This window comes from Paraburkholderia sp. J12, from assembly GCF_905220215.1.
Taxonomy (GTDB): domain Bacteria; phylum Pseudomonadota; class Gammaproteobacteria; order Burkholderiales; family Burkholderiaceae; genus Paraburkholderia.
Genome location: NZ_CAJMZC010000009.1, coordinates 229,440 through 287,110, shown reverse-complemented (window position 1 = coordinate 287,110; position 57,671 = coordinate 229,440). Strand labels below are relative to the sequence as shown.

The following is a 57,671-nucleotide window of genomic DNA, read 5'->3' as shown; positions in this document are numbered from 1 at the left end:
CGCCATCAGCATGTTGCGTGTCGAGGTCGCCGAGGTGGAGACGTTCACTGCCACGACGTTCGCCGTGGTCGACTGCGGGACGGGGGGCGACGTTGTGCTCGTTGTGCTCGTTGTGCTCGTGGTGCTCGTCGAGCTGGTGCTGCTTGCCGGCGTGCCGGGAGCCGAAGCCGGCGCGGCCGCGGAGGCGGGGCTGCTACTGCTGGCGGCGCTTGCGCTGTTACCGCTACTGCTACCGCCGCCGCCGCAGGCGGCGAGCAGGGCGCAGAGTGCCAATGAGCAAAACAGCGCGCGCGGTGCAAGGCGCAGGCGGCGGCTCATCGCAGGTCCCCTTCGCTCACGCCGGCGGGCAGCGCGGCCGGCAGCCAGGCGCGGCCCACGTAGCTGCGCATCTGACCGGCCGTTTCGACCACCACATCGGGCTGATCCACACGGGCGGCGTGCAGGTCGCCGCGCGCTTCGTCGAGGACGGCCGCTGCGCCGCTGCGCCACGAAGCCGCGTAGCTGCCGAGCAAAGCGTCCAGGTTCGGCATGGTCGGGCCTCGCCACGAGTACGCGAAGATCTGGCCGGTCGCGACGGCGACATATTCGTTGATCGTCGTGCCTCCGGCGTCGACATAACCCACCACGCGTGCCGTGCCGCCCGCCAGGCCCCGCGTGGTCGCAGCCGCGATCGGCGCGGCGGTATCGCCCAGCGCGGCCTCTGCGGGCGCGGCGAGCCAGAGGCTCGCAGCAGCAAGCAGGCTCGCGCAGGCCGCCTCGCGCTTCGCGCGCGGGAATGAACGTGTCGTCATGGGGCACCCCTCTCCGGACTTTTTGGCCTACTGCTTTTTTTGAGATTTGTCGCGAAGTTAGCACCGGCGCGCGCTGCACAAGCAGGATGGGCTCTTTATTCGGCTGGGCGCAAACGTCAGGAGGGCCGAGCGTGTCATCTATCGTCTTGAATAAAAAGCTGAAACGGCAAATTTTCGTGTAAATTTGCGCGTCGTATAAATGTTGACGAACGTTAAGGGGTCGGGTTCGCGGCGGTTTGCCGGGGGCTGAGAGATCCTGTAACGCGATCCCGTCCAGCGGTTTTTGCACAGGGCGCCTCTCGCCCGGTAAAATGGCTGGTTGATCCACGGAAACTGGCCGTGGCGTAGCCGAAGGATTACCCGAACATGACTGCTTTTCACCAACGTCTTGCCATCCGCGCCGCTGCGCTCCTGATGGCGGGCGGGCTGGTCGCCGGCTGCAGCTCGCCGTCGCCGACCAAGATCGATTACCGCAGCGACTCGAAGGCCAAGGAGTCGTCGCTGGCCGTTCCGCCGAACCTGCTCGACGAAACCGCCGACCAGCGCTCGCTGCCGCCGCAGGGCGGCGAGACCTCGCTGTCCTCGCTGCAGCAGGTGCAGGACACCGCGACGCCCAGCGACGAAAACCAGGTGCTGCCGCAGGTGCCGGGCATGCATATCCAGCGTGACGGCACGGAAAGCTGGCTTGTGGTGGACAGCAAGACGCCCGATCAGCTCTGGGCCCAGGTGCGCCGCTTCTGGCAGGAGCAGGGTTTCCTGCTGGTCACGGACCAGCGCGACAAGGGCGTGATGGAAACCGACTGGAACGAAACGCATCCGAAGCTTTCGGACGGCATCATCCGCAATACGCTCTCGTGGGCCACGGGCAATTCGTACGTCACGGCGGAGCGCAACAAGTACCGCACGCGTCTCGAAACCTCGCCGGCCGGCGGCACCTACATCTTCATCAGCCAGAAGGGCCTCTCCGAGCAGCTCACCGGCATCAACAACGACAACAGCCAGTGGGTGCCGAAGCCCAACGATCCTGCGCTGGAAACCGAGTACCTCAAGCGCCTGATGGCGACGCTCGCGCGCGCGCAGCCGGGCGTGCCCGACGTGAAGCTCGCCGACGAGGAAGCCGCGAAGGCTAATGCCAAGGCCACCAATGCGACCGCCACAGGCCCGGATGCGGCCGCGGCGGCCGTGGCGGCGCAAAACGTCGCGGCGGTGGGCCAGCAGTCGGGTTCCGGCAAGCAGGCTCAGGCCGAGACGGGCGGTCAGTACACGTCGTCCGAACTCACGCTCGGCGAGCCGTACGACCTCGCCTGGCAGCGCGTGGGCATGGCGCTCAATCGTGCGAACTTCACGGTGGACGACAGTGACCGCGCCAAGGGCATCTACTACCTGCGCTACGTCGATCCGAAGGACATGACGTCCGACGAGCAGGGCTTCTGGAACCAGGTGTTCCATGGCCGCAAGGAAAAGACCGCGAAGCAGTACAAGCTGAACGTGCGCGCCGTGACCGAGAACCAGACGCGCGTGGCGATCTTGGACGACAACGGCCAGATCGATACCTCGCGTCCGGCTCAGGAGATCATGGGTCTCGTCGTTTCGGAACTGCGTTAAGTCTTCGTAGGCCCGGACGATCTGGGAAACATCGAGCCCGCCTGCGCGTATTGCGCAGGCGGGCTTTTTTATCGTCCGGGCCCGCGGCGGCCGTGCGCGTTCAGTGCGGAATCATCCACGTGAACACGTTCTGCTGCAGCCACACGAGGATGCCCAGCAGCACGGTAAGCAGGATCGAGTGCTTGAACGTGCGGGCGAACACGTGGCCCTCCTTGCCCTTGAGCTCGGTCGTGGCGACGCCCGTGGAGATGTTTTGCGGCGAGATCATCTTGCCCATCACGCCGCCCGACGAATTGGTCGCCGCCATCAGCACGGGGTTCAGATTGAGCTGGCGCGCGGCCACCACCTGCAGATTGCCGAAGAGCGCGTTGCCCGAGGTGTCGCTGCCGGAGAGGAACACCGCCACCCAGCCGAGGAAGGCCGAAACGAGCGGGAAGAACGCGCCGACCGAAGCGACGCCGAGACCGAGCGTATAGGTGAGCCCCGAGTAGTTCATCAGATACGCGAGCCCGACGATCGTGGCGACGGTCAGGATGGCGATGCGCGTCTGCACCCACGTATCGACGATCGCACCGCCGAAGTCGGCGGGCTTCAGGCGCACGACGAACGCCGTCACGATCGCCGCTACGAGAATCGCCGTGCCGGTGGCGAGCGGCTGGAAGTCCCAGATCGCGCCGTAGGGCACCTTGTAGAGCGTGATGTACACGGCCTTGTCGAGACCCGGCCAGGGGATCTTCGTGTCGCCGATCGTGAAGACTTTCGCGATGGTCCAGAGGATCACCACCGCGGCCACGATCAGCCACGGATACCAGCCGGCGGCGCCCGACACCGTGCCGCGCACTTCCTTCGCCCGGTCGATGCGGATTTCGAACTGCGGATCGGGCGCGGGCTTCCAGACGCGCAGGAACGCGATCGTGAGGATCAGCGAGATCAGCGACGAGAGCACGTCGGTGAGGCTGTAGTTGACGAAGTTCGAGGTCACGAACTGCGTGATGGCGAAGCTGCCGCCCGCCACGAGCAGCACCGGCCAGATGCGCAGCATGCCGGTCACGCCCGCGTAGATGGCGATCACATAGAAGGGCAGCAGCAGCGCGAAGAACGGCAACTGGCGGCCGACCATTTGCGCGAGCATATCGGCGGGCAGGTGCGTGACGGCGCCGAGCACCGTGATCGGCACGCCGAGCGCCCCGAAGGCCACGGGCGCCGTGTTGAAGATCAGCGTGAAGGTGAGCGCTTCGAGCGTGGGAAAGCCCAGCATGATGAGCAGCGAACTCGTGATCGCGACGGGCGTGCCGAAGCCGGAGATGCCTTCGAAGAGCGCGCCGAACGAAAAGCCGACTACCACGAGCACGATGCGGCGGTCGTTCGGCAGATTGTCGAGCAGCCACATGCGAAAGGCCGCGAAGCGTCCCGAGCGCAGCGCGATGTTGTAGAGCAGGATGGCCGTGACGACGATCCACATGACCGGCCAGAGCGCGAACACGGCGCCCGCGACGACGGAGTCGATGGCGAGGCCGGCCGGAAACTGCCAGCCGAAGATCGCGACGATCAGCCCGACCACGAGCCCCGCGAGCGAGGCCTGCCACGCAGGGCGTCGTGCCCAGCCCAGCAGGACGAGCACGGTGAGGATGGGAAGTGCCGCAACGATGAAAGAAGGCAGAAGCGAATTGCCGATGGGAGTCAACAGCTGGTGAAACATGATGTCTCCTTTATGCTGTTCTGGAGTCGGCGCAGTCGATGCCGCCCGGTGCGCCGGGGCACGTGCTGGATGGGCGATTATTTAAGGCCGTGCTTCAGTCCCCGACGCCCAATAGCAGCATAGAAAATGCGGCTTGAGCGTCAAGCAGGGTAAGTACGGTCCGGCACCGAATATGGCGAGGAACTGGCGGCCCCGCCTGAATGGGGGCCGCGCGGGGGAAAGCGCATTACGCGCGCAAGGGGGAACCGCAGTCGTCAATGCCAGTGTCCACCGCTCCAGCCGAAGCCGAACGACACGGCGGGCGCGCCCCAGCCCCAAGCGGGGTAATAAGCGGGATAGACCGGCCACGCGGAATAAGCGGGCACGGCAATGGCTACCGGCTGGGTCGAATAGAGCGGTCCCGGATATTGGGCATCGGGCACGGCGTTGGGAGCCGGCGTGTTGCCGGCTGTGGCAACGGCGGTTTCCTGCTGCGTGGCGTAAGCCGGGTAGGTACCGTAGCCATAGCCGTACGGGTAATAGTAGTAGCAGCCCGAAAGCGCAAGGGTGGAGGCAACGGCGCCGGCGACTGTGATGCCGCGAAAGGTGCGCGCGGTGCGATTGGAACGCAGGGAACCTGTGGGGCGCAGGGAACGGGCAGGGGCGAGGAACACAGACGGGCGTGTCATGGCGGACTCCGTGAGCGGACGGCCGGCCGCGCGCCCGATGTGGGGCGCAAACTGGCATCTCCCGAGCTTACGCTGTCGTTCGTGACTTTGTGTTGCGCACCGGTAACCGCGTATTTCGCGCGATTGCAAAGGCAAAACGAACGCGGCGCATCCTGTTACCGGGTATGCGCCGCGCCGCCTCTCTGATAGCTGCGTTTGCCTGTCGTTCTAATGATGGTGTTCGCGCCTTGTGTCTTGCGCTTTGTCCTCAGGTACTGCGGGCCGGTGCAACGTTACTTGCCGACCTGATTGCCGATGATGCCGCCCACCGCCGCGCCGCCCACCGTCGAGAGCGCGCTGCCGCCGAGTGCCGCGCCCGCGACGCCGCCCACCCCTGCGCCGATCGCGGTATCGCGGTCGCGCGTCGACATGTTGTCGCAGGCGGAAAGGCTGGCCGCCGCCGTGACGACGGTAGCGAGTGCGATGAGAATGCGTGCGCGTGCAAGGGTTTTCATGTCCGACTCCAGGGGTAATGACGAGCGGCGTTGCCTGCGCGCGGACGCAAGCCGCCACTCCGATATTCCCATCGTATCGGGCGATCCCGTATCTGGTTGTTCGGCTTTGTCAGCGAGTCGTTGGATTCGTAAAAGAATGTTTCGCACGCAGCACTTTTCGTGCACTGCAAAAACGAAGGGCGCGGCTTGCACCGCGCCCTTCCCAGGCTTCTCACACCGTATGGCTTACTGGCGCTGGTAGATTTCGGCGCCTTGCTTGATGAACTCGACGGCCTTCACTTCCATGCCTTTTTTCAGGGCCTCGTCGTCGCTCATGCCTTGTTTGGCCGCGAAATCGCGCACGTCCTGCGTGATCTTCATCGAGCAGAAGTGCGGGCCGCACATCGAGCAGAAATGCGCAACCTTGGCCGAGTCCTTCGGCAGCGTTTCGTCGTGGAATTCGCGTGCCTTGTCCGGGTCGAGACCGAGGTTGAACTGGTCCTCCCAGCGGAACTCGAAACGCGCCTTCGAGAGTGCGTTGTCGCGCACCTGCGCGCCCGGATGGCCCTTCGCCAGATCGGCTGCGTGGGCCGCGAGCTTGTACGTGATGATGCCTTCCTTCACGTCGTCCTTGTTCGGCAGGCCCAGGTGTTCCTTGGGCGTCACGTAGCACAGCATCGCCGTGCCGAACCAGCCGATCATCGCGGCGCCGATGCCCGAGGTGATGTGGTCGTAGCCCGGTGCGATGTCGGTGGTGAGCGGCCCGAGCGTGTAGAAGGGCGCTTCCTTGCACCAGTCGAGCTGGAGATCCATGTTCTCCTTGATGAGCTGCATCGGCACGTGGCCCGGGCCTTCGATCATCACCTGCACGTCGTGCTTCCACGCGACCTGCGTGAGCTCGCCGAGCGTCTTCAGTTCGCCGAGCTGCGCTTCGTCGTTGGCGTCGTAGATCGAGCCGGGGCGCAGGCCGTCGCCGAGCGAGAAGCTCACGTCGTATTCCTTCATGATTTCGCAGATCTCTTCGAAATGCTCGTAAATGAAGGATTCCTTATGGTGGGCAAGGCACCACTTGGCCATGATCGAACCGCCGCGCGAGACGATGCCGGTCATGCGGTTGGCCGTGAGCGGCACGTATTGCAGGCGCACGCCCGCGTGGATCGTGAAGTAGTCTACGCCTTGCTCGGCCTGCTCGATGAGCGTGTCGCGGAAGATTTCCCACGTGAGGTCTTCCGCCTTGCCGTTGACCTTTTCGAGTGCCTGGTAGATCGGCACCGTGCCGATCGGCACCGGCGAATTGCGGATGATCCACTCGCGCGTTTCGTGGATGTGCTTGCCCGTGGAGAGATCCATGACCGTGTCGCCGCCCCAGCGGATCGCCCACGTCATCTTGTCCACTTCCTCGCCGATCGACGAGGTCACGGCCGAGTTGCCGATGTTCGCGTTGATCTTCACGAGGAAGTTGCGGCCGATGATCATCGGCTCGCTTTCCGGGTGGTTGATGTTGGCGGGAATGATCGCGCGGCCGCGTGCGATTTCCTCGCGCACGAATTCGGGCGTGATTGCCTTGAGCGCGTCGGCGCCGAAGGCCGCGGCACCGAAGGCCTGGCCCGCGTGCTGGCGGCCCATCATCGCGGCGAGTTTGGCGCCGTTCGGGCCGCTTGCCTTGAGGCTTTCCAGATACTCGGCGCGGCGCTGGTTTTCGCGGATCGCGATGTACTCCATCTCGGGCGTGACGATGCCCTGACGCGCGTAGTGCATCTGCGTCACGTTCTTGCCGGTCTTCGCGCGGCGCGGCGTGCGGTGCAGGCCCGGGAAGCGCAGTTCGGCCGTGGCCGGATCGGCGGCGCGCTCGCGGCCGTATTGCGACGAGAGGCCGTCGAGCGACTCGGTGTCGCCGCGCTTTTCGATCCACGTCTGGCGCAGCGCGGGCAGGCCGGCGCGAATGTCGATCTGCGCATCAGGATCGGTGTACGGACCCGACGTGTCGTAGACGTAGATCGGCGGATTCTTTTCGCCGCCGAAGCCCGTGGGCGTGTCCGACTGCGTGATTTCGCGCATCGGCACGCGGATGTCCGGCTGCGAGCCGGTCACGTAGATCTTGCGGGAATTGGGCAGCGGCGCGACCGCGGCTTCGTCGACGTGCGCGTTGGCGGAAACGAACTTCGGGTTCGCGTTCATGTATCTCTCTCCGTGTCGACCCGAGTTGGCGCTTGAGCGTCTGACTCCGGTCCATGCAAAGCAAAGTGGGAACAGCAGCTTCGCAGGAGACGAGACGGAACGTGGACGGACTTCGCTGGATGAGAGGGTGGAGCGATGCTGCGAAGTCCGGACGCTTCCCTGCGCTGGCATTATCCAGATCAGGTTCAAAGGGTATTTCTCACCCGCGCGATACGCCGCCCGACTTTCGTACCTGAGCAGATACGAAACTACGTAACGGCGCATAACGCAGGACCCCCGCGTAAGCAGGCCAAACAATACACCGTGCTGCGACGATCTGGCAAGTGCCCGCGCGTGCAATTCGCGGTATGGCGCCGGGCAAGGGCGCCGACCTGCCGGCACGCTTACAGCCTGAAATCGTCGGACGCTTCGGGCTGGAACAGGATGCGGTCGATCTTCAGCGTCTGCTGGGCGCCGCTCGGCGGCGTGAAGCGCACGGTGTCGCCGCGCTTCAGGCCGAGCAGCGCGAGGCCGGCCGGCGAGAACACATTGAGGCGCCCGGCGGCGAAGTCCGCGCTGCGCGGATAGACGACGGTCCACGTGAAGGTCTCGCCCGTTTCCTCGTTCTTGAGCGTGACCTGCGAGTTCATGGTCACGACGTTCGCGGCGACGTCCTGCGGCGCGACGATCTCGGCGCGCTCGAGCAGTTCGTCGAGCATGGTCTGGCGCGCCGGGGCGGCGCCGGGTTCGGCTGCGCTTTTTTCGAGACGGGCGACGTCGAGTTCGGTGAGGTAGCGGATTTTGCGGGTCACGGCGGTTCTCCTTGCGATCCTGAAATACGGCGATGGGCGGGGCGTGCGGGATCGGCCCGGAGCCCGACCGAACGGCTCCGGATGACGAGGGGAGAGCGGTTCAGGCCGGACGCCGGGCGGCGACGGGCGGGGTCGTGGCGCGACGCGACAAGGTTTCTTGCGCGGCGCATGCGCCCGCCCGGATTCGCATGCGCGCGCGTTCGCGCAGGCCGCGGCAGGCGCGCGGGGGCAGCGAACGGGCAAGATGCGAGAACGGAGTACGCATGGCGACAGGTAAAAACGAAAGCATAAAGAAAGGATTTGCAATGTTAGCACGCGAACCGCACGGGCGATGACGATGCCTTTCCGGGCGATGCGAAACGTTCGGAGCGCCCGAAGCGCTGAATCGTCCCGAGGTTTTGCCTTTTCTCGCACGTCGTAATTGCAGCGCATAAAGCGCTCCCTGAACGACGCACGCGGGCCGGCTTGTTGCATAATTCGGGGCGGCCAGCTTACGTTTATCCGACTGGCCCTGGCGCACCGGCCGTCGCCGCCGCTGTGCCTTACCGCTTTTTCTCCCATTCATCATGCCGTCGAGTTTGATCCGTCCCGCAGCACGCCTGCGGGACCCTGAGGGATGCGCGCCGCTTCGGTTCCCGAGCGCGACGCCATGACCACGCCGCCTCGTTTGTCTTCCCGCGTGCAGGTCGTTGCAGCCGGTGCGCTGCGTGTGCTCAATACCCTTTGGCCGTTGTGCCGCTCGATAAGGTTGCCGCAATCGCGGAGCGGCCGCGTCGCACTCTCGCTCGGCGTCGTCTATTTCGTGTGGGGCTCGACCTACCTCGGCGTACACGTCGCGCTCGGCTCGTTTCCGCCGCTGCTGCTTTCGGGGCTGCGCAACCTGCTGGCGGGCATCGGCCTTTTCGTGTTCGCGATGCGCCGCCGTCCCGTCATGCCGACGCTGCTGGAGGTCCGCAATGCCGGCATCGTCGGGACGACGCTCGTCGGGCTTTCCAGCGGCATGCTCGCTTACGGGATGCGAACCGTGGGCACCGGCACGGCGGCGGTGATGGTTGCCACGGTGCCGCTCTTCGCAACCGTGATTGCCGCTGCCACCGGGCGGCGCATCGCGAAGGCGGAGTGGGTGGCCGTAGCGCTGGGTCTCGCCGGCATCGGGATCCTGAGCCACGGCGGCGGCGCGTCGGGCACGGCGGACGGCTGCCTCGCGATACTCGGCGGTGCGCTTTTCTGGGCGATCGGCGCGCATCTGGCCGGACGGCTCCAGCTCCCGTCCGACCTCTTTCTCGCTACGGCGCTGCAGATCGGGCTCGGGGGTGGGGTGTCCACACTCATCGCCTGGATCACGGGTGAACGCATGATGACACTGCATTTCCTGCCTGCTGTCGCGTTTTTCTATCTGATGCTGGTCGGCACGATGGCCGCCTATGTCGCGTATGGCTATCTGATCCGCCACACCAGCCCGCTCGTGGCGAGCAGCTGCATGTACGTGAATCCCGTGGTGGCCGTCGCGCTGGGTGCGCTGCTGCTGGGCGAGCCAGTGACGGCCAGCACGATCGTCGCGACCGTGCTGATACTCGGCAGCGTGGGCCTCTCGTTTATCTTCGACGACCGCCGCCGCGGGGCCTGACGAGCAGGGGCGGACTCGCCCCTCGCGATCTCCAGGCTCCCGACGGCGGCCGCGCCGGCCGGCGATACCGGCAGGCGTGCCGGCGCCGCGCTACTTCGCCTGTTCGGCGCTGTTGGTGATGGCGTGACCGCCCGCGGACATATCCTGGCCCGCGCCCGCCACGGTATTGCAGGCGGCGAGGGTTCCGGCCGAAGCGGCAATGAGCAACAAGGCAATCAGGCGTTTCATGGGTAACTCCACCGTTTCAGGTAAGGGGTCCCCTCTCCAGCACGCGGCGTGCCCGGGTATTCTTGCCGGATCGGGGATGGGGTACGTCCCCGACCGCGTGGAGCGACGGGCCCGGCGCTTGCGTAGCGCACCCATCGATCGGCGCGGCAGGCATCGCGGGCCATTCCCCTGGCACCTGGCAAGCGACCTGCGCCCGACACCAACGACCTGGGAGGGCTACGCCATGCTTCACTACGCCATCGTGTTTCTCGTGATCGCGCTTATTGCCGCCGTGTTCGGTTTCACCGGCATCGCGGCCGGCGCCGCCGAAATCGCGAAGATCCTTTTCTATCTTTTTCTCGTGGTCTTCGTGGTCACGCTGTTGCTCGGCGTGCTGCGCGGCTAGAGCGCCTCGGGAAACCTCAGGACGCCTGCGCGCCGTGCCCGGCGCGCTCGCGCGTGCTCGCGTGGATCCAGCCGGCCAGCGCCGAAAACGCGAGGCCGGCGATGCACACGCCGACCCAGCCGAACGCGTGCCACGTTGCCGCGCCGATGGCGGAGCCGGCCGCGCCGCCGATGAAGTACGCCACCATGTAGACCGTGTTGACGCGGCTGCGCGCCTCGGGGCGCAGCGCGTAGATGCGCGACTGGTTCGAGATCTGCGCGGCCTGCACGCCGATGTCGAGCACGATCACGCCGATCACGAGCCCGATCAGGCTCTTGCCCGAGAACGCGAAGATCGCGAAGGCGAGCGCGACGAGCCCGATCGACATCGTGATGACGGCGCGCGGGCCGCGCTTGTCGGCGGAGCGTCCGGCCCAGGGCGCGGCCATGGCGCCCGCCGCGCCGACGATGCCGAACAGCCCCGCCACCTGCGGTCCGAGATGGAACGGTTCGCCCGCGAGCAGCAGCGTGAGCACGGGCCAGAAGAGGCTGAACGCGCCGAAGATGCAGGCGCCGGTTGCGGCCGCCTCGCGCAGGCCGCGCAGTTCCAGCGTGAGATGCCACATGGAGGCAAGGAGCCGGCCATAGCCGAGCTTCGAGGTGGGCTGGCTGCGCGGCAGCTTGAGCACGATCACGACGGCGAGACCGAGCAGCGCGACGATCGACGCGCCGAACACCGCGCGCCAGCCGAAGTACTGGCCGATGAAACCTGCGGCCGTGCGCGCGAGCAGGATGCCGATCAGGAGCCCGCTCATGACGGTGCCCACTGCATGGCCGCGCGCTTCGGGTGGCGCGAGTTCGGCGGCGAACGGCACGGCCTGCTGCGCGATGGTGGCGAGCACACCGATGGCGAGGCTCGCGCCGATCAGCACGCCGAGCGTAGGCGCCGTAGCGGCAACGAGGAGCGCGATGCAGACGCCGGCCGTTTGCAGCAGGATCAGGCGCCGGCGGTCGAAGCGGTCGCCGAGCGGTGCGAGCAGCAGCATGCCGGCGGCGTAACCGAGCTGGGTGGCGGCCGGCACCGCGCCGATCCAGGCGGCCCCCGTCGGAAACGACTGGCGGAAGTCGGCGAGGAGCGGCTGGTTGTAGTAGATGTTCGCGACCGCGACGCCCGCGATGGTCGCGAGCAGAAGCAACAGGCCGCGCAGCGACTGGCTTTCGCCGGCGGTTGCGGAATCGGGTGTGGACATGGCTTGGAGCGGGCGGCGCCCGGACAGACGCAAAGGCAGTATTCGAGCGTGCCGATGATACCGGAGCAGGCCCGATCCTGCTGACGCTCGCCCATGCCTTGCCGCGCGCCGCATGCGGCGCGTGGGGTGGCCTGAGCTTGCTCTCAGGCGATCAGGTCGCCCGTGGGTTCGTGAAACGGGTAGGGACCGTCCGAATCATCGACATAGGCGTGATGCGTCACGAGTCCGCTGCGCGGATCGTAGCGGTGCAGCGCGAAGGCGGCCGGCTCGAGCGTGAAGGTCGAGGGCGCGTCGGGCGCGAGATCGAGCGTCACCTGGTGCGCCGGCGCGGGCACGGCCGAGGCGATCGTGCCGCCGAAGCGCGCGAACATGGAGCGGTGCACGTGGCCGCACATCACGCGTTCGACGTTGGGGTGACGCGCGATGAGCGCTTCGAGCGCCTCGGCGGCTTGCGGGTCGAGCCGGATCGCGTCCATGTGGCCGACGCCGCTGTCGAACGGCGGGTGATGGAGCGCGACGATGACGGGCGCGCCGCGCGCGGCGTCGAGCTGCGCTTCGAGCCACGCGAGCCGCGCGGCGCAAAGCGTGCCCGCGCTCTGGCCCGGCTGCATGGAGTCGAGCGCGATCAGACGCAGCGGCCCGATATCGACGGCGTAATGGACGAAGGGGCCGCCCGCGTTCAATTCGGCGCGTTCGGGGAAGACTTCGCGCAGCCCTTCGCGGCCGTCGTGGTTGCCGATCAGGAGCCAGTAGGGAATCTCGAGCGTGGCGAGCAGTGTCTTGAGGTGCCGGTATTCCTCGACCGAGCCGCGGTCCACGAGGTCGCCGGTGACGATCACGGCGTCCGGGCGCGGGTCGAGGGCATTCAGGCGCGCGATGGTGCGCGCGAGCTTCGCGGCCGTATCGACGCGGCGGTAGGCGAGTGCACCGGGTTGCTTGATGTGCAGGTCGCTGATCTGGGCGAGCAGCATGGGTGGCCTCTCAATGTGTCCGTTTATTGTGGGGAAAAATGGCTTACGCCAGCGCGATCAACGCCTCGGGCGCGATCGAGAGCCCGACCGCCGTGCCGCGCGCGAGCTCCACGCGGCCCGCGACATCGACGACCAGCGCATCGGGCGCTGCGCCGCCGATGGTGAGGCGCGTGCGTTCGCCGAGGAACGTTGCCTGCTCGATCACGCCGCGCAGGTGCGAGGCGGCGGGGTCGGTCAGCGCGGCGTCCTCCGGGCGGAAAAACAGTTCGTTCGCGCCGGCTGCGGCCGCCGGGACCGCGCCGCCCGTCGTGCACAGCATGCCGTCACGCCATTGTCCCGCGAGACGGTTCAGCGTGCCCACGAACTGCGCGACCGCGCGGCTCGCCGGCCGGTAGTAGATTTCGCGCGGCGTGCCGATCTGCTCGATGCGGCCCGCGCTCATCACGACGACGCGGTCGCCCAGCTCCATCGCCTCAGCCTGGTCGTGCGTCACATAGACCGTCGTTACGCCGAGCTCGCGCAAGAGCGCGTTCATCTCGCCGCGCAGGGCGTCGCGCAGGCGGGCGTCGAGCGCGGTGAGCGGCTCGTCGAGCAGCAGCACGCGCGGCCGCGGCGCCAGTGCGCGGGCGAGCGCCACGCGCTGGCGCTGGCCGCCCGAAAGCTGGTCGATGGGTTTGTCGGCGTGGGCTTCGAGCCGCATCATCGCGAGCAGCTCGGCGACGCGCTCGCGCGCGGCATCGGCGGGCACCTTCTGGATCTTGAGCCCGTAGCCGATGTTGCCGCGCACCGTGAGGTTCGGAAAGAGCGCGTAGTTCTGGAACACCATGCCTACCTTGCGGCGCTCGATGGGCAGGGCGGTGACGTCGTCGTTGCCGAACAGCACGCGGCCGGAGGCATCGGGCGTTTCGAGCCCGGCGATGAGGCGCAGCGTGGTGGTCTTGCCGCAACCCGAAGGGCCGAGCAGCACGAGCGTTTCGCCTGCGCCAATCGAGAGATCGAGCGGCTCCAGCACGCGCGTGCCGCGAAAGGTCTTCGCGCAGCGCGAGAGCGTGATGGGAGTGGAATCGAGTTTCATCGGGAATCCTTATGACGGCGTGGCTTGTTGCCGGTGCGTCCATTGCGTCCATTGCGGCCGCCGGCCGGATCCACGCCCAGCCACTGCATGGCGATGAGGAGCGGCATCGTCATGACGAAGAACAGGATGGTGTACGCGCTGCCCACTTCGATGCGCATCGAGGCATAGGTGTCGGCGAGGCCGACGGGCAGCGTCTTCGTGTCGGGCGTGTGCAGCATCCAGGTGAGGTTGAACTCGCCGATGGAGAGCGTGAGAACCGCGAGCGCGCCCGCCACGATGCCGGGCCGCGCGTTGGGCAGCACGATGGTGAAAAAGCGCTGCACGAAGCTCGCGCCGAGGCTCGCTGCACCCTCTTCGAGCGTGCGCAGGTCCGCCGACGCGCACACTGCCGCCACGGGCCGCACCATGAACGGCAGCGTGAAGACGACATGGCCGACCACGATGAACCAGGCGCTCATGCGAAAGGCCGTGAAGCCGCCATAGACGACCAGCAACGCAAGCGCCGAAGCGAGCCCGGGCAGCGCGACGGGCATGACGAGCAACTCCTCGATGAGACGCGAAGCGCGCGTGCGGCTGCGCGCGAGCGCGTAGCCGGCCGGTACGCCCGCGAGCAGCGTGATGGCGAGCGTGGCGGCGGCGATTTCGAGCGAGAGGAACACGGAGGCGTGATACTCCGTCCACACCTGGTCGAGCCAGCGCAGCGTGAGGCCGCTCGCGACACCGCGGAAGTAGTTGACGGTCAGCCCGGCGAGGATGGACATCACCACCGGCACGATCAGAAACGTGCAGGTCGCGAGGGTGACGAACCACTGCGCGCAGGCAAGCCAGGTGCGGGTGGACGGCCAGGACAGACGCCGCCGCTGTGCGGCGGGCGGCTCGTCCGGCAGTTCCGGTGCTGCGGGGGTGACGAGGGAGTTCATGCGTGTTGTTGCGTGTTATCGCGTGTTGTCTCGGGCGCCGTATTGCAAGGCTCGCAAGGTTCTCAAAGCGCTCAGGGCTCGACGTTCAGGGGCTCACGCCGTGGCGGCAACCGAGGCGCCGGTCAGGCTGCGCGCGAGCGTGAGTGCGCCCCAGGTCACGAGCCCGAGCACGATCGAAAGACCGGCGGCCGTCACCATGTTCGCATTGAGCGTGAACTCGGTGTAGATGGTCATCGGCAAGACGTCGATGTCGGTCGCGAGCGTGAAGGCCGTGCCGAATGCGCCCATGGCCGTGGCGAAGCACACGGCGCCCGCGGCGATGAGACCCGGTGCGAGGGCGGGCAGGATCACGTCGCAGAAGATGCGCCACGCCGAAGCGCCGAGCGAGCGCGCGGCTTCCTCGAGCGAGGCGTCGAGCTGCGTCGCGCAGGCCATCACGGTGACGATCACGCGCGGAATCGAAAAGTACAGATAGCCCGCGAAGAGCCCGGCCATCGAGTAGGCGAAAACCCAGCGCTCGCCGGTGAAGCGCAGCGCGAGCGCACCGATCAGCCCCTGGCGCCCCGCGAGCATGATCACCATGAAGCCCACCACCACACCGGGAAACGCGAGCGGAAACGTAAGCAGCGCGAGCAGCGCCCGGCGGCCGGGGAACTGGCGCCGCGCGAGCAGGAGGCCGCAGACCGTCGAGATCGCGAGCGTGGCCGCCGTGACCGCCGCCGAAAGCGCGATGGTGGCAGCGAGACTCTTCATGTAGCGGCCATTCGTGAGGAGTGCACGATAAGTCTCGACGAGGTGACCGTCCGCGCTCACCTGCACGAGCGCGACCATCGGCAGCAGCCAGAAGGCGAGGAAGATCGCGAGGGCGGGCGCGACGAGCGCCACGCGCCAGCGCAGGGGAAAGGTGAGATCGTGCATGACGGTCGGCAATTCAGGCGGTTCGGCGGATCCGGGGCGCGGCGTGTCCAGGGCAGGCTTCAGTGCATGATTTGCAGGTAGCGCTCGCCGAACGCCTGCTGCTGAGCGGCCATCTTCGCGAAGTCCACCGGCTTCGCCCGCGCATAGTCGCTGGCAGGCAGGAACTTCGCCGCGGCTTCGGGCGACAGCGCATTCGCGCGCACGGGGCGCAGATAAGCGTTCGCCCACAACTTCTGGCCTTCGTCGGAGAGCACGAAATCCAGCACCTTCTTGCCGTTGTCGGCGTGGGGCGCGTTCTTCACGAGACTCATCACGTACGGCACCGAAATCGTGCCTTCCTTCGGAATCACGAATTCCACGTTGGCGTGGTCCTTGTATTTCGCGCGATAGGCATCGAAGTCGTAATCGAGCAGGATCGGAATTTCACCCGAGAGCACGCGTGCGTAGGCCGTCTGCTTCGGCACGATGGGCTCGTTCGCCTTGAGCTTGCTGAACCACTCGAAGGCTGGCTGGAAATTGTCGAGCGTGCCGCCCAGCGCGAGATTCACCGCCACGGCGCCCGCATAACCGACGAAGGCGCTCGACGGATCGAGATAGCCGATCATGCCTTTGTATTCGGGCTTGAGCAGGTCGGCCCACGAACGCGGCACCGGCTTGCCTTCGAGCGCATCCTTGTTCACGAAGAAGCCGAGCGTGCCCGAGTGGATCGCGAACCAGTAGCCCTGCGGATCCTTGAGGTTCGCGGGAATGTCGTCCCAATGCGCGGGCTTGTACGGCGCGATCACGCCTTTGTCCTTCGCCTGGAAGGCCGAGGAGACCCCCAGATACACCACGTCGGCGACCGGGCTCTTCTGCTCGGCCATCAGCTGTGCGATTGCCTGGCCGGAGTTCTTGTTGTCGAACGGCACGCGGATGCCGGTCTTTTGCTGGATCGCCTGGATCTGGCTCGCCCAGTCGGCCCATTCGGGCGGGCAGTTGTAGCAGATGGCGGTTTCGTCGGCCTGCGCCACGGACGGCGCGGCGAAGCTCGCGACGAGCGCGAAGGACACCGCGGCCACGACCGGGAGCGCGCGCGCGGCGCACTTCACGGGCGCGGCGATGCGTGTGAGCAGCGGGCGCGGGCGAAACAAACGGGGGGATAGCGGACCAGCGAAGGCGAATCGGCGAGTCACGGCAGGTCTCCAGGACGGGTGAAAGGTCGTGATACGTGCCCCTCGCGTCGCGAACGCGCGAGGGGTCGGCGAGAAGTGATTTATGAGCGATCGAATTCGCCGTCTTCGTGCGGCGTCCGCGCGGCCGGGAGCGTATCCGCGAGCGGTGCGCCTGCAATGGCGGAGATCGTGCCGCCCTCGCGCAGCGTGTGCGGCAATGCGAGCCCGAGCGAGGCGCCCGCGTACTCGCCGCCGATGCGCGCCATCAGGCGCTGCCATGCCGAGCGGCCGATCTCGCCATTCGGCGTGCCGATGCTCGCGAGCGGCGGAGCGAGCAGCTCGCCCATGGCGAGGCCGTCGAAACCGAGGATCGACATGTCCTGCGGCACGCGCATGCGTGCGCGGCGCAGGCCGCGCATCACCACCATTGCGAGCAGGTCGTTGCTGCAGAAGAGGGCGGTGGGACGCCGCGAACCGGTGGTGAGATGCGCAAGCACCGAGGGCGCGAGTTCGTCTGCATTGAAATCGATTTCGAGTGCGGGCGCCGGTGTGAGCCCCGCTTGTTGCATGGCGCGCGTATAGCCCGCGTGACGCTGGCGGGCCCGGTCGGACGCCGAGAGCGTGCCGGCCAGCATCAGGATGCGGCGGTGGCCGTGCGCGATCAGCATGCGCACGCCGTCGTACGCGGCCTGGTGGTTATCCACCGAAACCGAGGGGCGGCGCTTCGTATCGTTGTGCATCAGCACGTAGAGCGGGCCGTCGGCGTCGAGCTCGTCGAGCAGCGGATGGGTATCCGCGTCCGCTACCGTGAGGATCAGGCCTTCTACACGTTGTGTCCGCAACGTTTCGATCGCGTGGCGTTCGCGGTCGGCGTCGTACTGCGTGGTCATCAGCATGAGGCGGAAACCGTGTGCCGCGGCCAGGTCGTCGATGCCCTGCAGGCATTCGGCGAAGACGGGGTTGGCGAGCGTCGGCAGCACGACGCCGATCAGGCGCGTGCGCTCGCCGCGCAACTGGCGGCCGAGGGGGCTCGGTCGGAACTTGAGCGCGTCGATGGCCTCCCGCACCTTGGCGAGCGTGACCGGATTGACGGTGTGAGGGGCATTGATCGCCCGCGAAACGGTGGCGATCGAGAAACCGGCGTGTGCGGCGACATCCTTGATGGTTGGTGTCATGCGTGGCGGCCCGGGCGTTGTAAACGTTTTCGATGAGCCGATTATGGAAAGCGCTTGTTACGGTGGGATGACGGAGGGCGCTTGGGGAGGGGGCGTGGCGATGGTAGAATCCGGTCCGCCCTTGCCGGGGTGATGAAATTGGTAAACATAGCGGACTTAAAGAAAGATTGAGTGCCCGGTCGGAAACGGCCGGTGCAGAACCCCTCAAATTCGGTGAAACCCCTGGGCGGCGCGAGCGCCGCGCCGAGGCAATGCCGAGCCAAGCCTGCTGCTGCGCTTCGCGCGGCGGTGCGGAAGGTGTAGAGACTAGACGGGGGGCGCCTGGCGCGGCACGCGGCGTGAAATGCGCGATGCCGCTACGGCGAAGGCATAGTCCAGCGCACGAACGCGCGCGTTGCTTCGAGCGATGCGCGCGGCGTCGAAAGACGTGGTGTGACGAAAATCCGCCGCCTCACGGCTTGCCGGTTCGAGTCCGGTCCCCGGCACCAGATACCCTCCAGCCGATTTCGGCGTTTCATATATAGCCCCGCCAGCTAACGCTGAGCGGGGTTTTGTTCGCTATCGTTTCCAAAGGTTCACCATCGATAGCAACCCCCATCGAGGGGTTGTTTAGGGGGTTCTCACGAATCTAGCGCTCGACGGGAAGTACACAACCCCCACGGTAGCGCAAGACCTGGGGAGCAAACATGGCACTATCCGATGTCACCATCCGGAACGCGAAGCCAAGTAAAAAACAGCAGAAGCTGTATGACGGCGGCGGCCTGTTGCTGCTCGTCACGCCAACGGGCAGCAGGCGATGGATTTTCAAGTACCGTTTCGCCGGAAAGGAAAAGAGCCTTGCGCCTGGCGTCTATCCAGATGTGCCGCTTGCCGATGCCCGCAAGCGGCGCGACGACGCTCGCGAAAAACTGGCGGCAAGCATTGATCCGGGTGAAGCAAAGAAGGCCGACAAGCGCGCCGCCCGTCTCGCCGCCACCAATTCATTCGAAGCCGTTGCGCTCGCATGGATGCAGGAACGCTGCCAGTCCGTCGAAACCGGGCAGTACGAAAAAACGCTGGCGCGCTTCAAAAACGATGCGTTCCCCTGGCTCGGCAAGCGGCCCATTACCGGAATTGACGCGCCCGAGATTCTGGTGGTCCTCAAACGGGTTGACAGCCGGAGGGCGCGCTTTACGGCTCACCGTCTGCGCAGCGAAATCAGCCGCGTATTCCGTTATGGGATCAAGGAAGGCTATTGCAAGGCTGATCCTGCGCGTGATCTCGTCGGCGCAATTCCGCCCGCGCAGACAACGCATTTCGCCTCGATAACGGAGCCCGTCAAGGTCGGCGAGATGTTGCGGGCCTTCGACGCCTTTTCCGGCACGTTCCCGGTCCTGTGTGCATTCAGGCTCGCGCCCATGCTGTTTGTGCACCCCGGCGAGTTGCGACAGGCCGAATGGACGCAGATCGACCTGGACAAGGGGGAATGGCGCTACCGCGTCACGAAAACAGATACGGACCACCTTGTGCCGCTCGCAACACAGGCCGTCGTGATCCTACGCGAACTCAAGGCACTAACGGGTGGCGGCCGCTATGTGTTTCCCGGCGCACGCGATATCAAACGCCCGATGAGCGAAGCGGCGATTAATGCCGCGCTGCGGCGACTTGGCTACGACACGCGCACCGAGATAACCGGCCACGGTTTCCGGGCGATGGCGCGCACGATCCTTCATGAGGAACTGGAACACAAACCGGAGGTGATCGAGCATCAACTCGCGCACGCTGTACCGGATAACCTCGGCGCGGTGTACAACCGGACAAAGTTCATCCGCGAGCGCCGCGAGATGATGCAGGAGTGGGCCGATTACCTTGACCGGATCAAGGCCGGGGCCGATGTCATTCCTATCACGGCGGGACCGTAGGGAATGGGCCGCAGCTAGAACCGCGCCGCCCGATGATGCAAGCGTGGGCGGCCCATGTTTTGCGCAGTTGAGCAACATTATCGAGGACAGGACTCTCTCACGAGAACAATACTCAAAACTTTAGTTAAGGTGAACGGATCGAAGTTTTTTGCGTATGGAGGATGCATCCTTGAATGGATAAGTAATTGATGCCCCATTTTTTTTGACCCCATCAAAACCAGCTGGAAAATATTTCATTAACTCGTTATCCCTGACAAATTTTGGTGATCCAAATTTATTCGAATACGTGTAGGCAAATAATTTATAGTAATCTCCCGAATAGTCAGCTGCCTGGGAATTTACTTCCCACTTAATAAGCACCACAATATCATGTCGCCCCCAATAAAAAACAGTTACTATATCAGGGCTCGAGCCATTTATTCCATATTTATCAATTGGTAAATCCTCGCCATCGCGACATTTCCATGATTCAACAATAGAGAACAGCGGAGTACTCAATGGATCATCTTGAACGGGGTGAAATTCCTTGGAGAAGAATATTGAGCAGCCCGGTCGAATTACATCGGCGGAGAGACTGGCTGGAAATTCATCTGCGGAGTAACACGGGGCCGCTGCACATGCCAAACCCAGCAGTACCATAGAGATTTTAATTACTTTCATCACCATCCGTTCCCCGTCGTAAGAGTCGAATCCCAATCTTGCTTGCAGGGCTGATTACCTTTATTCAATGCAGCGAAAGCTCTTTGAGCAGCAGCTTTCCGTCGAGCAAAGTCCTTTAACGCTGGGTTTATCACGTGCGTCACTCCGTGTACATTGTTGACATCAGCTGGAGTATTAATCGAATGCGAACTCCAGAACCATGCGGATGAGTCACTTGCGACGGCTGGATCATTTTGCACCTTATTTGGGTCGCTAACCACGTCAATGCCACTTGCCCGCTTGTATTTCTTGTATGTTGCGAGCCATGTCATATGTAATAAACCTCGTCCTCGATAATCTCTGCCGGGACATTCGTCATCTCCAAAAAGCACTTCACCAAGTTCACTATCGTTGTAAATCAAGTGAGTTTTTGCATAAGTTTCCATTTGAGCAGAAGTCCACATTGGATGCATTCTGCGCAGTCCATTTGTTAAAGCTGTGCGATAAGTTGACCAAAGATGGTCTCCGTTGGTGTAATTTAAATTCTCGCGAAAAGCTGTAAATCCTGCGCATTCGACTTCACATTGGCCTAAAAAGTGCGCTGCGCGGTTGCACGAATCAATCTTATATTTCCCAAATGCGACGGTGACAGCCTTGGAGAAGTACTCTGCATTCGCATCGCTGATATTTGCAAAAATTTCTTTAAGCAGGCGTGACGTTATTGATAAATCAATACCACAGTGGGTACATTTCAGTGAGCCGCTCGCACTGAAATTCCCCACCAATCCAACCGGGTTGATGTGGTAGACGTCCGGCCCCGGGAAACCCGCCACCCCGGCCTGCACCTCGTCCCACCAGGCGAGCTTCGCGATGCGTTTCTTTTCCTCTTCATGTTCAGGCTTCGGCCCGGTATGTTGCTCGATGGCGCTGACCAGTTCCTGCCACTTCGCCGGGTTGGCCCATTCGCTTTCGTGCTTTGCAATCAGGCGCGACGCCCGGAAGGCGGCCCACGGGAAGCCCGCGCCCGGGGTGTTCTGCCCCAAAGCGCAGAGTTCGTCCGCCGCTTGAGCACCGTCGCCGCCCGGATACAGGACGCGGTAGATGGCGGCCATGAGAGGACTCAGCTTGCCAAGCGAACCCGCGCCTGGCGTATCGCTGCCGAGCGTGTAGTCCACATAGTCGTTCGTGGTCGCGAAAATGGTGTGCGCCGGATCGTGGTCTTCGTCGTGGCACTCGAAATCGATCCAGTCCTGTGAAAACTCGCGGGTCACACGGCCACCCGCAAAGTTCTGCTCACGCACCCAACCCGAGATGGGATTGCGCTGCCTGTCCGCGCTGTCTGCTTTCCACCAGCGACGCTTCGCGCCGTCACTGCCGGGCGCGGTCTCCGTGAACAGGTGCGCCGCGTCCTGCGGCAGGGCGGCGAACGGATAGGCCTGGATGACATCGGTTTGCTTCGCATGGTCACTCTTTTGCGGCGGCGTACTTCCGCTCGGGTCTCTGTCGTATAGCGTGGTCCCACGGTCAATACGGAGAATCGTCGGGTCTGCGGACAGGCCAAGCTGACTCCACTGCTTCACGTTCGCGCAATTGGCGTTGACCCAGTTGCGCCCGGCCTTGATGAACGGCTTGATACTCCCGTCGCAGAACACCTCGATGTGCGCCATGCGCGTTCCAGCCGTGCACCGGTCCAGCGAGTCGTAGCGCCCCGGGTGGCCCATCAGGTCGCCCGCCTTGACGGGAATGCCGCCGCCTGTGCCCTGTAGATCGCCCGGGCTGCACGCCTGGTTCGTGGTGACGACTACCCGGTCGAAGGTCGAATCCGGCATGGTTTCTTTCGCGACCGGCCCGCCGTTCTGCGCGCCCAGGAAAATCCAGCCGGTAATGGCTGCGGCGGGCGCGACGTAGCCGCCCGCGACAGGCGCATACAGCGTGGCTCCGTTCAGGTCCGTCAGTTGCCCCCACGTCGCGCCGTGCACCGTTTCCGTCTTGCCGATGCTGACGCTCGCGCCCTGCGGCAGGATGCCAAGGACAGGGCCGTTGGGCGTCCTGCGCACGTGCAGGCCGACCTGTCCATCGGCAACCTGTCCGGCCACAGGGGTAGGTTTGTCCTGCGCGTAGTTCGTGATCGTCCACTGCCGCGACCAGTACGCCGGTTTCTGCCGCTTCGGGAAGTTGCTGTCGTAGTCGGCGCTGGACATCAGGTGCATGTACAGGCTGTAGAACGTCAGCTTCGTGCCGCGCGGGAACTCCATCTCGTGACGCACCAGCGCAAAGCCCGTACTGTAGGGAGCCTGAAACGGCGCGTTACCGCCGTCCGCTGCCAGTTCACTGACCGGGTAGTCCCGGTTGGCGCGCCAGGCGACGAGCACGCCGTCCGCGATGCAACGCAATCCGGCGTCCAGGTCCAGCGCCTGGCCCGCGCCTGCTTCCGTGATGTGAATGCCGCCGTGCCACATGCCCTTGCGGCTGACGAGGTAAGAGCCGGACGCCTCGCTCGTGGCCAGCAGCCGGTAAATGTCGTGCTCGTCGGTGAACTGCGAAGAAGCGGTGGACTGGCCCTTGCGAAGAAACGGAAAGGCAAACGGCAGCGGTTTGAGCTTCGGCGGGGCAGGCTGCGGAGAAGCCGGTGGATGGGTGGGCGCGGATGGGGTCATGGGTCTGGCTTTGTCTCCGGGGCATGCAGTGAATCGAATATCCTCCGGGCCATTCTCCAGACAGTTCTCCCGCGGCGCAATTTCGTTGCGCACGCAATTAACAATTGTTGATGAAAATCGTGGTGAAGTGGGGAGGCAGGAACCTGGTTGCTAGATGGCTGGCGGAGTGGCCTTCTCCGTGACCGATCCTTGCCGTTCTTAGGGCGATAGATCTGCTCAGGTATTCCCGGTTTCGCCCCGGCACCAGGCTTCTTTTCCCAAATCCCTTCTATGTCACGAATTGCTGCAGACGCTCTTGCGGCTCAATTCCTTCACGCAAACGATTGACCGGTTTCGATGCCGCAAGCGCGGCAGTTCAGTAGGCTGAATCGCCGGCTATCGCAGCCAGCCTGGCGGAGAAAAGCGCCCGGTCGGAGGCTAGCAGAGCGACCGCTCTGCATGACGGGCCAGTTGCCAGTCAACGGCCGCCAATATGCCCAGTGCGCGGATCGATCATTCTGGCGAAGCCGAATAACGCCAGGATGCCGAACGGGCACGCGATGAAGAATGCGGTCAGCATGATTCGTGTCGGTTAAAGACGTAACCAAATGTTTCGTCAAGTTTCGTCAGTTTAAACCGATCATGCCGATTGGATACTGGGGAGAACGACAACAAACTGTTGCGCAATGGCAAGGTTTGCTGACGCCGGGACAGGGCTCCCCGGCTACCGCCAGGCGCCACTCCTTGGGCCGTTCAGCGGTTTCTGGCAATGCGCTTTCGGCCTCTGCGTCAGATGCAGTCGAATATGACCTCTACTGTCTGGGTCGTCACGCCGCGCACTCCTTCGCTGTGCACCTCGACGGTGTGCATTTCCTTGCGGCGTTTGTGGCAATAGGCTTGTGCTTCCTTGATGCCGGCGGTGCGCACGCGATTCCAGGACACGATGTCCCAGCGCGCGCGGCTCGTGACCATCAGGTGCCCATCCTGTCTTGAATTCACGTCGGTGACCGACGTGCATGCCGCCAGCATGCTGACTCCCGCCCACAGGATGCGTTTTCTCATGAATTCCCCCGGATACCGGAGCATTGTCGCCGCGCTTCGGCGCCGTTGGCAACCCGAAAGAAAGCCGGGCACGCGCTTCCAGCAAGGGTCTGGGGGCCAGCCAGCCGGCCGGAGCGGTGCTGCATGGCCGGCACCCCGGACAGTTTGCTCAGGATGCCGCCTCGCCCTGCTTGACGGCGACGAAGGCCGCGGTTTCGTATGGCACGGTGACCGTGGCCTGTCCGCGCAAAGTCGGTTCGGCGTCGATCAGCGCCCGCACTTCCGCCTCGATCTGCGCCTGCTGGGCGGCCGGTAGTGCGGCGACGAAGCTCGTCGATTTCACGCGTGCGACGATGACGTCCTCCGGCGAACCGCTGTGTCCGACCGAGAAGTGCGCCTCCTGCAGCGCTCCGAATCCCGGGAACGGGAAGGCTGCCCGCCACTGGCCCGTGTAGTAGCGGGGCGTGTCGCCTTCCACGCGGTTGACGATGGCGTCGAGGCGCGCCACCCAGTCCACGCGCGCGTCGCGCAGGTTCCAGATCAGGCCGAAGCGGCCGCCCGGCTTCAAGACACGATGAATTTCGGCCAGCGCGGCGGCGTTGGCGAACCAGTGGAACGCCTGGGCGCAGACCACGGCATCGATGGACGCATCGGCGAGCGGCATGCTCTGGGCGGCGCCGTCGCGCACATCGACCTGCGGGAGCGCTGCGGCGAGCTTCGCGCGCATTGCCGCAACGGGTTCGACGGCGATGACGCTGGCGCCGGTTTCGACGAGGCGGCGCGTGAACTTGCCGGTGCCCGCGCCCAGATCGACCACGGTCTGGCCTTCGCGCAGGCCCAGCGTGTCGCGCAACCAGAGGGCGACTTCGGGCGGGTAATCGGGGCGGCCGCGCACATAGTGGTCGGCGGCGGTGGGGGAATAACCGACGGCAGCTGCCCGATGGACATTGCCGTTAGGATCTGGTTCGGTCATGAGGGGCGCTCCGGCCGAAGGTCGAGAGCGCGAGCATATCACCGGGTCTGTGACCGGCGCGCCGGGATCAACCGCCTGCTGGCGACGAGGGTGCCGTGGGAAGCTCAAGCCATTAAGCCAGGAAAGGCGGCAAGGGGCACCCTGGGCGTTCAGGAACGCCGTCGAGGACACGCCCGTCCAGGCGCGCGAGGACGCGCGCTGCGGCAATCAGGCGGGTAGGCTCAGTCGTGGGCGGTGGTGTCGCCGACCTGCCCCTGGCCGGAGACGAGACAGGACGAGAAGAAGTTCTCGCCCTGGCTGCGCGCGCCCAGCTCGGTAAAGCCACGCGCCAGCGCCTCGGCTTTCACGAGTACGGAACCCTGGGCGCACGTGAGCGAGTGGCTACCGTGCGCCTCGAAGCGGTTGACGACCCGGTTCGCGACGAGGAGTGCAAGGATGATGACGACGCCGACATTGAATGCTTGTCTCATGATTTCGTCTCCTGGTGCATTCAGACTAGCGCAGGCACGCGCGACATGAATCCAGGAGTTTCCCGGCGATGCGGTGCAGCACATGCGGCGCGAAAAAACCCCGTTAAATGCGTACTGCGTAATGATTCGGCACCCTGATCAGGCGACCTCCATTGCGTTGCGCCTTTACCGGTGCGGGCCTGCGTCGCACGGGCTTTTCACGGAGCTGGGCATTGCGTCGCAGCAATGCCGCGTCGCGTCACGTGGGACGTCAACAAACCACTGTAGCTTCGAGGCCATAAAAACGGGAGCTAAAAAAGCGCGACAGATCGACACGGCCGGCTACAGCGTTTTTTTGGCACGGTTTTTCGCGGTTCTTTCCGGTCCGGGGAAGTCTGTCGGACAGGGTTCGGAGTGCTGGTGAAATAGGACGGATCTCACGAGATGAATCGGACTCCAGACTATGTATGACGGCGGACAGAACCACGGTAATGCGATGCGGGCTTGAAAAGCCTCTTGCGATCCCGCACTATCGACGGCCCGTTCCCTTTTTCGATGAGGCAAAGCCATGCAGTTGATCGGCATGATGGACTCCCCCTACGTGCGCCGCGTCGCCATTTCGCTGCACGTGCTCGGACTGCCGTTCGAGCACCGCAGCGTGTCCGTCTTCAGCGGCTACGACACGTTTGCCCGGATCAATCCGGTGGTGAAGGCGCCCACGCTCATTGACGACGATGGCACGCTGCTCGTCGATTCGACACTGATTCTGGACTACCTCGACCGCAAGGTGCCCGCCGAGCGGCGTCTCATGCCCGAGGAAAACCAGGAGCGTGTTTTCGCGCTGCGCGTGAACGGCTTTGCGCTCGCGGCGATGGAAAAGACCGTGCAGCAGGTGTACGAGCGTCAGCTGCGCCCGGCCGAGCGCCAGCACGAGCCGTGGTTCGAGCGTGTGAGTGCGCAGATGCACGCCGCGTATGCGGTGCTGGACGAGCTCGTGGCGGGCAGGCAAGGGTGGCTTTGTGCAGGCCGGATCACGCAGGCCGACATCACGGCGGCCGTGGCATGGCGCTTTACGCAGTACATTTTGCCGGGCGTGGCCGAGGCGGCTCGCTATCCGGCGCTGGCGGCGCTCTCCGGGCGTGCCGAGCAGTGGCCGGAATTCGTCGCCACGCCGCTCGAATAGCTCCCGATGCTGAGGCCCGGAGCGCCTCTGGGCGTGGTCCGGGCGACGCTATTGCGTCGATAGCCCCTTGTCCCGCCGCCCCTGCGTCGATTGTTCACCTATGGCGACAAGTGACTTCACTTTTGGGCCATTTATCGGCGCACGCTTCATTCCTAGAATGGCATTCATCGAAATGCCATGGCATCCCGCTGGAAGCAATGGCCAGGCGCGGGAGCCATGATGAAATCTTTTATCGAACGACAGTTATATCAACCAGCATTGGTTCTGCCCATGGTGGACCTCATGCAGATGATGGTTTCGCTCGACTTCAATCTGGGCCAGGTTGGGCTCATGGTCGCCACACGTGGCGCGCGGGCTGCGCTGCAGCGCTCGCGCGAACTGCTCGTCGCCGCACATGGAGATTGCGTGCACTGACCCTGTCTGTCGACCGGCCCGTTGCGGATACGAAACACGGCGCGAAACAGGTGCAAAGCAGGCGCAAAGCACAGCGAAATCCCGATCCCCCTGACGCGCGGCAGCTTCGCCCGTTTGCTGTTGTGACGTCACCCTGTGAGCCGTCTCGCGTTGCGAGACGGCTCTTTTTTTCCCGGATTTCCTGTATTTCTAATAGGCAACCACCGCACACCACACTGGTAAGCGCCGCGCCACGGTCACGTTCGCGCGGGTCTGCCGCAATCGCGGCGTAAGATGGCGCGAGGTGTGGCCGATGCGACGACGCGCGCCGCCACGAGCTTGCAACAGGACTGTCACCAGGGAGAGCCGGCATGGCAGAGCGATTCGACGCAATCGTGATCGGCACCGGGCAGAGCGGGCCGCCGCTGGCCGTGCGGCTCGGCAAGAGCGGACGCAAGACGGCCATCATCGAGCGCGCGGCGTTCGGCGGCACCTGTGTCAACGTCGGGTGCACGCCCACCAAGGCCTATGTGGCGTGCGCGCGCGCTGCCCACGTCGCGCGTCATGCAGCCGACTATGGCGTGCACGCCGGCGGTGAAGTCAGTGTCGATCTTGCCTTCGTGAAGGCGCGCAAGGACCGCATCATCGGTGCCTCGCGGGTAGGCGTCGAACGCTGGCTGCGCACGGCTCCCAACGTGAGCGTGTTTCAGGGGCACGCGCGTTTCGCCGGGCCTCACGTCGTGCAGATCGCCGCTGCCGGCGCGCCGCCCGTTGAACTGGAGGCGCCCGAGATCTTCATCAATACCGGTACGCGTGCACTCGTGCCGGCCATTGCCGGCATCGATCGTATCCAGTACGAAACGAATTCCACGATACTGGAACTCACGACCTTGCCGTCGCATCTGGCGATCATCGGCGGCAGCTATATCGCGCTCGAATTCGCACAGATATTTCGCCGCTTCGGCAGCCGCGTCACGGTGCTGGTGCGCGGCGAGCGGCTGCTGTCGCGCGAGGACGACGATGTGGCGCGCGCGGTGCAGGAGGTGCTGGCGCGGGAAGGCATCGAGTTTCGTTTCGGCACCGAACCGCGCAGCGTCGAACCGCTTGCCGGCGGTGGCGTGCGCATTGCCCTCGATGGCGAATCGCTCGATGTTTCGCATCTGCTGTGCGCCACGGGGCGCATTCCCAATACCGACGATCTGGGCCTCGACGCGGCCGGCATTGCACGCGACAAGCACGGCCATATTCCCGTTGACGGCCAGTTGCGTACGAACGTGGAGGGCGTGTGGGCGCTCGGCGACATCAACGGGCGTGGCGCTTTCACGCACACCTCCTATGACGATTTCCAGATCGTCGCGGCAAACCTGCTGGATGGCGCGAACCGCAGTGCCGACACGCGTATTCCCGCGTGGGCGGTGTTCGTCGATCCACCGCTTGCGCGCGTCGGCATGAGCGAGCACGAGGTGCGTGCAAGCGGCCGCCCGGCGCTGATCGCGACCATGCCGATGTCGCGCGTGGGCCGCGCGCGCGAACGCGGCGAAACGGACGGCTTCATGAAGGCGCTCGTGGATGCGCAGACGAAGCTCATCCTCGGCGCGTCGATCTTCGGCATCGAGGGCGACGAGGCGATCCACACCTTCATCGATACGATGACGGCCGGCGCTCCCTATACGACGCTCGAATTCGCGATGCATGTGCATCCCACGGTCAGCGAACTGGTGCCTACGCTGCTCGATGGCCTGAGACCGCTGCAATGAACGCGGCGGCGCACGGGTACGCGTTCGGCAATCTCTTTGCTGGCGTCGATCGCGATGCGCTTGCCGAGCGCGTCGAACCGCTGGCCGGACGGGACGGCGTGACGATCGAGCGCATTGTCTCGACAGGGCAGGCGAGCCCCGCCGGCTTCTGGTACGACGATCCGCGCGACGAATGGGTCGTGCTGCTCGCGGGTGCCGCCGCGCTGCAGTTCGAAGCCGAAGGCGAGGTGCTGAGGCGGTTGTTGCCCGGCGATTACGTGCAGATACCGGCGCACTGCCGGCACCGCGTGGCCTGGACCGACGAGACGGCGCCCACGGTCTGGCTCGCCGTGTACTTCGGCGGCGACGATCGGCACGCGCTGCCCCACGCTCCCGGCGATAATCGCGCGTAAGCCCATTTCGCGCCGCTCCTTGCCTTCAAAATCCCCGCATGCCTGCCCAAACGCCGCTTCGCATCGCCCTCGTTTCCGATACGCACAATCTGGTGCGCCCCGAACTCCAGCGCTTCCTCGAAGGCTGCGACGCGATCGTCCATGCCGGCGACATCTGCCATCCCGATGTGCTGGACACGCTTGCCGCCGTCGCGCCGCTGACCGCCGTGCGCGGCAACAACGATCGTGGCGCGTGGGCCGACGCGTTGCCGGTCCAGACGGTGCTCGAGATCGGTGGTCTGAAGATCGCCGTGGTGCACGAATTGCCCGACTTTCAAGGCGATCCGGCGGAGGAGGGCGTAACGGTGGTCGTGAGCGGACACTCGCACAAACCTTCCAGTGAAACGCGCGACGGTGTACTTTACGTGAATCCGGGCAGCGCGGGGCCGAGGCGGTTCAAGCTACCCGTTACGGCGGCGATGTTGACGATCGGAAACCCGGGCGGCCCGCGCGTCGAACACACCCAACTGATCTGAACGCCCCGGCGGCAGAACGCAAAAAAGCCAGCGCGAAGCTGGCTTTTCTTCGAGTGTTACGAAGAGAAGTACGTCAAGCACGCACCGCGTTGGCCGTGGCGTATTCGTCGTCGAGTTCGCGCGCAAGACGCGCACCGCGCAACACGGCATGCGCTTCGGCCCGGGTGCCCACGCTCGGTGCCGAACCCGGCAGCGGACGGCGTGCAGTCTCGTGCAGCGCGAGCACCGCGATCATGCCGATCACCGCCGCGCCCATCAGGTAGTAGGCCGGCATCATGAGGTTGTGCGTGCTGTCCACGAGCCAGGCGGCCACGAGTGGCGTGGTGCCGCCGAACAGCGACACGGAGACGTTGAAGCCGATCGCGAGTGCGCCGTAGCGGATCGAGGTCGGAAACAGCGCCGGCAGTGCCGAAGGCATCACGCCCGTAAAGCACGACAGCAGCGCGCCCAGGATCAGCAGCCCGCAGAACACCGGCAGCACCTCGGCCGACTGGATCAGCATGAGCGACGGGATCGAGAGCGCGAGCAGGCCCACGCAGCCCGCAAGCATCACCGGCTTGCGGCCGATCGCATCGGAAAGCCGGCCCGCGGCGAGCGTCATCGGCATCATCAGCACCATCACGACGAGCACGAGGAAGAGGCCCCAGGTCTCGTTGAAGTGCAGCGTCGCCGAGAGGTAGCTCGGCAGATACGAGAGCGCCATGTAGTCGGTTACGTTGAAAATCAGGACGAGGCCCACGCACAGCAGGAAGGGGCGCAGGTGTTGCGTGACGAGTGAACGGAGTGTCATCTTCGGGCGCGCGTTTTCGTCCGCTTCGCGGGCTTCGGCCTCGCGCTTGAACGCCGGCGTTTCCTCGAGCTTCATGCGGATGTAGAGACCCACGAGCCCGAGCGGCCCCGCGATCAGGAACGGGATGCGCCAGCCCCAGTCGAGCAGCGCCGCGTGCGAGAGCGTGGCGGTGAGCAGCGCCACCGTGCCCGCGCCCAGCACATAACCGATCAGCGTGCCGAATTCGAGGAAGCTGCCCATGAAGCCGCGGCGCTTGTCGGTGGCGAATTCGGCGATGAAAGTCGCTGCGCCGCCGTATTCGCCGCCCGTCGAAAAGCCCTGCACGAGGCGCGCCACGAGCAGCAGCGCGGGGGCGGCAATGCCGATCGACGCATACGAGGGGATCAGGCCGATCGCGAAGGTGCCGCAGGCCATCATGATCATCGTCATCGCGAGCACGCGCTGGCGGCCGATGCGGTCGCCGAGCGGGCCGAACACCATGCCGCCGATCGGCCGCACGAGAAACGCGGCCGCGAAGGTGCCGAAGGTCGCCATGAGCTGCGCCGAAGGACTGCTCGAGGGGAAGAAGACCTGGCCGAGCGTCACGGCGATATAGCTGTACACGCCGAAGTCGAACCATTCCATCGCGTTGCCGAGCGCCATGGCGCCCACGGCACGCTTGAGGAGGTTTTTATCGACGATCGTGATGTCGTCGAGGCTGAGATCGGTCGAGGCCGATGATCCGGAGGTGGAAGCGGTCAAGGTTTGCATCTCCAATGACTGCGGGGGCCGCATGTGCGGTCGCCACGGTTTGCCGGGGGAGTGCGGTTTCGCGAAAGGGCGGGCCGGCCCGGCGGCGCGGGCTTGAACGGGTCAAGCGCGGGCGCGGTACGGGACAGGCGTGCCGATGCGTCGCGAAACGACACTCGGTCGAATTGTGCGTAGTCGTTGCACCTGCGTGGCCTTGTTGGGGGGCAGGATGCATGAGGACGCTGGACGGGCACGGGCGTGCCTGTGAAGCGCCGCTGAAACGAAAAAGACGGCCGCGTAGCGGTTCAGTCTCTTTGTATGAAAACGTTCAATTTGCTGCGCAGGTTGCGTTTGGGGTTGAACGCAATTGATGGCCAAAGCCTGTTGAACGAAGCGGCATGATAGCACGATGAGCGAAGATCGTGCAAACCACCCCTATCTTGCGCTGCGTCGCAACACGCTGCAGGCCCCGCCTGGCGGAGGATTGCGCCGATTTCGCGGCAGTCCGGCCGGGACCTCGAAATACGGTAAACGCATAAAAAAATCCGCGCACGCGGCGCGGATTTCGTCGGGCTGTTCGCCCACTTCCCGAAGAGAGGCAGAAGCAGGGCGGTGGGGCAAGCCACCGGGGCAAATCAGCCCTCGGTCGGCGGCACGTAGCCCGCTGCCTGATCGGCGCCTTCACCGAAGAAGAACTTCTCGGTCTGCTTCATCAGGTACTGGCGCGCGCGCGGATCGGCCATATTCAGGCGGTTTTCGTTGATGAGCATGGTCTGCTGCTTCAGCCACATCTGCCAGGCTTCCTTCGAGACGCTTTCGTAGATGCGTTTGCCGAGCTCGCCCGGCAGCGGCGGAAAGTCGAGACCCTCGGCTTCCTTGCCGAGCTTCGCGCATTGAATCATTCGGGCCATGCTGTGCTTCTCCTGTCGATCCGGAGTGAGTGCCTCGGCACCTGCTCCGGTCCCATGCAAGGGATTGCTGTAGTTGTGTGGGGGTGGGCGTCTCGCGCGCTGGCTGCACTTTTCGGCGCGCGGGCCCGGTCAAAGCTGCTTCATCAGCACGAGAGATTTGCGCTGCCAGTTATAGAGGCGGCGGCGGTCTTCGGGCAGATCGTCAACCGTGGCCTTCACGAAGCCACGCTTGAGGAACCAGTGTTCGGTGCGCGTCGTCAGCACGAAGATGCGCGTGAGGCCGCGCGCCCGCGCGCGCTGCTCGATGCGGCGCAGGAGGCGCTCGCCGTCGCCCGAGCCCTGCGCTTCGGGCGACACGGTCAGGCACGCCATTTCGCCGATGCGCTCCTGCGGGTACGCGTAAAGCGCCGCGCAGCCGAACAGCACGCCATCGTGCTCGATTACCGAGAAGTGGTCGATATCGCGCTCGATCTGGTGGCGTCCGCGCCGCACGAGCGTGCCGTCCATCTCGAGCGGCTCGATCAGCGTGAGAATGCCGCCGACGTCGTCGGGCGTGGCCTCGCGCAGGCTCTCGAGGTTCTCATAGGAAATCATCGTGCCGACGCCGTCGTGCAGGAACAATTCGAGCAGCACGCCGCCGTCGAGCGCGTACGGAATGATGTGCGCGCGGCCCACGCCGCCGCGGCAGGCGCGAATCGAATGCTTGAGGTAGAACGCCGCGTCGCCGAGCACGGTGCCGCTTTCGTGCAGCTTGTAGGCGTCGTCGAGCGACATTTCGCGGATCAGCTCGCTTTCCTCGTCCAGAAGGCCCGAAGTTTCCGTGAGGAAAATAATTTTATCGGCGCGCAGCGCGATGGCCGCCGCCGAAGCGACGTCTTCCATCGAGAGATTGAACGCCTCGCCCGTGGGCGAAAAGCCGAGCGGCGAGAGCAGCACGAGCTTGCGGCTCGCGAGCGAGTGACGGATCGAATCGGCGTCGATCTTGCGCACCACGCCCGTGTGCTGGAAATCCACACCGTCCAGGATACCCACCGGACGCGCCGTCACGAAGTTGCCCGACACCACGCTGATGTGCGCGTGCGCCATCGGCGTGTTCGGCAGCCCCTGGCTGATCGCGGCCTCGATATCCAGACGCACTTCGCCGGCCGCTTCCTTCGCCGATTCGAGCGCGCGGGCATTGGTGATGCGCATGCCGTGCGAGAACTCGGATTCCACGCCGTGCAGGCTCATCTGCTCTTCGACCTGCGGGCGCGAGCCGTGCACGAGCACGATCTGGATGCCCATGGCCTGCAGGAGCGCGATGTCGGCGACGAGCGCGTTGAGCAGATTCTGGTGCACGACTTCGCCGCCGAAACCGACGACGAACGTCTTGCCCTGGAAGGCGTGGATGTAGGGCGCGACCGATCGCATCCAGTCGACGAACTGCGCGTGCTGCGCGACGATCTGGGCGGCGGATTCCTCAGCGGCAGTAGGGGCTGCCGAGTCTGCGGGCGCGGGGACGAGGTCGGTTTGGGAATTCATGCCCGGGATTATAATGCGCCCCCATGTCGAATGTACCCAAAAGACCTGCGTCGGCGCAGGGCAGCAACACCCGCGACGAGTCCGGTGCGGCGCACGGCGGCGCGCAGGAAAAACGCGCCTCGCAGAAGTATGGAGACGCTCAGAAGCTGGCGTCTGCGGATCGGCTCTCGTCGCTCATGAAGGGCGGCGCGCTGGGCGGCGCGCGCGTGCAGGATCGGCGCGGGCGCGAGGCGCCGCAGGAAACGCGTGCGCAGAACCCCGCGCAGAAGGCGGTGCCGGTCGAGCCGCCGTCCTCGCAGCGTCGGTCTCCGGTCGAGCAGCGTGTCGAACCGGCGCGCGAAACCGCCAGTGAAGCCGTGAACGAAGCCACGCGCGCAGCGCGACCGGCCGCTCAGCCTGAACAGAAGCCACCCGCATCGCGCGTTGCCGACGAAGGCGCAAAGCCGCCTGCGCGCGAGCGCGGCGTGCAGCACGAGCCGCGCAGGCCGCAAGGCGCGCCGCGCGAACAGCGCGTCGCTCAGCCACCGCGCAAAGAACAGCCGGGCGGGCAACGGCCGCAAAAATCCGCACCGCAGGCGCGTCCCGAGCGCCCACGCGCGCAGCAGCCCGCGCGGGCGGAGCAACACCCGGTGCACGCGGAACGCAGTGCGCGCGCCGAGCAGAAGGGCGGCACCGAACGCGACGAACGCACCGAACGCAAGGAGCGCAGCGAACGCCCCGCGCGCCGCGTGATCGAGCCGAACCCCATTCCCGCTATCACGTTCCCCGAAGCGCTGCCTGTTTCCGGCCGCCGCGAGGAAATCGCGCGCGCGATCGCCGGGCACCAGGTCGTGATCGTGAGCGGCGAGACGGGCTCCGGCAAGACCACCCAGTTGCCGAAAATCGCGCTCGCACTTGGGCGCGGCCTGGGCGCGGGCGGCACGGGCCTCATCGGCCATACGCAGCCGCGCCGGATTGCGGCGTCGGCCACGGGGCGCCGCATCGCCGAGGAACTCGGCACGCCGTTCGGCGAAGTGGTGGGCTACAAGGTGCGTTTCACGGACAACCTCTCGCCGGGCGCCTCGGTCAAGCTCATGACCGACGGCATTCTGCTTGCCGAGACGCAGACCGATCCGCTCCTCAAGGCCTACGACACGATCATCATCGACGAGGCGCACGAGCGCAGCCTCAACATCGACTTCCTGCTCGGCTATCTGAAAGAGATCCTGCCGCGCCGGCCAGATCTCAAGCTGATCGTGACGTCCGCGACCATCGACGCGGAGCGTTTCGCGCGCCACTTCGGTAGCGACGAGAAGCCCGCGCCGGTGATCGAGGTGAGCGGGCGGCTCTACCCGGTCGAGCTGCGCTATCGCCCGGTGCAGGAGGACAGCCCCGCGGTGAAGGCCGCGCAGGGCACGACGGGGCGGGAAAAAGGCAAGTCGCAACGGGAGCAGGGGCAACTGCGCGACCGCGACCTGATGGACGCCATCGTCGACGCCGTGGACGAACTCTGCCGCGAAGGCTCGGGCGACGTGCTCGTGTTCCTGCCCGGCGAGCGCGAGATTCGCGACGCCGCCGAGGCGCTGCGCAAGCACCATCCTCCGCACACGGAAATCCTGCCGCTCTTCGCGCGGCTTTCCGCGCAGGAGCAGGAACGCGTGTTCAAGCCCTCGAACGCGCGCCGCATCGTGCTGGCCACCAACGTCGCGGAAACCTCGCTCACGGTGCCGGGCATCCGCTACGTGGTCGATACGGGGCTCGCGCGCGTGAAGCGCTACTCGTATCGCAACAAGGTCGAGCAACTGCAGATCGAGTCGATCTCGCAGGCCGCCGCGAACCAGCGCGCGGGCCGCTGCGGCCGGGTGGCGGACGGCGTCTGCATCCGTCTCTACGAGGAGCAAGATTTCCTGTCACGCCCAAAATTTTCCGATCCGGAAATTTTGCGTTCATCGCTCGCGGCCGTGATCCTGCGCATGAAGTCGCTGCACCTCACGGCCATCGAAACGTTCCCGTTCATCGAGCCGCCGCCGGGCCGCGCGATTGCGGACGGCTATCAGCTTCTGAACGAACTGGGCGCCGTGGACGACGACAACGCGCTCACGCCGCTCGGCCGCGAACTCGCGCGCCTGCCGCTCGATCCGCGCGTGGGCCGCATGATTCTCGGCGCGCGCGACGAGCAGTCGTTGCGCGAAGTCTTGATCATCGCGAGCGCACTTTCGGTGCAGGACCCGCGCGACCGGCCGATCGAGGCACAGGAGCAGGCCGACCAGGCGCACCGGCGCTTTGCCGACGAACGTTCCGAGTTTCTCCAGTGGCTCAGGATCTGGGCCTGGTTCGAGGAAGCCGTCGCACACAAGAAGTCGAACCGGCAGCTGCAAGACGCTTGCCGCGCGAACTTTCTTTCGCACTTGCGCCTGCGCGAATGGCGTGACGTCCACTCGCAGTTGCTGACGGTGGTGCGCGAGCACGGCTGGCGGCTGAACGAATCGGAGGCCACTTACGAGCAGATTCATCACGCGCTGCTCACGGGCCTGCTCGGCAATATCGGCCTGAAGGCCGACGACGAGCCGCATTACCTCGGCGCGCGCGGCATCAAGTTCCATCTGTGGCCCGGTTCCGCGCTCGTGAAGAAAGCGGGGCGCTGGGTCGTGGCCGCCGAACTCATCGAGACGAGCCGGCTCTACGCGCGCACGATCGCGAAGATCGAGCCCGAATGGCTCGAAAAGGTCGGCGCGCATCTGCTCAGGACGTCGCTTTCCGAGCCGCACTGGGAAAAGCGTGCAGCGCAGGTGAGCGCGTTCGAGCGCGGCGTGCTGTACGGCCTGCCGGTGTATCAGCGCCGCCGCGTGGCGTTCGGCCGCCAGGACCCGGCGCGCGCGCGCGAACTCTTCATTCGCGGCGCGCTCGTGGAAGGCGAGTTCGACACGAAGCTCGCGTTCTTCGCGCACAACCGCAAGCTGCTTGCCGATATCGAGCAACTCGAGCACAAGTCGCGCCGCCAGGACGTGCTGGTGGACGACGAACTGATCTACGCGTTCTACGATCAGGCGATTCCCGAAGGCATCTATTCGGGGGCGTCGTTCGAGCGCTGGTATCGCGACGAGGTGAAGAAGCGCGGCCAGCCCGAGGACAAGCTGCGCCTGTTGTATCTCTCGCGCGACGACCTGATGCGCCACGAGGCGGCGGGCGTCACGACGGACCTGTTCCCGAAGCGCATGACGATGTCGGGCGTCGCGATGGCGCTCACTTATCACTTCGAGCCCGGTTCGCCGCGCGACGGCGTGACGCTCGCGGTGCCGCTTTACGCGCTCAACCAGGTCGATGCGCGGCGTTGCGAATGGCTCGTGCCGGGCATGATCAAGGAGAAGGCGCAACTGCTGCTCAAGTCACTGCCGCAGAAACTGCGGCGCCACTGCGTGCCGCTGCCCGACTATGCGGCGGGTTTCGCCGAGCGCGCGGGCGCGCAACGCTTCGGTGCGGGCGGTCTCGTGGAAGCCTTGATTGCCGATGTGCGCGAACAGAAGCAAATCGCGCTGAAGACCTCGGACTTCAAGCTCGAAACGCTGCCCGCACACCTCTTCATGAACTTCAAGGTGATCGACGAGCACGGGCGCCAGCTCGCCATGGGCCGCAATCTCGCGCAACTGCGTGCGGAACTGGGCGCGCAGGCGCAGCAGCAGTTCCAGAAGCTCGCGAGCGCAACGGCACTGGCGGCGCTGGAGACGCGCGGGCAGGAGGACGCGGAAGGCGATGCACCGCAACCGCCGCAAGCGTTGCCGGGCAGCGCGCCCGCAGCGGCCGCGCCGACCCGTGGCAACGCCTCGCGCACGCCCCATACGCCGGCGCCGGCGGCAGAAACGGGTGCTGCGCCGGCCACGGCGCTGTACGAAAACCTCACGACCTGGAACTTCGGCAAGCTGCCCGAACTGCTCGAAATCCGCCGGGGCGGGCAGACGCTCTTTGGCTACCCGGCGCTCGTGGATCGCGGCACGCATTGCGACGTCGAGGTGTTCGACTCGCCCGAGGAGGCCGCGCGCATCCATCGCGCCGGATTGCGGCGGCTCTTTTGGCTGCAACTGCGCGAGCCGATTCGCTACCTGGAGAAGAACCTGCCGGGCCTGCGCGAGATGGCGATGCATTTCATGGCGCGCGCGACGCAGGAAGAGCTGCGCGACCAGCTGATCGACCTTGCGCTCGACCGCGCCTGCCTGCAGGATCCGCTCCCCGACGACGATGCGAGCTTCCACGCCCGCCGCGACGAGGGCCGCGGGCGCCTCTCGCTGCTCGCGCAGGAAATCGCGCGGCTCGCGGGCCAGATCCTCGCCGAATACGCCACGGTGACGAAGAAGCTCGTGCAGGCGAAGGCCTTCGGGCAGCCGGCGGCCGATATGCAGGCGCAGCTCGACGCGCTGATCGGCAAACGCTTCATCGTCGATACGCCGTATGCGCAGCTCGTGCATTTCCCGCGCTATCTGAAGGGTATTGCGCTGCGCATCGACAAGCTGCGGGCCGATGCTACCCGCGACGCGCGCCAGTCCGCCGAATTCCAGCCGCTCCTGCAGCAGTATCAGCGGGCGTTGTCCCAGCGCGGCGGCGTGTTCGATCCGCGGCTCGGGGAATTCCGCTGGCTGCTGGAGGAACTGCGCATTTCGCTCTTCGCGCAGGAGCTGCGCACGCCCATGCCGGTATCGGTCAAGCGCCTGCACAAGGTCTGGGAGTCGATGCAGCGCTAGTGCCGGGCGGGCGCTCCGGCGCGTGGTGTTCTGACGCAGGGTTGTTTTTCAACAGGCCTGCGTCAACCTTGCGGAAGGCTGGACGATCTACAATGGCAGCTTCCTTCCGGAAGTGAGTTTCCATGCGTAAATCCGAATTCCGCCGCGCCGCCGGCTGCCTCGCCGCTGCCGGCGCGCTGGCGTGCGCTGCGCTTTTCCCGTTCGCCGCGCGCGCCGCTGCGCAGACGAACAACATCATCGTGCTCAATTCCGGCGAAGCCACGCTGAGCCTGATCGACCCGCAAACCCAGCAGGTCGTCGGCACCGTGCCCACCGGCAAGGAACCGCATCACCTCTTTCCCACGCCGGACAACCGGTCGCTGATCGTTGCGAACTCGGTGTCGAACAATCTGCTGTTCGTCGATCCGAAAACCGGCAAGCCGCAGCGCTGGGTCGAGAACATCGAAGATCCGTATCAGCTCGGCTTCTCGCCCGACAACAAGTGGTTCGTCACCACGGGCCTGCGTCTGGACCGCCTCGACATCTATCACTACGGCGGCGGCAGCGACGTCACGGTCGCAAAGCGCCTGCCGCTTTCCGCCATGCCCAGCCACATGGCGTTCACGAACGACAGCCGCATCGTGTTCGTCTCGCTGCAGGTCTCGGGCGAGATCGCGGCCGTGGATCTGCCCACCCAGACAGTGCTGTGGAAGATGAAGGTCGGACCGGCGCCGGCCGGCCTGTGGTTCACGCCCGGCGACAAGTATCTGCTCGTCGGTATGACGGGCGCGGACTATGTGGCCGTGGTGGACTGGCGCAACCAGAAGATCGTCAAGCAGATCCAGGTGGGCAAGGCGGCGCACAACTTCCGCTCGCTCGTGGATGGGCGCCACGTGCTGGTGTCGAGCCGTGTCTCGAACACCATCAGCATCATCGACGAAGAGACGCTGGAAAAGACGGGCGAGATCAGTGGCCTGATGCCGGGCCCGGACGACATGGAGCTCACCGCCGACAAGCGCTACCTGTGGGTGACGTTCCGCTTCGCGAAGCACGTGGGCATCGTCGACATGCAGACCAGGAAGCTCGTGAAGACGATCCCCGTGGGCCGCTCGCCGCACGGGATCTACTTCTACGACCGCGCGCCGGTGACGGCACCCAACGGCGCATGAGGTGCATGAGGGAGCCTGAGAGCCCTTGACGGCGCCTGCCCGGGCGGGGCGCCGGCTCGCGGGAGCGTCCCACTCCGCGCTCATTACGCGCGGCGGTGCGCGGTGGTTTATGCTTGCGGCTATCGCCGCGCCGTTGTGCGGCTTGCGCATCGACCACCGACTCGCCCACGCCCCCATCCCGCATGAATGATCTGCTGCGCTCGTTCGGACGCGCGCTCGCCAGCGTGTTCCATCCCGTCATGCTGTTCCTCACGTTCATCCCGTTCCTCGTGGCGGCGATCGCGTGGGGGGCGCTGCTCTATGCCTTCTGGCAGCCGTTGATCGATACGGCTCGCCTCTGGCTCGAAAGCTGGTCGTTCACGGCCTCGGTCTATCACCTCTTCGACATGCTGGGTCTCGGCGGCATGCGGGCCGTCATCGCGCCGCTCGTCGTGGTCGCCGTCGCCATTCCGCTGATCGTCGTGACCGTGCTGCTGCTGATCGTCGCGCTCGCCATGCCGCGCGTGATCCGCTATCTCTCCCGCGGGCCCTACGCCGCGCTCGAAATGCGTCACGGCGGCAGCTGGTATGGCAGCCTCGTGCATTCGCTCTGGACGACGCTCGTTTGCCTCGTTCTGATGGCGGTGACACTGCCGCTCTGGCTTTTTATTCCGCCGTTCTTCGCGCTGGTGCCGCCGCTGTTGTGGGGCTGGCTCACGTATCGCGTGATGACCTACGACGCGCTCGCACTCCACGCGAGCGCCGAAGAACGCCGCGCGCTCGTGCGCCGCTACCGCCTGCCGCTGCTGACGATCGGCGTGGTGAGCGGGCTGCTCGGATCGCTGCCCACGGCGATCTGGGTGTCGTCGGCGTGGCTCGTGGTGCTCTTTCCGGTGGTCGCCGCCGTGACCATCTGGATCTATGCGTTCATTCTGGTGTTCACGGCGCTGTGGTTCGGCAACTACTGCCTGCGAGCGCTCCAGCGCATGCGCGCGGAAGCCGGCCACAGCGTGACGACGGTCGCGCACTGAGGCGCTCTCCGTTCTGCCCATCATTCAATACCTGTAGCGAGGCGACATATGGCATTTGGCGTCATCATCATCGGCGACGAGATTCTCTCCGGGCGCCGCCAGGACAAGCATCTGCCGAAGGTCATCGAACTGCTCGGCGCACGCGGGCTCTCGCTCGAGTGGGCCGAATACGTTGGCGACGATCCGCAGCGCATCACCGATACGCTGCGCCGCAGCTTCGGCTCCGGCGACATCGTGTTTTCCACGGGCGGCATCGGCGCGACGCCCGACGACCACACGCGTCAATGCGCGGCGGCTGCGCTTTCCGTGCCGCTCGCCCTGCATCCGGATGCCGAAGCCGCGATCCGCGAACGCATTCGCGACATGCACACGGGCAGCGATCCGGTGGACTACGGTTCGCCGGAGAACCAGCATCGCTTCCAGATGGGCACCTTCCCGGTGGGCTCGGAGATCATCCCGAACGGCTACAACAAGATCCCCGGCTTTTCGATTCGCGACCATCATTTCGTGCCGGGTTTTCCGGTGATGGCCTGGCCGATGATCGAATGGGTGCTCGACACGAAATACGCGCACCTGCATCATCAGACGCCGCACGCGGAGAAGTCGCTGCTGGTGTTCGAGCTGCCCGAATCGACGCTCACGCCGCTCATGGAGCGCATCGAGCAGGATTTTCCGGGCGTGCGCGTGTTTAGCCTGCCGAGCGTGGGCGACACCGAGCGCGGCGGGATCTACGCGCGCCGGCATATCGATCTGGGCGTGAAGGGCGAGCCGGAGGCGGTGGCGGCCGCGTTCGTGAAGCTGCGCGAGGGCGTGCATCTGCTGGGCGGCGACATTGTCGAGCCGCCGGAAGCGTCGGATGTCACCGTCGATCGCGAACGCCGCAGCGGGCCGCGCACGGGGTTCTAAAGAGGGCTTTTGCGCGGGTTTCCGTGAGAGGGGGTGCCGGGCGGGCACCCGTGCACGGCCATGGCGCATTCGATGCGCCATGGCTTTACCGCATCATCGGCCTGTCACATGCGGCGCTCAGAGTGGCCAATCGGCCAGATCGTAGCCGGCGGGTGTCGCTCAGGCGCCGATCCACGGCAGGCCGCGGAAGCACCAGCCCGAAACGGTCTTGCGATGGCCCTGGCCGTCCTTGTCGCCTTCGAAGCCTTCGAGCAGGTCGTAGGCTTGCGCGAAGCCGGCTTTCGTTGCCTCGACGGCGGCGAGCTTCGAGCGCGCGGCGCTGCGGCACAGGAACAGCACGGGTGCGTCGGGATCGACGGCCGCGCGCAGCTGGGCGAGAAACTCGGTGTTCGGCACGCCGCCCGGATAGCGCGTCCATTCGACGTGGACGTACTGGCCGTCGCCGATCACGGGGCGGCCCACCCAGTCGAGTTCCGCGCGCGTGCGCACGTCCACGAGGCGGGCGCGCGGATCGAGCTGCAGCAGCTCGAACGCCTCGGCCGGTGCCACTGCGCCCGCGTAGGACAGCTGATTCTCGGCACGGCGCTTTTCGGCCTGGGCGTACAACTGTTCGAGCGTACTCATGACTGCGGATCTCCTGTTTTTCGCGTTGGACCAAAAGACCATTCTAGCGCGCAGCCCCTCCGGCGGTCCGGGCCGCTCCACGAGAGCGGTCGAGGGAAGCAGGATGACTGCACAGGAGCGGATTTGCATCGGAATGGTGCAAATCCGCTCCTGTGCACCATGATGGTAAAAATAAGGCGCGCCATTTTCGGGATTGCACGAAAATGGTGCTTCACGGGGGATGGCGCAGGCAATCGGGCAGCAACAGCGCGGCGGGAGCGACAGGTTTTTTCACTGTAACTGCGCGTCGCCAAAAGGAATTGCGCCAGCTTGGCGCATGCATGGCACGGAAGCTGCTTTATACGTCGCGATCGATTCGCAGCCGGCTTGCCGGCGCGGCAGAGGCGGCGGCTGGCGAGGGTGGCCTGCCAGGGGCGGCCGGCGAGGATCAACAGAATTCGGACGGCGACGCTGTTCGCCGAAATCGTTAATCAGGAGAAAAGGTTATGAGTAAATCCGTGGCCGACGTCATGCAACTCGTCAAGGACGAAGACGTCAAGTTTGTCGACTTCCGTTTTACCGATACGCGCGGCAAGGAGCAGCACGTCTCGGTGCCGGTTTCGGCATTCGAAGAAGACAAGTTCGAGAGCGGCCATGCGTTTGACGGTTCGTCGATTGCCGGCTGGAAGGGCATCGAAGCGTCGGACATGCTGCTCGTGCCGGACCCCAACACCGCCTTCATCGACCCGTTCTACGAAGAATCGACGCTCGTGCTGACCTGCGACGTGGTCGAGCCGGCCGACGGCAAGGGCTACGAGCGCGACCCGCGCTCGCTCGCGAAGCGCGCCGAAGCGTACCTGAAGAGCACGGGCCTCGGCGACACGGCCTTCTTCGGTCCGGAACCCGAATTCTTCATTTTCGACTCGGTCCAGTGGAACGTGGACATGTCGGGCTGCTTCGTGAAGATCGGCTCGGAAGAAGCCCCGTGGTCGGCAGGCAAGGAATTCGAAGGCGGCAACACGGGCCACCGTCCGGGCGTGAAGGGCGGCTACTTCCCGGTCGCGCCGGTCGACCAGTTCCAGGACATCCGCTCGGAAATGTGTCTGCTGCTCGAGCAGATCGGCATTCCGGTCGAAGTGCACCACCACGAAGTGGCCGGTCAAGGCCAGAACGAAATCGGCACCAAGTTCGCGACGCTCGTGCAGCGCGCCGACTGGACGCAGCAACTGAAGTACATCGTCCACAACGTCGCGCACACCTACGGCAAGACGGCAACCTTCATGCCGAAGCCGGTCGTGGGCGACAACGGTTCGGGCATGCACGTTCACCAGTCGATCTGGAAGGACGGCCAGAACCTGTTCGCGGGCAACGGCTACGCAGGTCTTTCGGAATTCGCGCTGTTCTACATCGGCGGCATCATCAAGCACGCCCGTGCCCTGAACGCGATCACGAACCCGACGACGAACTCGTACAAGCGTCTCGTGCCGCACTTCGAAGCACCGGTGAAGCTTGCTTACTCGGCACGCAACCGTTCGGCGTCGATCCGTATTCCGCACGTCAGCAATCCTAAGGGTCGCCGTATCGAAACGCGCTTCCCGGATCCGATGGCCAACCCGTACCTGTGCTTCTCGGCACTGATGATGGCGGGTCTCGACGGCGTGCAGAACAAGATCCACCCGGGCGAAGCCGCCGACAAGAACCTGTACGACCTGCCGCCGGAAGAGGATGCAAAGATCCCGACCGTCTGTGCCGGCCTCGACCAGGCGCTCGAAGCGCTCGACAAGGATCGCGAGTTCCTGACGCGCGGCGGTGTGTTCACCGACACCATGATCGACGCGTACCTGGCGCTGAAGGAGTCCGAGCTGCAGCGCGTGCGTATGACCACGCACCCGGTCGAGTTCGAGCTGTACTACTCGCTGTAATTCGCGCAGCCAATCGACGATGGCGCTTCGCTCGCTGCTACACGACGAAGCGCCCGTTCGCCGCGCGACGGTCGCGAGAGTTCAGGAAGGGACGGCGGCGCCGTCCCTTTTTCATTAGGCCGCAGGTCCGGGTCCTGGACAGCGGCGCTTTCGCGGTCGCCGCAGCGTCGGGACCTCGACATCGATAGGGATAGTGCCGGTGCGCCGCGCGCAGCGCCGGACGGTTACATGGTGCTCAAGAACCTGATCAAGGCCAGGAAGGGCCACGCGGAACCGCTCTCGGACGACGCGCCACTCGCCGGCTCCGGCTTGTTGCCCGGCTTCGAGGCGCTGCCGACCGTGGTGCTCGTGCTCGACAAGCGCACGCTGCGGGTGGCGTTCGCCAACCCGTCTGCCGAGGCCATGCTCGACCTCTCGCGCCGGCAGCTCGCGCAGATGGCGTGGTCCGATCTCTTTTCCAATGCCGACGAACTCGTCGCGACGATCGCCTCGATCGCCGAACACCGCTTTCACGCCACGCGGCTCGACGCGTCGCTCGAACGTCCGGGCCGCGAGCCGCTGCACGTGCACGCGATCGTCGGTTTTCTCGAGAGCGCGCCCGACTACGTGCTGCTCGAGTTGTTCGAAAACGAGCGGCACATACGCAGCGACCGCGAGGAGCGCATTCACGACCTCACGGCCGTCAACAAGCATTTGATCCGCAACCTCGCGCACGAGATCAAGAATCCGCTCGGTGGCATTCGCGGCGCGGCGCAGCTGCTCGAATTCGAGCTCGGCGCGCTGCAACGCGACGAGCTGCGCGAGTACACGCAGGTGGTCATCAAGGAGTCGGACCGGCTGCAGACACTCGTCGATCGTCTGCTCGAGCCGCACCGGCATCCACATATCGTCGGCGACGTGAACATCCACGAGGTGTGCGAGCGCGTGCGCGCCGTGATCCTCGCGGAGTTCCCGCGCGGCCTCACGATCGAGCGCGACTACGACGTGAGCGTGCCCGATCTGCGCGGCGACAAGGAGCAGCTGATCCAGGCACTGCTCAACATCGTGCGCAATGCCGCGCAGGCGCTGCGCGAACGCATCTCGCAGGGCGATGCGCGCATCGAGTTGCGCACGCGCGTTGCCCGCAAGATCACGATTTCAAAACGTTTGTGCAAGCTGGCACTGGACTTGCATATCACCGACAACGGGCCCGGCATTCCCGAGGACATCCGCGACCGCATCTTCTATCCGCTCGTCTCGGGGCGCGAGGACGGCAGCGGTCTCGGACTCACGCTCGCGCAGACCTTCGTGCAGCAGCACGATGGCCTGATCGAAGTGGAAAGCCGGCCAGGACACACCGAGTTTCAGATTCTCCTGCCGCTCGATTCCTGATTGCGCACGCCAACAAGACTTCTGACCGACCTTATGAAGCCGATCTGGATAGTAGACGACGACCAATCGATACGCTGGGTGCTCGAAAAAGCCCTTGCGCGCGAGAATTTCACGACCCGCAGCTTCTCGAACGTGCGCGAGGCCGCGAGTGCGCTCGACCACGACAGCCCGCAGGTGCTGGTATCCGATATCCGGATGCCGGGCGGCTCGGGCCTGGAGCTGTTGCAAACCGTGCGCGACCGCGTGCCGGGACTGCCGGTCATCATCATGACCGCGTTCTCGGACCTCGACAGCGCAGTGGCCGCGTTCCAGGGCGGCGCGTTCGAATACCTCGCCAAGCCCTTCGACGTGGACAAGGCGGTCGAGCTGATCCGCCGCGCCGTGGACGAGAGCGTGCGCGGCGAGCATCCATGGGACGACCGTCCGGCCGAAGCACCCGAGATGCTCGGCCAGGCACCCGCCATGCAGGACATGTTCCGCGCGATCGGGCGCCTCTCGCATTCGGCCGCGACGGTGCTGATCACGGGCGAGTCGGGCACCGGAAAGGAGCTCGTCGCACGCGCGCTGCACCGTCATAGCCCACGCGCGAACGGACCGTTCATTGCGCTCAATACCGCGGCCATTCCGAAAGATCTTCTGGAATCCGAACTGTTTGGCCACGAGCGCGGTGCGTTCACGGGCGCGCAGGCCATGCGCCAGGGCCGCTTCGAGCAGGCCGAGAACGGCACGCTTTTTCTCGACGAAATCGGCGACATGCCGTTCGATCTGCAGACGCGGCTCTTGCGCGTGCTCTCCGATGGGCAGTTCTACCGCGTGGGCGGCCACAATCCGCTGCGGGCGAACGTGCGCGTGATCGCCGCGACGCACCAGAACCTCGAAACGCGCGTGCGCCAGGGCCTGTTTCGAGAGGACTTGTATCACCGCCTCAACGTGATTCGCTTGCGCTTGCCGGCGCTGCGCGAGCGCAGCGAGGACATTCCGCTTCTTACGCGCCACTTCCTGCAAAAGAGCGCGCGCGAACTGGGCGTGGAGCCCAAGCGCGTCTCCGATGAGGCGCTTGCGTATCTCTCCTCGCTGCCGTTTGCCGGCAACGTGCGCCAGCTCGAAAATCTCGCGAACTGGCTGACCGTGATGGCGCCCGCGCAGACCATCGAGATCAAGGATCTGCCGCCGGATCTCGTGCCGGCGCAGGGGGCGCCGGTCGAAGGCGGCGTCGCGGTGGGGGCGGACGGCGCCGGCGCGGTGGCGTTGGGCGGCGCGGCACTGGGCGTAGCCGGCGCGAACGGCGGCGTACCGGGCGTGCTGCCGGCCGCGGGCGGCTTCGGCGCGGCCGTGAGCGTTGCGGCGGCCATAGCCGTGTGGGAAACCGGCTTGCGTACCGAAGTGGCACGCCTGTTGCGTGAGAACAGCGCCGACGTCATGGACGAGCTTTCGCGCCGCTTCGAAGCCGCCGTGATCCGCGAGGCGCTGGACTTCACGCGCGGCCGCAAGGTGGAGGCGGCGGAGCGGTTGGGCATTGGCCGCAACACCATCACGCGCAAGATTCAGGAACTGAATCTGGAGTAACTGCGCTGGAGCAATCCGCTGCGTCGGGCGTTCGATTCGCGCCCGATGCGGCGGTAGTGCATCGCATGCGCGCGGTGCAAGGCATAATCGACGCTGGTTTCCCGCACACCATCGATCATGCCTGTCACTTCCCCCTGGCCCGCCGAGGCCGATCCCTTTCTCTCTCTCGAATCGCTCGACGACCCCGCTGCCACCGCATGGGTTGAGGCGCAGAACGCGCGCACACGTGCCGCATGGCAGGGCGGCGCGCGTTTCGAGGCGCTCAGAAAACGTCTTTCCGAAGCCTATCTGCCGCGCGAACGGCCCGTGATCCCGAGCCGCTGGCAAGCATGGGCCTACGATCTCTGGGAGGACGAAAGCAATCCCAAGGGCCTTTGGCGCCGTGCCCTCTGGGCCGACTGGCGCGCCGGCAAGCCGCAATGGCAGACGCTGATCGACTTCGACGCACTCGGCAAGGCTGAGGGTGTGGCGTGGGTCTGCGCGGGCCTGGACATCCTTTATCCCGATGGCGACCGCGCGCTGATCCAGCTCTCGGACGGCGGCGCGGACGCGGTGACGGTGCGCGAGTTCGACCTCGAGCGGCGCGTCTTCGTGGAAAGCGCGGACGGCGGCTTCGTCATCCCGAAGGAAGGCAAGCACACCATCTCGTGGATCGACCGCGACACGGTTTATGTGGGCTGGGACAACGGCCGCAAGTCGCTCACGCGCTCGGGCTACCCGCGCGAGGTGCGCCGCTGGACCCGCGGCACGCGCCTCGCCGATGCACCCGTGGTGTTTCGCGGCGAGTTCGGCGATATCAGCGTCGAAGCCGACTACGACCCGATCGAGAAGCGCCATGACGTCGTGCGCAGCATCGACTTCTTCGACGCGTACAACTACCGGCTCGACGCGCAGGGGGCATGGCAGCGGTACGAGGTGCCGGAGCATGTCGCGGTCGGTGCATGGCAGGGCTGGCTGTTGCTGGAGCCGCGCCTCGACTGGGCGTGCGGGGGCGTCACGCATCCGGGCGGTGCGCTGCTGGCGATCCGCGAGGACGCCTTCCTGGCCGGCGAGCGCACCATGACGGCGCTCTTTACGCCGACCCCCGTGACTTCGGCATGCGACTGGACCAACACGAAACAGTATCTCGTGGTGTCGTGGCTCGACGATGTGCAAAGCCGCACGATGCTGTGGCAGCCGCAATGCGAAGACGGCGCGTGGGCCTGGCACGCGCGCGCGTTTCCGGCACATGCGGCTTCGCAGGTGGAGGTGTCGCCGATTGAAGATACGCTGAACGACGAAGTCTTCGTCGATGTGGACGACTATCTGCAGCCGCCCGAATACTGGCTCACCGACCTCGCGAACCGCGATCTCGAGGATTGGGAACTGCTCGATCGCTGGCCCACGCAGTTCGATGCGGCACCGCTCACGGTGGTACGTTCGCACGCACTTTCGGCCGACGGCACGCGCGTGCCCTTCACGATGATCGGGCCGCGCGCGGCGCTAGAAGGAAGCGCGCGCAAGCCGGCGCCCTGCCTGCTGACCGCCTATGGCGGGTTTGCGATTCCGCTGATGCCGCAATATCTCGTGGGCGATGGCATCGGCTGGCTCGAGCAGGGCGGGATCGTTGCGGTCGCACACATCCGCGGCGGCGGCGAGTACGGCAGCGCCTGGCATGTGCAGGCGCAGACCGAGCATCGGCAACGCTCGTTCGACGACTTCATCGCCGTCGCACAACAGCTTGCCGCCGACGGCTATACGCGCGCTGCGCAACTCGGCATCAAGGGCGGCAGCAATGGCGGCCTGCTGGTCGCCGCCTGCATGGTGCAGCGGCCCGAACTGTTCGGCGCGGTCGTGAGCGAAGTGCCGCTGCTGGACATGCAGCGCTACCCGCTATTGCATGCGGGCGCGTCATGGCTCGACGAATACGGCGACCCCGAAGATCCTGCCGAGGCGCGAGCGCTGGCGGCTTATTCGCCGTATCACCGCGTGCGGGCCGGTGTGCCGTATCCGCCGTCGCTCTTCACGACTTCGACGAGCGACGACCGCGTGCATCCGGGCCACGCGCGCAAGATGGTGGCGCGCATGCAGGAACAGGGCCACACGAACGTCTGGTATCTGGAGAGCACCGAAGGCGGCCATGGCCCCGGCAGCGATGCGCTGGAGCGCGCCGATTACGACGCGCTCGTGTTCCGCTTCTTGTGGACCACACTGGCGGGAACGTGGTGATGGCGGCGCGGCCGCGCTGCTTGTGTCTGCTTGTGTCTTTTAAGCGCTGATATCGAGTTCGGCCACGACGGGCGTGTGATCCGAGGGCTGCTCCCATTTGCGCGGCGTCTTGTCCACTTCGCACGACTTGAGGAGCGGCGCAAGGGCGGGTGAGAGCAGGATATGGTCGATGCGCAGCCCTGCGTTGCGGCGGAACGCGAACATGCGGTAGTCCCACCAGGTGAAGGTCTTTTCGGGCTGCTCGTACTGGCGGAACGCGTCGACGAAACCCAGTTCGACGAGTCGCGCGAACTGGGTGCGCTCTTCGGGCGAGACGAGATTCTGGCCTTCCCAGGCTTTCGGATCGTGCACGTCGCGGTCTTCGGGGGCGATGTTGTAATCGCCGAGCAGCGCGAGCTTCGGATAGCGCTTCATTTCGTCGGCCAGCCAGTCGTGCAGCGCATCGAGCCATTGCAGTTTGTACGCAAACTTCTCGGTGCCGGGCGCCTGGCCGTTGGGGAAGTACGCGCTCACCACGCGCGTATCGCCGATCGTCGTGGCGATCACGCGCTGCTGCGGGTCCTCGAATGCCGGGATGTTGCGCACGACCGTGGCTTCGTCCACGAAGAGGCCATCGCGCACGAGGATGCCCACGCCGTTATAGGTCTTCTGGCCGGCGAACCAGCTGCGATAGCCGTGCGCTTCGAGTTCGGCGCGCGGGAATTTGTCGTCGGTGAGCTTTAGTTCCTGGAGACACAGCACGTCGGTCTGGCTGGCGGTGAGCCAGTCCATGACGTGTTGCAGGCGGACTTTGAGGGAATTCACGTTCCAGGTGGCAATCTTCATGAAATGTCCCGAGTGTTGATGCATAAGCGATGCGGTATTTTACTTGGCAGGTGATATACGGATCGATATTTCGATTCTACGAGCGATACCGGCCGGATTACCGTATAGCTACACGCGCAGACCTACGGCGAAGTGGTCGACGTAACGGCGTTGGTCCCATACATGCTGGAAGCTTTCATGGCTGCCGATCGTGGCTTCCGGCGAGCGAAAGCGCCATTGCGATGGAAGTCGTCCAACGGAAGCGGGTGACGTCTAATTATCCGACCTGCTCTCTCCCGCAGATGGCAGCGCCTGAAGGCGTTCGTCAAGCGTGATGACTAGCGATTCGGCCATCTCTAGGAATCCGTGCAATCGTTGGATTCTGTCCTTAAGAAGCGAACGCATTGCTTCGTTAGGGTCCGGCTTCTTCATCATGTCGGCGGTTGACGAGATAACACGGATGACGATTTCAGGAGCACCGTTGGCGTCAATTTCCGTTGCCAGTTTTACCCATTCTTTTGATTTGTCCAGCGCCGCCTCGGCGGCCTCAGCAAGGCAGTAGCCGATAAGAATTCTAGCTGAATGGTCTAGCCCATCTACCAAGGCTAACCATCGAGCTTGCTCCGACGTTTCTGCAGCATCACCCTTCGGAGGGCGGGCTGCACGAAAGTAGCGAGGTGTATCGTTCTCTGGGTCGAGACTTTCGATAGCCCGCATTACCGGCTCCAGTGCTTGGAACGGACGACGTCCATCCGGCAATTCAGAACGATGCTTCCACAGTGCCAAAATCGCGGCGGAGCACTCGCGTTCCACCACAATCTTTTCATCCCCGGTAGCTTTCTCAGCCTTCGTTACAAGATCGGCAATGTAGTGGGCCATCCAACGTCCGAGCGTATCAACGGACTGTTCCAGTCCTAACTCCTCAACGAGTTTTCGACCAAGCGCCAATACGCTGTCAGATGGTCCGCAATTTTCCATCTTTTCCGAGAAGGTAGAGCTTGGCAATTGTTTTGATTCGCTCGTCGTCATTCTTTTCACCGATTTCATATGGTTGATAGCGGCGCCGCCGCTCGATTTGCACCTCAATAATGAGGTCGCGATTTAGTCCATCCAGCATGGCTGCGACGAAAGATGCCGACACTTGAAGGCGGCTGCCGCTATTGGGATTACTACTTTCATGGCGATTCGCTTCGTCGTAATAGCCCCAGATTTGGCTTTCTATGACACACGTTTCGTTTTGATCTGTCCAAAATCGAAGATCCGAGTCCGTTTCAATCCGCATCTGTTCGGCGATGAATGGTGCGGGACGCGGTGGTGGGAAGGAAACGCCCCCAGCCCAGCGGTCGTATTCATCTAGCCGCCTTCCATCACTGTGGTCCAGCACCCAGCCCTTAAGCTCAAAGCCGTCCTCATCGATTTCCATGTCACTGTCGGCACTCGGTATCGCGTAATCATGCACATCTTTGGTCGTGGCGAGAGCGCGCAGCAGAGCTTCCGATTTAGCCGGTGTAACGAGTGCACTGTAGATACGCGTTGATTGCTCCCGGCGCGTATCCGCCTCGGTCCAATGTCCCCACAAATTTAGCCTATCGCCGTTTCTAAGCGCCTCCTCAAAGTCACCTTCCGTCACGTGTCGTCGGTCCGGATGGTCATTTTCGCGGTATAGCCACGTACTCCGCGAATCTGGTTCAGGGTCACGCCGATCCCAAAGCCAGCGGCCGTCGCGGCGAGTGAGATCATGGCCAAATAGCCAGTCAGCAAACCCATCATCCTCGTCGTAGGTTGGGTCGCGGTGCGTGGATGTCGTAGCCAATAGCCGCCCTGCGACAATCATCATCGCGTGGTAGGCGTGATAAAACTGAAGATTGTCGGCCCTGGGAGATGAGCCGTGGGAATGGTGAGTGTGCTGCTCTTCGTAGAGGTTGCGGCGAGCCCGTTCATCGTCGTCCCAGCGACCCTTCGCACCATAGGAAAAAACCTCCCGTATGACCTTCAGTGCTTCGGCCTCAATGTCGTCTTGGGACAGGGCAAACACCCGACCGAGCGGAGCGTACCAATAGGGGCCGATGTCGATGCCAAAATAAAAGCTGTCTCCATCGGTGCCCGCGTGCCTGTTGCGCTTGCGAGAAGCACGGCGTTCATAGGTGTCGGACTCGACAACAGGCAGTGGCGATACGTTGACATTTTTTAGACGATCGGAAAGCCCGTCCTCGTCGACTAGACATCCGTTTGCCGCAAGCTGGAGGGCGGCGCGCGAGGCCAATGCACGGATCAATACATGAGGTTGGTCCGTTAGGGCCCAATCGACAAGCTGACCGGAATAGGGGGCCACTGCGGATGGTGTTTCCAATGAGGCTCTTGCCAGACCGATAAGCAGCCATTGGAGCGCATGAAGTGCGTAAAACGGCAATCTTACGTCCACAAATGGACCGCCGTCTCCAGCCGTAGCTATCTTGATCAATCGATCAACTACACTCTGACGTCCGAGACGACACAACTCGACGACGGCGTGTGAGGCTTCCCATCGCAGCACCGCTTCCGGCGCTTCCGGCGAAGCCAATGCGGACCATATATAGCCTGCAATCGCTTCCCGAATATCGTCGGGCGGTAATAAAGTATCGCGCCACGGTCCATCACCGTCCTTGTCTTCCAGCGCCGAGTTGAAAAGCTCGAGCCCATATATCAAAGCGGCTAACGCTTCATCGTGCGATAGCTTGATCGCGAGAAGTCCGACAAGAGAAAAGAGTCGACCCGTCTCGATGAGATCGGGTGTTTCGCCGGTAGAGGCCAGCACGACGTCGACGATCTCAGCTTGGCTTATGCCCGATATTGAGCATGCGAGCTCGAAAGGAAACAGTTCGTAATAGCGGCTTTTCCTGATCTCCATGTAATAGCGGCGGCAAATCTCCTTCAGGGCTCTAGCGAGTGCCCGAGAGACGGCTGGTCGCACTTTCCAGTTTTCCGGCACTCGCTCCAAAAAACGTCTAAAGCTGTAAAGGTCGAACTCCGGAGCTCCTACAACGGTTTCAATGAAACTGGCTTCCGCTCCCAAAGGTACCCGATGCATGGCCTCCATGAAGAAGCTCTCATGATTCCACGGTGGGTCAGTCCGCTTAAACATCAGGTAAGCTTGAGACAGACCGCCCGCCGTTGTGACGTCCACTTCTGCAAAGATATGTTCCCACGGGATTGGCTCGCTTTCACTCGCGGCAGACAGCGGCGTTTCGTAGCGGCTTCTCTCTTTTTTGCTTGCAGCCTCCTTTCGCTCAGACGACGCAATCGCGTCAGCCAGCCCTGGCAGGGCGACATTGTGCTTTGCTGCGATTCGCTGAAGATTTTTCAGGCCTGACGAAGCAAAGACAGAGAACTGTGCATAGCGATACAAAATACGGCTCGCCAAAGCTCTTGCTTCCGAGTTATCGGATTTGGCCAGTACTGCATCAAGAAGCTTGTCGTGGTCCCACTGTGCTTGGAATCCAATCAATGGAAGTGCATCCCGAGGGTCGACGCTGTTTTGTTCAATCAGTTTTTCAATAGCGACCGGCAACAGCCTGTCGCGCCAACCAAACTGCCGGTCTCGCCATCGGCTCAAAATGGTGATGGCCGAGGCGGGGCACAGTCCACAAATGGCGCTCACCGTGCTGTTCCAGGCAAAATGCTTATCTCGTACGACGTAGTCGTAGGTCAGCTCTGCGCATCGTGCGAACTGGTAAGCGACCTTGGGTACAGGGCGATCGACACGCGAAGCGCGATCGGCGAGGTCAAGAATGGCATCCCACCGCGCAAGATTTTCATCGCCGATCTTTCCCGCGACCTCCATGGCCTCATTGAAATACGCGTGTGCATCTGCTTTGCTCGTCGTAAATATGGCACGGGCAAGCTCAAGATACTCCTTCGATTTACTTTCCGCATCGGATCGTTCGTTTTTCGTGAGTGTGTAGGATTCCACGGCATAGATCAGCGCAGAAGCTTTTGTCTCATCCAGTTGTGCGCACAATCTGCAAAGTGCATTGAGCGTTGGAGTGGACAAGGGCTGCTTGAGCTCTCCCTTCCAATGGTTGAATGATGCCAAGGCCGCTTCATCCGTGATTCCGGCATGGTGCAGAATATCCATTCGAAGTAGGGCGATTTCATTCGAGGTGCTAGGTTCTTCTCGGTATCTGTCTAGCTCGGCTTTCGTGGAGGTCTTATGCGCCTTCTCGATTTCATTTGAAACGTCCTCCTTTTCGACCTGTCCGAGCAGGCACGATGCCCAAAGCTTATGCCATGGGAGTAGGGCGCCGATATCCTCCCGGAATTCTCGAAGATCGCGAGACGTTGTATGCTCATTTTTCTTTTCGATCTCCTTTTTAAGCTCGGAGTTAGCGATGTCGATCAACTCGATTGACTTTTGTTCGAGAGAAGCTTGAAGACAATAGGCTCGGAGCAGGGGGAAGCGAGCCTTAGAGAACCGTGACGCAAGCCCTCGTGGTGGTTCTGCCGGTAGGTACTGAGCGAGCATCACGGCTGCGTCGCCATGCGTGCATAAATTCTTTTTCAATGCGGCTTCGACAAGAGCCGTTACTGCGTCGAGTGTGGCCTCACTGTTATCCCAACCGCTGCGATTGCCAAGATCGACCCGAATCTTCGAAAGTTTACGAAGCGCATGTTGCGTCGCTTCATCTGGAGGCGTCTTATTTACCGCCCGCAATTCGGTAGCGATGGCAAGCGCTAAGCAAAGATTTTTTCTCGCTGCGAGCGCGATGTCGTCGATAGCTGACCAACGTCCGTGATCAATAAGGCGTCGAACCACAATGCGTCCAACTCGATACGAAACTTCGCGTGGTTTCCAGCGCCCTATGCTCTCTACAGCATCTATTGCACCATGAATATTCAAGTGCGAAAGCGTAAGCTCAACCACATCCTGATCCGATATCTTCTCTTTCTCGCGTTCGTCAGTCGTCAAACTGGACCAGTTCTGCAGCCACTCGTGAGCCATACGTAATCGGCTTCGTGCCTCTCCCAACAACTCCTTTCGACCGGAAAGAAGCGCTGCCTCATATGCATGATGAGAGCCAATCCATCCAGAACCAAAAGTGCGACGGGACACGATTTCCTGAATGAGATCAAGTTCAAGAAAATCTGATGCGAGGTCGGTATTCTCTTGGAGCAACTTTCGTTGTCGATCATCACCTGCTGTCTCACCGCCGGCTTTCAATGCGAGCTTCGTAGCTTCGAGGTAGCGCTGCGATCGGAGGCCCGCTTTCAACGCAAATTGTAAACGTTGCAGTTCGACGTCGCGTCTTTCAAGCGCGTTCCCTTCCGGGAGTGCAGCCGAAGACAGCGCTAGATCTACGAGTTCGGAAAATTGACCTGCTTCCAGCATCAGTTGAGGCAACATGGAAGCAACGTAAGCACTTTTGTTTGCCAGAGGTTTCAGGCTGACGATGAAGCCCGCCAATCCCTGCGCAGTGGGTTTGAATTTATCCCGGAACCACGTTTCGGCGGGCTCGTCTAGGAACTGGATAGTCTCGCCAGTCACAAGGAGGGGGCGCCCAATATCGTAAGCAAAGCTCCTGATTGCTTCCTGCTCGACTCCTGACATCGCCGAGAGAATAGGTATCGGAATCAATGGTCGTAGTGCTGCCATACCCGCACAGATCTTTTCCACTCGCTCTTTTTCAATCGAACCTGAGACATCTTTGAGCCTCGCAATAGCGTTATCCAACAGGTTCGCAATTGTGTCTTCTACGCTCGTGGGATTGGGTCCGAGCAGTCGCAACACTTCTTGCAGCGGCAACTTCTGCGATAAAGCCAGCGCCTGCACGCGTGGATTGTGCGAGCTTAGTAGATGAAATTCATCGACGTCGTGCTCGCTTGCGTCGGGGAACTTTTTGCGCAAGAAAGTCGCCGTCTCACTACGACTAAACGGGCGCAGCTCGATTGATATTGCCGCGATGGGTGGATCAAGAAGATATTGACGATGTGTGCGGCACAGAAAGACGAGACGGACACCTTCAGGGATGCTTGCGCGAATGAGGTCGCGTGCGAATGAACGCGCCTCGCCTATCTCCTCGGCAGCCATCTGCGCATTGTCTGCCGCATCCACAACTACACATAAGAGTGCGTTTGGCTCAGATGAGCGCAGGATTTGCACCGCTTGAGTCAAACGGTAAACAAACGCGCGGACATATGCCGATGTATCGGCATGAATCGTCGGGATTAAAGGGTGGCAGATTCCTTTTGTGGCCAATTCGTTTGCAATCTGAACGAGTGCATCCTTATGCCTGTGACGATAGCCAGTCGCACCTCGGTACTGTCCGTTACCAAAGCAGTCGTAGAGAATGCAGGCTGAACCATCGGGAAGACCCTTGCCAATCTGTGTCGCGAAGACCGATTTGCCAACCCCACCGGAAGCATGGACGATGACAGGGCTCGTCGCGCCGATGATTTGATTGATAATTTCGATTTCCTGTTCGCGCGCAACTGCATCAGTAATATCGCCTACAAGGCAGTTGGTGGGGAACAGCCGACTTTCATCGGTCTTCAACGCCCGCAATACATCGATCTTGGTTATCGTAGGATTCTGTTCACCTTCGGAAAGGGCCCGTCGGGTAACAAGTTCTTTCAGTTGCGTTGGCGCATCAACGTCCGCATCGGGCAAATAGCCACTGACTTCCTGAAACAGGACGTTGCGTTGGTCCCAGTACCCACCTTGACGATCTTCGAAGCGGAGTAGTTTGCAGAATGCTGCTAGTTTGCCGCCCGCCAGCTCAGTGAATCTCTCCAGCTTCGTCAGTTCATCTGGATGACGCGGGGTTGCTTCTGCTGCAGCATCAGCGACAGCCTCGACAACGTTCGAATTGATTGGTCTATTCGTGACAAACCAAAATTCCAGTTTTTTCGCCAGCTCGGCTTGAGCGTAAGCGTTTTGCAATTGGGCAAACCGCTTCGCGAAGCCCTTAATGGTTTTTTCCAGCCCGCTTGCGGTCCATGGATCGTTAGCATGCAAGGTCGAGTGTTTAAGCTGCATATAACGCACCAGCTGCGCTTGGTCGATATCTTCGCTGCCAAAATACTCCGCGATGTCAATCAGCTCTTCACCCGCTTCGATCTGTTCGGCTCCTGATTGTTCATTTGGCGACGGACCTTCGATACTCATGGCGACGAGACCGCCATCTGCAGTGAGTAGCTTCAAACAACGTCTAGAAGCCCAAAGGTAATGAAACTGATCTCCGTCGCGGCTGGGGCGAACCAAATTTGTGTTCGACATAAAGTTCTTAGTGCGATTAACGATATATCTGTGTTCAGTCTCTCACAGTGCTTCTGCGCTATCCCCTTGAGTTACGCGTGCTGCCGAACAAGCGGGGCGAGTCGCTTGGTGAAGACTATATTGCGATTTCCGGTATCCCGTCGTTTGTCAGAAGCTAGAGTAGCTCGGCCACGCATTGCCTCTGTCTGCGCTCACGACCGAATCAAAGATCGCGCGCTGCTTCGCGCAGGGAAGCGCGACGAAGGATGTGGCAAGGCCCTCTCGGTTTCCGGGCCTGTGCGCCGACCATGCCTGATCGTCGAGATCAACAAAAGACGATCGTGTCGTACTCAAGCCCGTTACTTTTGTGGACATTGGCGTGAGACTGCGGATAATTCTACTGCTTGCCCGCCGATGCGGGCGTGGTACACTGGTTGCATATTTACAGTAGAATCATCCGCAGAAAATGAATCCCCC

45 protein-coding genes, 1 pseudogene and 1 riboswitch (2 of these 47 cut by a window edge) are annotated in these 57,671 nt (G+C 63.8%); of the genes and pseudogenes, 19 read left to right on the top strand and 27 right to left on the bottom strand.

The annotated features are described in order from the left end of the window. Together U5760_RS20530 and U5760_RS20525 are read right to left on the bottom strand one after the other, a co-directional pair. Positions 1 to 318, bottom strand: partial view of a DUF3443 domain-containing protein gene (locus U5760_RS20530; protein ID WP_322014111.1) — the 5' end (the start) only. Its footprint begins 1,023 nt before the window's first position; 318 of the gene's 1,341 nt are visible here — the first part of the coding sequence; it begins with the start codon at positions 316 to 318; the stop codon falls past the left edge of the window. Further along, complete coding sequence (locus U5760_RS20525) at positions 315 to 791, bottom strand: DUF2844 domain-containing protein (protein WP_322014110.1); 477 nt, start codon at positions 789 to 791, stop codon at positions 315 to 317. Before U5760_RS20525 ends, U5760_RS20530 begins: the two co-directional genes overlap by 4 nt. A 366-nt stretch (positions 792 to 1,157) precedes the next feature. On the opposite strand from U5760_RS20525, the gene bamC reads away from it, so the two are divergent. Then, complete coding sequence (bamC, locus tag U5760_RS20520) at positions 1,158 to 2,396, top strand: outer membrane protein assembly factor BamC (RefSeq protein ID WP_322014109.1); 1,239 nt, start codon at positions 1,158 to 1,160, stop codon at positions 2,394 to 2,396. A 100-nt stretch (positions 2,397 to 2,496) separates the two neighbouring features. Here bamC and U5760_RS20515 read toward each other — a convergent pair whose 3' ends face one another. The 5 genes from U5760_RS20515 to U5760_RS20495 all read right to left on the bottom strand — a co-directional run bounded on the left by U5760_RS20515 (position 2,497) and on the right by U5760_RS20495 (position 8,205). Further along, entirely contained in the window at positions 2,497 to 4,095 is a 1,599-nt protein-coding gene (locus tag U5760_RS20515; protein WP_322014108.1) for an L-lactate permease, read from the bottom strand. A gap of 254 nt (positions 4,096 to 4,349) precedes the next feature. After that, positions 4,350 to 4,763, bottom strand: a complete 414-nt coding sequence (locus U5760_RS20510; protein WP_322014107.1) for a hypothetical protein — start codon at positions 4,761 to 4,763, stop codon at positions 4,350 to 4,352. A 272-nt stretch (positions 4,764 to 5,035) separates the two neighbouring features. After that, the gene (locus tag U5760_RS20505; protein ID WP_322014106.1) at positions 5,036 to 5,257 is read right to left on the bottom strand and encodes a glycine zipper 2TM domain-containing protein; all 222 of its coding nucleotides are present in this window, start codon (positions 5,255 to 5,257) and stop codon (positions 5,036 to 5,038) included. Between the two features lie 225 nt (positions 5,258 to 5,482). Beyond that, positions 5,483 to 7,414, bottom strand: coding sequence for a phosphomethylpyrimidine synthase ThiC (gene thiC / locus U5760_RS20500; RefSeq protein ID WP_322014105.1), 1,932 nt, complete (start codon positions 7,412 to 7,414; stop codon positions 5,483 to 5,485). 138 nt (positions 7,415 to 7,552) lie between these two features. Continuing rightward, a riboswitch (TPP riboswitch) is annotated at positions 7,553 to 7,702 on the bottom strand. 95 nt (positions 7,703 to 7,797) lie between these two features. Then, positions 7,798 to 8,205 (bottom strand): GreA/GreB family elongation factor, encoded by a 408-nt coding sequence (locus tag U5760_RS20495; RefSeq protein ID WP_322014104.1) that lies wholly within the window; start codon positions 8,203 to 8,205, stop codon positions 7,798 to 7,800. 649 nt (positions 8,206 to 8,854) lie between these two features. Between U5760_RS20495 and U5760_RS20490 the strand changes: the two genes are divergently transcribed. Beyond that, complete coding sequence (locus U5760_RS20490; RefSeq protein ID WP_322014103.1) at positions 8,855 to 9,832, top strand: EamA family transporter; 978 nt, start codon at positions 8,855 to 8,857, stop codon at positions 9,830 to 9,832. Between the two features lie 90 nt (positions 9,833 to 9,922). On the opposite strand, the gene U5760_RS20485 is transcribed toward U5760_RS20490, so the two are convergent. Then, complete coding sequence (locus U5760_RS20485) at positions 9,923 to 10,060, bottom strand: entericidin A/B family lipoprotein (protein ID WP_322014102.1); 138 nt, start codon at positions 10,058 to 10,060, stop codon at positions 9,923 to 9,925. Between the two features lie 223 nt (positions 10,061 to 10,283). On the opposite strand from U5760_RS20485, the gene U5760_RS20480 reads away from it, so the two are divergent. Then, positions 10,284 to 10,445, top strand: coding sequence for a DUF1328 family protein (locus U5760_RS20480; protein WP_028224354.1), 162 nt, complete (start codon positions 10,284 to 10,286; stop codon positions 10,443 to 10,445). Between the two features lie 16 nt (positions 10,446 to 10,461). Here the strand turns inward: U5760_RS20480 and U5760_RS20475 are convergent, their stop codons facing one another. The 7 genes from U5760_RS20475 to U5760_RS20445 all read right to left on the bottom strand — a co-directional run bounded on the left by U5760_RS20475 (position 10,462) and on the right by U5760_RS20445 (position 17,883). Continuing rightward, a complete protein-coding gene (locus U5760_RS20475; protein ID WP_322014101.1) occupies positions 10,462 to 11,673 on the bottom strand; it encodes an MFS transporter in 1,212 nt (403 codons plus the stop codon). A 143-nt stretch (positions 11,674 to 11,816) separates the two neighbouring features. Beyond that, a complete protein-coding gene (locus U5760_RS20470; protein WP_322014100.1) occupies positions 11,817 to 12,644 on the bottom strand; it encodes a phosphodiesterase in 828 nt (275 codons plus the stop codon). A 43-nt stretch (positions 12,645 to 12,687) separates the two neighbouring features. Continuing rightward, positions 12,688 to 13,719 carry an ABC transporter ATP-binding protein gene (locus U5760_RS20465; protein WP_322014099.1) on the bottom strand — a complete coding sequence of 344 codons (1,032 nt, stop codon included), beginning with the start codon at positions 13,717 to 13,719 and terminating at the stop codon, positions 12,688 to 12,690. Continuing rightward, positions 13,716 to 14,639 (bottom strand): ABC transporter permease, encoded by a 924-nt coding sequence (locus U5760_RS20460; RefSeq protein WP_322014098.1) that lies wholly within the window; start codon positions 14,637 to 14,639, stop codon positions 13,716 to 13,718. Before U5760_RS20460 ends, U5760_RS20465 begins: the two co-directional genes overlap by 4 nt. Before the next feature lie 93 nt (positions 14,640 to 14,732). Continuing rightward, positions 14,733 to 15,557, bottom strand: a complete 825-nt coding sequence (locus U5760_RS20455) for an ABC transporter permease (RefSeq protein WP_322014097.1) — start codon at positions 15,555 to 15,557, stop codon at positions 14,733 to 14,735. Between the two features lie 59 nt (positions 15,558 to 15,616). Further along, positions 15,617 to 16,615: an ABC transporter substrate-binding protein gene (locus tag U5760_RS20450; protein ID WP_322014130.1), complete on the bottom strand. Its 999-nt coding sequence runs from the start codon at positions 16,613 to 16,615 to the stop codon at positions 15,617 to 15,619. Between the two features lie 194 nt (positions 16,616 to 16,809). Next, positions 16,810 to 17,883 (bottom strand): substrate-binding domain-containing protein, encoded by a 1,074-nt coding sequence (locus U5760_RS20445; RefSeq protein ID WP_322014096.1) that lies wholly within the window; start codon positions 17,881 to 17,883, stop codon positions 16,810 to 16,812. Between the two features lie 686 nt (positions 17,884 to 18,569). Between U5760_RS20445 and U5760_RS20440 the strand changes: the two genes are divergently transcribed. Next, positions 18,570 to 19,784, top strand: a complete 1,215-nt coding sequence (locus U5760_RS20440) for a tyrosine-type recombinase/integrase (RefSeq protein ID WP_322014095.1) — start codon at positions 18,570 to 18,572, stop codon at positions 19,782 to 19,784. Positions 19,785 to 19,904: 120 nt separating this feature from the next. Here the strand turns inward: U5760_RS20440 and U5760_RS20435 are convergent, their stop codons facing one another. The 5 genes from U5760_RS20435 to U5760_RS20415 all read right to left on the bottom strand — a co-directional run bounded on the left by U5760_RS20435 (position 19,905) and on the right by U5760_RS20415 (position 25,543). Beyond that, entirely contained in the window at positions 19,905 to 20,444 is a 540-nt protein-coding gene (locus tag U5760_RS20435; protein ID WP_322014094.1) for a hypothetical protein, read from the bottom strand. Further along, positions 20,444 to 23,080, bottom strand: a complete 2,637-nt coding sequence (locus tag U5760_RS20430) for a glycoside hydrolase family 19 protein (protein WP_322014093.1) — start codon at positions 23,078 to 23,080, stop codon at positions 20,444 to 20,446. The genes U5760_RS20435 and U5760_RS20430 overlap by 1 nt, the downstream gene beginning before the upstream one ends. A 768-nt stretch (positions 23,081 to 23,848) precedes the next feature. Next, positions 23,849 to 24,121, bottom strand: coding sequence for a hypothetical protein (locus U5760_RS20425; protein ID WP_322014092.1), 273 nt, complete (start codon positions 24,119 to 24,121; stop codon positions 23,849 to 23,851). A gap of 148 nt (positions 24,122 to 24,269) precedes the next feature. Then, complete coding sequence (locus tag U5760_RS20420) at positions 24,270 to 25,073, bottom strand: class I SAM-dependent methyltransferase (RefSeq protein WP_322014091.1); 804 nt, start codon at positions 25,071 to 25,073, stop codon at positions 24,270 to 24,272. A gap of 221 nt (positions 25,074 to 25,294) precedes the next feature. After that, positions 25,295 to 25,543, bottom strand: a complete 249-nt coding sequence (locus U5760_RS20415) for a hypothetical protein (RefSeq protein WP_322014090.1) — start codon at positions 25,541 to 25,543, stop codon at positions 25,295 to 25,297. 547 nt (positions 25,544 to 26,090) lie between these two features. Here U5760_RS20415 and U5760_RS20410 point away from each other — a divergent pair. The 5 genes from U5760_RS20410 to U5760_RS20390 all read left to right on the top strand — a co-directional run bounded on the left by U5760_RS20410 (position 26,091) and on the right by U5760_RS20390 (position 29,762). Further along, positions 26,091 to 26,705, top strand: a complete 615-nt coding sequence (locus tag U5760_RS20410) for a glutathione S-transferase (protein WP_322014089.1) — start codon at positions 26,091 to 26,093, stop codon at positions 26,703 to 26,705. A 219-nt stretch (positions 26,706 to 26,924) separates the two neighbouring features. Next, positions 26,925 to 27,119 carry a hypothetical protein gene (locus U5760_RS20405; RefSeq protein ID WP_028224367.1) on the top strand — a complete coding sequence of 65 codons (195 nt, stop codon included), beginning with the start codon at positions 26,925 to 26,927 and terminating at the stop codon, positions 27,117 to 27,119. A gap of 350 nt (positions 27,120 to 27,469) precedes the next feature. Further along, positions 27,470 to 28,855: an FAD-containing oxidoreductase gene (locus U5760_RS20400; protein ID WP_322014088.1), complete on the top strand. Its 1,386-nt coding sequence runs from the start codon at positions 27,470 to 27,472 to the stop codon at positions 28,853 to 28,855. Continuing rightward, positions 28,852 to 29,247 (top strand): cupin domain-containing protein, encoded by a 396-nt coding sequence (locus U5760_RS20395; protein WP_322014087.1) that lies wholly within the window; start codon positions 28,852 to 28,854, stop codon positions 29,245 to 29,247. Before U5760_RS20400 ends, U5760_RS20395 begins: the two co-directional genes overlap by 4 nt. A 38-nt stretch (positions 29,248 to 29,285) precedes the next feature. After that, positions 29,286 to 29,762 (top strand): metallophosphoesterase family protein, encoded by a 477-nt coding sequence (locus U5760_RS20390; protein WP_322014086.1) that lies wholly within the window; start codon positions 29,286 to 29,288, stop codon positions 29,760 to 29,762. Between the two features lie 73 nt (positions 29,763 to 29,835). Here U5760_RS20390 and proP read toward each other — a convergent pair whose 3' ends face one another. The 3 genes from proP to argA all read right to left on the bottom strand — a co-directional run bounded on the left by proP (position 29,836) and on the right by argA (position 33,713). Next, positions 29,836 to 31,302 carry a glycine betaine/L-proline transporter ProP gene (gene proP, locus U5760_RS20385; RefSeq protein WP_415914138.1) on the bottom strand — a complete coding sequence of 489 codons (1,467 nt, stop codon included), beginning with the start codon at positions 31,300 to 31,302 and terminating at the stop codon, positions 29,836 to 29,838. A 614-nt stretch (positions 31,303 to 31,916) separates the two neighbouring features. Then, positions 31,917 to 32,192, bottom strand: coding sequence for an oxidative damage protection protein (locus tag U5760_RS20380; RefSeq protein WP_322014084.1), 276 nt, complete (start codon positions 32,190 to 32,192; stop codon positions 31,917 to 31,919). 129 nt (positions 32,193 to 32,321) lie between these two features. Then, on the bottom strand, positions 32,322 to 33,713 hold the full coding sequence (argA, locus tag U5760_RS20375) for an amino-acid N-acetyltransferase (RefSeq protein ID WP_322014083.1): 1,392 nt from the start codon (positions 33,711 to 33,713) through the stop codon (positions 32,322 to 32,324). A gap of 23 nt (positions 33,714 to 33,736) precedes the next feature. Here argA and hrpA point away from each other — a divergent pair, with 23 nt between their 5' ends. The 4 genes from hrpA to U5760_RS20355 all read left to right on the top strand — a co-directional run bounded on the left by hrpA (position 33,737) and on the right by U5760_RS20355 (position 41,489). Further along, positions 33,737 to 38,425, top strand: a complete 4,689-nt coding sequence (gene hrpA / locus U5760_RS20370; protein WP_322014082.1) for an ATP-dependent RNA helicase HrpA — start codon at positions 33,737 to 33,739, stop codon at positions 38,423 to 38,425. A 122-nt stretch (positions 38,426 to 38,547) separates the two neighbouring features. Beyond that, on the top strand, positions 38,548 to 39,573 hold the full coding sequence (locus tag U5760_RS20365) for a cytochrome D1 domain-containing protein (RefSeq protein WP_322014080.1): 1,026 nt from the start codon (positions 38,548 to 38,550) through the stop codon (positions 39,571 to 39,573). 182 nt (positions 39,574 to 39,755) lie between these two features. Next, positions 39,756 to 40,583, top strand: a complete 828-nt coding sequence (locus U5760_RS20360; RefSeq protein ID WP_322014079.1) for an EI24 domain-containing protein — start codon at positions 39,756 to 39,758, stop codon at positions 40,581 to 40,583. Positions 40,584 to 40,631: 48 nt separating this feature from the next. Next, a complete protein-coding gene (locus U5760_RS20355; protein ID WP_322014078.1) occupies positions 40,632 to 41,489 on the top strand; it encodes a competence/damage-inducible protein A in 858 nt (285 codons plus the stop codon). Between the two features lie 159 nt (positions 41,490 to 41,648). Here U5760_RS20355 and U5760_RS20350 read toward each other — a convergent pair whose 3' ends face one another. Continuing rightward, a complete protein-coding gene (locus tag U5760_RS20350) occupies positions 41,649 to 42,113 on the bottom strand; it encodes a rhodanese-like domain-containing protein (RefSeq protein WP_322014077.1) in 465 nt (154 codons plus the stop codon). Positions 42,114 to 42,598: 485 nt separating this feature from the next. Between U5760_RS20350 and glnA the strand changes: the two genes are divergently transcribed. The 4 genes from glnA (at position 42,599) to U5760_RS20330 (ending at position 49,159) form a co-directional block, all read left to right on the top strand. Continuing rightward, positions 42,599 to 44,014 carry a type I glutamate--ammonia ligase gene (glnA, locus tag U5760_RS20345; protein WP_322014076.1) on the top strand — a complete coding sequence of 472 codons (1,416 nt, stop codon included), beginning with the start codon at positions 42,599 to 42,601 and terminating at the stop codon, positions 44,012 to 44,014. Between the two features lie 228 nt (positions 44,015 to 44,242). Beyond that, a complete protein-coding gene (gene glnL, locus U5760_RS20340) occupies positions 44,243 to 45,385 on the top strand; it encodes a nitrogen regulation protein NR(II) (protein ID WP_322014075.1) in 1,143 nt (380 codons plus the stop codon). A 33-nt stretch (positions 45,386 to 45,418) separates the two neighbouring features. Then, positions 45,419 to 46,951 (top strand): nitrogen regulation protein NR(I), encoded by a 1,533-nt coding sequence (ntrC, locus tag U5760_RS20335; protein WP_322014074.1) that lies wholly within the window; start codon positions 45,419 to 45,421, stop codon positions 46,949 to 46,951. A 117-nt stretch (positions 46,952 to 47,068) separates the two neighbouring features. Then, positions 47,069 to 49,159 (top strand): prolyl oligopeptidase family serine peptidase, encoded by a 2,091-nt coding sequence (locus U5760_RS20330; RefSeq protein WP_322014073.1) that lies wholly within the window; start codon positions 47,069 to 47,071, stop codon positions 49,157 to 49,159. 39 nt (positions 49,160 to 49,198) lie between these two features. Here U5760_RS20330 and xth read toward each other — a convergent pair whose 3' ends face one another. Continuing rightward, a complete protein-coding gene (xth, locus tag U5760_RS20325) occupies positions 49,199 to 49,984 on the bottom strand; it encodes an exodeoxyribonuclease III (RefSeq protein ID WP_322014072.1) in 786 nt (261 codons plus the stop codon). A gap of 108 nt (positions 49,985 to 50,092) precedes the next feature. Between xth and U5760_RS20320 the strand changes: the two are divergent. Further along, positions 50,093 to 50,233 (top strand): annotated as a pseudogene (locus tag U5760_RS20320) (DUF2274 domain-containing protein); the annotation flags it as partial. A gap of 3 nt (positions 50,234 to 50,236) precedes the next feature. Here U5760_RS20320 and avs3b read toward each other — a convergent pair. Next, entirely contained in the window at positions 50,237 to 50,992 is a 756-nt protein-coding gene (gene avs3b, locus U5760_RS20315) for an AVAST type 3 anti-phage proein Avs3b (RefSeq protein ID WP_322014071.1), read from the bottom strand. Further along, the gene (gene avs3a, locus U5760_RS20310; RefSeq protein WP_322014070.1) at positions 50,919 to 57,215 is read right to left on the bottom strand and encodes an AVAST type 3 anti-phage nuclease/ATPase Avs3a; all 6,297 of its coding nucleotides are present in this window, start codon (positions 57,213 to 57,215) and stop codon (positions 50,919 to 50,921) included. Before avs3a ends, avs3b begins: the two co-directional genes overlap by 74 nt. A 445-nt stretch (positions 57,216 to 57,660) precedes the next feature. On the opposite strand from avs3a, the gene U5760_RS20305 reads away from it, so the two are divergent. After that, positions 57,661 to 57,671 carry the start of a restriction endonuclease subunit S gene (locus tag U5760_RS20305; RefSeq protein WP_322014069.1) on the top strand. It continues 577 nt past the right edge of the window, so the window shows 11 of its 588 coding nt (coding positions 1-11); its start codon is at positions 57,661 to 57,663; the stop codon falls past the right edge of the window.

Excerpts from the sequence above, each read along its gene's own strand:
- U5760_RS20405 (WP_028224367.1), top strand. The coding sequence starts at position 26,925 with ATGAAATCTTTTATCGAACGACAGTTATATCAACCAGCATTGGTTCTG.
- U5760_RS20440 (WP_322014095.1), top strand. The coding sequence starts at position 18,570 with ATGGCACTATCCGATGTCACCATCCGGAACGCGAAGCCAAGTAAAAAA.
- bamC (WP_322014109.1), top strand. The coding sequence starts at position 1,158 with ATGACTGCTTTTCACCAACGTCTTGCCATCCGCGCCGCTGCGCTCCTG.
- U5760_RS20425 (WP_322014092.1), bottom strand. The coding sequence starts at position 24,121 with ATGAGAAAACGCATCCTGTGGGCGGGAGTCAGCATGCTGGCGGCATGC.
- U5760_RS20460 (WP_322014098.1), bottom strand. The coding sequence starts at position 14,639 with ATGAACTCCCTCGTCACCCCCGCAGCACCGGAACTGCCGGACGAGCCG.
- U5760_RS20350 (WP_322014077.1), bottom strand. The coding sequence starts at position 42,113 with ATGAGTACGCTCGAACAGTTGTACGCCCAGGCCGAAAAGCGCCGTGCC.
- U5760_RS20475 (WP_322014101.1), bottom strand. The coding sequence starts at position 11,673 with ATGTCCACACCCGATTCCGCAACCGCCGGCGAAAGCCAGTCGCTGCGC.
- argA (WP_322014083.1), bottom strand. The coding sequence starts at position 33,713 with ATGAATTCCCAAACCGACCTCGTCCCCGCGCCCGCAGACTCGGCAGCC.
- U5760_RS20485 (WP_322014102.1), bottom strand. The coding sequence starts at position 10,060 with ATGAAACGCCTGATTGCCTTGTTGCTCATTGCCGCTTCGGCCGGAACC.
- hrpA (WP_322014082.1), top strand. The coding sequence starts at position 33,737 with ATGTCGAATGTACCCAAAAGACCTGCGTCGGCGCAGGGCAGCAACACC.
- U5760_RS20515 (WP_322014108.1), bottom strand. The coding sequence starts at position 4,095 with ATGTTTCACCAGCTGTTGACTCCCATCGGCAATTCGCTTCTGCCTTCT.
- U5760_RS20490 (WP_322014103.1), top strand. The coding sequence starts at position 8,855 with ATGACCACGCCGCCTCGTTTGTCTTCCCGCGTGCAGGTCGTTGCAGCC.
- glnL (WP_322014075.1), top strand. The coding sequence starts at position 44,243 with ATGGTGCTCAAGAACCTGATCAAGGCCAGGAAGGGCCACGCGGAACCG.
- U5760_RS20455 (WP_322014097.1), bottom strand. The coding sequence starts at position 15,557 with ATGCACGATCTCACCTTTCCCCTGCGCTGGCGCGTGGCGCTCGTCGCG.
- ntrC (WP_322014074.1), top strand. The coding sequence starts at position 45,419 with ATGAAGCCGATCTGGATAGTAGACGACGACCAATCGATACGCTGGGTG.
- U5760_RS20390 (WP_322014086.1), top strand. The coding sequence starts at position 29,286 with ATGCCTGCCCAAACGCCGCTTCGCATCGCCCTCGTTTCCGATACGCAC.
- U5760_RS20505 (WP_322014106.1), bottom strand. The coding sequence starts at position 5,257 with ATGAAAACCCTTGCACGCGCACGCATTCTCATCGCACTCGCTACCGTC.
- U5760_RS20480 (WP_028224354.1), top strand. The coding sequence starts at position 10,284 with ATGCTTCACTACGCCATCGTGTTTCTCGTGATCGCGCTTATTGCCGCC.
- proP (WP_415914138.1), bottom strand. The coding sequence starts at position 31,302 with ATGCAAACCTTGACCGCTTCCACCTCCGGATCATCGGCCTCGACCGAT.
- U5760_RS20470 (WP_322014100.1), bottom strand. The coding sequence starts at position 12,644 with ATGCTGCTCGCCCAGATCAGCGACCTGCACATCAAGCAACCCGGTGCA.
- U5760_RS20410 (WP_322014089.1), top strand. The coding sequence starts at position 26,091 with ATGCAGTTGATCGGCATGATGGACTCCCCCTACGTGCGCCGCGTCGCC.
- U5760_RS20465 (WP_322014099.1), bottom strand. The coding sequence starts at position 13,719 with ATGAAACTCGATTCCACTCCCATCACGCTCTCGCGCTGCGCGAAGACC.
- glnA (WP_322014076.1), top strand. The coding sequence starts at position 42,599 with ATGAGTAAATCCGTGGCCGACGTCATGCAACTCGTCAAGGACGAAGAC.
- avs3a (WP_322014070.1), bottom strand. The coding sequence starts at position 57,215 with ATGTCGAACACAAATTTGGTTCGCCCCAGCCGCGACGGAGATCAGTTT.
- avs3b (WP_322014071.1), bottom strand. The coding sequence starts at position 50,992 with ATGACGACGAGCGAATCAAAACAATTGCCAAGCTCTACCTTCTCGGAA.
- U5760_RS20415 (WP_322014090.1), bottom strand. The coding sequence starts at position 25,543 with ATGAGACAAGCATTCAATGTCGGCGTCGTCATCATCCTTGCACTCCTC.
- U5760_RS20430 (WP_322014093.1), bottom strand. The coding sequence starts at position 23,080 with ATGACCCCATCCGCGCCCACCCATCCACCGGCTTCTCCGCAGCCTGCC.
- U5760_RS20360 (WP_322014079.1), top strand. The coding sequence starts at position 39,756 with ATGAATGATCTGCTGCGCTCGTTCGGACGCGCGCTCGCCAGCGTGTTC.
- U5760_RS20365 (WP_322014080.1), top strand. The coding sequence starts at position 38,548 with ATGCGTAAATCCGAATTCCGCCGCGCCGCCGGCTGCCTCGCCGCTGCC.
- U5760_RS20380 (WP_322014084.1), bottom strand. The coding sequence starts at position 32,192 with ATGGCCCGAATGATTCAATGCGCGAAGCTCGGCAAGGAAGCCGAGGGT.
- xth (WP_322014072.1), bottom strand. The coding sequence starts at position 49,984 with ATGAAGATTGCCACCTGGAACGTGAATTCCCTCAAAGTCCGCCTGCAA.
- U5760_RS20435 (WP_322014094.1), bottom strand. The coding sequence starts at position 20,444 with ATGAAAGTAATTAAAATCTCTATGGTACTGCTGGGTTTGGCATGTGCA.
- U5760_RS20420 (WP_322014091.1), bottom strand. The coding sequence starts at position 25,073 with ATGACCGAACCAGATCCTAACGGCAATGTCCATCGGGCAGCTGCCGTC.
- thiC (WP_322014105.1), bottom strand. The coding sequence starts at position 7,414 with ATGAACGCGAACCCGAAGTTCGTTTCCGCCAACGCGCACGTCGACGAA.
- U5760_RS20330 (WP_322014073.1), top strand. The coding sequence starts at position 47,069 with ATGCCTGTCACTTCCCCCTGGCCCGCCGAGGCCGATCCCTTTCTCTCT.
- U5760_RS20395 (WP_322014087.1), top strand. The coding sequence starts at position 28,852 with ATGAACGCGGCGGCGCACGGGTACGCGTTCGGCAATCTCTTTGCTGGC.
- U5760_RS20510 (WP_322014107.1), bottom strand. The coding sequence starts at position 4,763 with ATGACACGCCCGTCTGTGTTCCTCGCCCCTGCCCGTTCCCTGCGCCCC.
- U5760_RS20525 (WP_322014110.1), bottom strand. The coding sequence starts at position 791 with ATGACGACACGTTCATTCCCGCGCGCGAAGCGCGAGGCGGCCTGCGCG.
- U5760_RS20355 (WP_322014078.1), top strand. The coding sequence starts at position 40,632 with ATGGCATTTGGCGTCATCATCATCGGCGACGAGATTCTCTCCGGGCGC.
- U5760_RS20445 (WP_322014096.1), bottom strand. The coding sequence starts at position 17,883 with ATGACACCAACCATCAAGGATGTCGCCGCACACGCCGGTTTCTCGATC.
- U5760_RS20400 (WP_322014088.1), top strand. The coding sequence starts at position 27,470 with ATGGCAGAGCGATTCGACGCAATCGTGATCGGCACCGGGCAGAGCGGG.